Genomic DNA, 55,067 nt, shown 5'->3' with positions numbered 1-55,067 from the left:
TGTTTGTTGACGCTTGTTTGTTTAGTTTTCAAAGAGCAATTTTTGCCTTGTCGCTCAAAGGCGACTTTATTAGTCTATCAGGTTAGCAACCTGAAGTCAACAAGTTTTTTTAATTTCTTTCTTGTTGGCTTGCTGCCCTCAAAGCAACCTCATTAATATATCACCTTTAATGTTACCTTGCAACAGTTTTTTTGTTTTAATTCACATAAGATTAAATTGCCAATTTTACTTCACTCGGGACTTTATGGAGAACTCATATAAGCCCAAGTTGTTGTAAATAGTAAAACGCCAGCTTCCGGGAAAGGAAACTGGCGTTATCGATTTTATTTATGCCTCATAAGCGGGAATAGTAGAACATCACGGATGGATGGTGAATTGGTCAGCAGCATAACCAGCCTGTCAATCCCAATTCCAAGTCCGCCTGTCGGCGGCATTCCGTACTCAAGCGCTTCAATGAAATCTTCATCCATTTCATGCGCTTCATCATTCCCTTGTTCGCGCTCTTTCAGCTGTGCTTCGAAACGCTCCCTTTGGTCAATCGGGTCATTCAACTCTGTAAAGGCGTTCGCATGCTCGCGGGCAACAATAAACAATTCAAACCGATCCGTAAAACGCGGATCTTCATCATTCTTTTTCGCAAGAGGGGAAATCTCCACTGGATGTCCATAAATGAATGTAGGCTGAATAAGCTTTTCCTCAACCTTTTGCTCAAAGAATTCATTAACAATATGCCCGTATTGCATATGTTCAGTAATTTCAACGCCGTGTTCTTTCGCTAGCGTACGTGCTTCTTCTACACTCATCTCTCTCCAGAAGTCGGCCCCTGTGTATTCCTTAATGGCGTCGACCATATGAAGCCTCTTCCATTCCGGTTCAAGATTAACCTCGTAATCGCCATACTTGATAACGGTCGTTCCCAAAACATCCTTGGCAACATGGGCAACCAGGTTTTCGGTTAGTTTCATGATGTCCTTGTAATCAGCATAGGCTTCATATAATTCAATCATTGTAAATTCAGGATTATGCCTTGTTGATACTCCTTCATTCCGGAAAACGCGGCCGATTTCATATACTTTTTCCAGGCCGCCGACAATTAGCCGCTTCAAATGAAGCTCAATCGCTATCCGCATAAACAATTCCATATCAAGCGCGTTGTGGTGGGTGATGAACGGGCGGGCAGATGCTCCCCCCGCAATTGAATGCATCATCGGAGTTTCAACCTCGAGATAGCCTTTTTCATCAAGGTAGCGGCGCATTGACTGAAGGATTAGGCTTCGCATCACAAAGGTTGCTTTACTCTCATCACTCATAATGAGGTCAAGGTAACGCTGGCGGTAGCGCTGTTCAACATCCTTCAGGCCATGGAACTTGTCAGGCAATGGACGTAGGGCCTTAGTCAGGAAGGTGTACTCCGTTACTTTTATGGATAGCTCGCCTACCTGTGTTTTGAAAAGGGTGCCTTCAACGCCAATGATGTCCCCAAGGTCAGTTGAATTGAATAAGTCATATTGATCGTCGCCGACTTCATCCTTCCGGACATAAATCTGAATTTGGCCTTTCAGATCTTTTATATGTGCGAATCCAGCCTTCCCCTTTCCGCGTTTTGTCATTACACGTCCTGCCAGGGAAACGGATACTTCTTTCGCTTCAAGCTCTTCCTTTTCCATCTCGCCGTACTGTTCAATCAACGACTTAGCATTTGCATTACGTTCGAATTTTTTGCCGAATGGGTCTATTCCCTTCTGGCGCAATTCGTTCATTTTTTCCCTTCTGACCAGCAGCTGGTCGTTTAATTCCTCTTGGCTCATTTGTTATCAGCTCCCATTTATACAGTGCGGCATGGTGCCGCGCTAATTTTAATCATTAAAGTACCTTTATGCAGTTTAGACATTTTTGCATAAAAAGAGACATTAGTACCATTGTACACAAACTTCCTGTAAGGGACATAATAAAAATATCAAAAATACAACAAAGACTGCCAGATTTTTCACTGGCAGCCCTCACTCCTCGGCCGGTTGCGGATTTTTTCTCCGGCTTTCCATCCTCAAGCCTTTGTTAAAGCTGTTTAACCGACGATTGCCTGGATTTCTTTTTCCTCAGCTTCTGCTGCTAGGCCATTTAGAAGCATAACGAGGTCTTCCCTTGTATTGCACTCGTTAATCGCATTGCGGACCTTTGCATTTCCCTTGACTCCTTTTAAATACCAGGCCGCGTGTTTGCGCATTTCGCGGACAGCGACATACTCATTCTTTAAGGCAATCAGGCGGTCAAGGTGAAGGATACACACATCCATTTTTTCGCGAACGGACGGTTCGCCCATTAGTTCGCCAGTCTCAAGATACTTGACGGTCCGATAAATCATCCACGGGTTCCCCAAAGCAGCGCGCCCAATCATAACGCCATCGACACCTGTTTTTTCCAGCATTCTCTTTGCATCCTGAGGGGTCTGGACATCTCCGTTCCCTATGACAGGGATGTTAACCGACTGTTTTACCTCACGGATGATATCCCAGTTAGCTTTGCCTTCGTACATTTGGACCCGGGTACGGCCATGGACAGCGACGGCCTTGCCGCCGGCTCGTTCGACGGCGCGGGCATTTTTAACAGCAAAAATATGCTCTTCATCCCAGCCTATCCTCATCTTGACTGTAACCGGCTTTTCTACAGCATCGACAACAGCGGATACCATCTCATAAATTTTGTCCGGATCAAGAAGCCATCTAGCCCCCGCATCACATTTCGTGATTTTCGGGACAGGGCATCCCATATTGATATCAATAATGTCAGCGTTTGTATTTTTGTCAACAAATCTTGCGGCCTCGACCAGCGTGTCTTTCTCGCCTCCGAAAATCTGGAGGCTGAGTGGCTTTTCACGCTCATCTATATAAAGCATGTTCATTGTCTTCTCGTTCTTGAAAAGGATGCCCTTGTCGCTGACCATTTCAGCGCAGACAAGGCCGGCGCCAAATTCCTTTACGGTTAGCCGGAAAGCCGAGTTGCAAACACCGGCCATAGGCGCCAGAACGACTGGATTCTTCATGACAATATCGCCAATTTTCAACATTGTACCGGCCTTCCTTTCTAAAAATATGTTTACTCCTTGGGGGGAGCTAAATCTTCAATGCTTACGTGCAAAATTTGCGAGGCTCTCCTTATTAAATCAGGAGGCGGCATCCGGTTGCCTCTCTCTATCTCACCTAGTACTGAGACCGACACTCCAAGCTCTTTCGAAAAACTGTCCTGGGTATATCCTTTCAACTTTCTGAAAGCCCGAATCCGCCTTCCCCATTTATCTGCTTCCATATCCGTACTCCTTTTTTATCAGGCAAACGATCCACCAACGCTTCAAGAGGTTCGCTTTTGCCTGGAAGATGAATATTTCCGGCAACCTCATACAGAGGCACAAGCACAAATGCACGTTCCGCCATCCGGGGATGGGGAATAAAAAGCTTCTCTGTTTCAATATTTTCTTGGTTGTAAAGGAGAATGTCAAGGTCTATTGTACGTGGTCCCCACCTAATTTCCCTTTTTCTCCCAAGAGAAAACTCGGCCTTTAGGCATGCATCCAGCAAATCTGAAGGTGACAATGCCGTCGTTAGATGAATCACCATGTTTAAAAATAGGTCCTGGTCCTCGTAGCCGACCGGATCCGTTTCATAAATGGAGGAGCATTTTGCCACTTTTATGGAAGGGTGGCTATTCAGCAGGCGGACGGCTTCCTTCAGGTTTTGCAAGCGGTCGCCGATATTTGAACCGAGTGAAAGAAATGCCTGATTTTCAACCATTATCTTCTCCTTGTAACTTCAGCCGCAACCGACTCGTAATGTCCGGGTATAGGAGGATCGGGCTTAATGACCTTGACTGTAGCTTCCTCAACTAGCGAAAATTCTTCAAGAATTCTTGATGCGATTCTTTCGGCAACCGCTTCTATCAACTTATATGGCTCACCTTCAACGATTTCCTTGGAGACCCGGTATAGGTCTGCATAGTTAACAGATGCTCCTAGTTCATCCGTCTTACCGGCCGTAGCTAAATCGAGGCCGACCAAAAGATCAACGATAAATCGCTGCCCCAATTTGGTTTCTTCAGGAAAAACGCCATGATACCCGTAAAATTCCATTTTATTTACGTAAATCTTATCCATCCGCATTCCCCTTCCCCATTAAAGCATCCATCATTTTTGCCATCCTTGCCATTTCCTTCACATCATGGATGCGGATTATCTGGCAACCCTTCTGGATTCCATAGCAAACGGTTGCCCCCGTTCCTTCCATCCTGTCTTCAGGCGGCAGATCAAGGACCGTACCGATAAATCTTTTGCGTGATGTTCCAAGCAGGACGGGATAGCCCAATGCCACAAGCGTGTCAAGGTTCTGCATCATTTCAATGTTTTCCTTTAAGTCCTTGGCAAAGCCAATCCCCGGATCAAGAATGATCTGTGAATCCTTTACCCCTGCTTCTTTCGCAATCCGGATGCTTTCATACAGATCCCAAAACACATCACGGGTGAAAAATTCATAGTCGCGGTTGTCACGGTTGTGCATAAGAATGATTGGCGCATTGAACTCGGCAGCTGCTTTCGCGATATCCGGCTCAGCCTTGGCTCCCCAAATATCATTAATGATATGGGCGCCTGCCTTTAGTGACTGCCTCGCAACCTCTGCTTTGTACGTATCTACCGAAATCGGGACATCAATTTCCTTTGAGAGGAGTTCGATAATCGGGATGACCCTGTCTAGTTCTTCTTCAAGGGAAACAGGTTCGTGCCCAGGACGGGTTGATTCCCCGCCAATGTCGATAATGTCGGCCCCGTGTTCGATCATTTCACGGGCACGGGCAACCGCACGGTCCGCAGCGTTGAATTTTCCGCCGTCAGAGAATGAATCCGGGGTCACATTCAATATTCCCATCACAATTGTCTTTTTTTCGTAATCAAGGACATGGTTTCCACAGATGATTTTTCCATTTTCGTTGTTCATATATAGTCCTCCAATCTTATTTCACTTCTACTGTAAAACGAACTCCGGCCTTCAGCATACCTCCTGTGTAAAAAGCCAGCCAGTTTTCCATTCAAACCTTCGAAATTAGCATCTCCAATTCTCGGGCATGCAACGATTTCCTGGATTGAGTTCGTGAAAAATACTTCGTCCGCCTCATAAAGGTCCTGAAGAAGATAAAGGCCTTGGCGGACCTCTATGCCCGATTTTTCAGCCAATCCCATCACAAACTGGCGAGTAATCCCATTTAGGATTCCCGTGTGTACCGATGGGGTATAGAGGATACCTTGTTTGGCCCAAAATACATTTGAGACAATCCCCTCGGCAACATAGCCCTCCCTTGTCAGGAATATTCCTTCAACACCGGGAGAGTGGCGGATTTCCCGCCAGGCGAGTAGATTGTTCAAATAATGATGTGATTTTAGCCGTTCGAGCCCCTCGGGCGTATTCCTGTTGAGAGACAGGATTTTTCCGCCCTTTTCCTGCAGCTGGGTAGCCGGAGGGAGCGGCTTGGAGAAGATAAGCATTTCCGGAGAATCGTAGGGTTCTGAGCGAAGGCCGATTTCCCCAGTCCCGGCTGAAACATTAAGTCGGATATAGGCATCCAAATAGCCATTTGCTTCCAGGAGCGATTTAACAGCTCCTTCCGCTTCGACGCGGGTTACTTTTTTTTCAATCTGAAGTAGTTCAAGTCCCGCATTCAGCCTTTCTAGATGGTCATCCAACAAAAAGCAATGGCCCCCGTAGACCCTGAAGGTTTCGAAGAGCCCCACCCCATAAAGAAAGCCATGGTCAAATGGGCTGATTGACGCCTCTTCCTTTTTAACAAGCCTGCCATTCTGCCAAATATACATGTCTAGTTACCTACTTTTCGGGAGTGTACCGCGACAAAATTGGCGAGCAACTGTTTCCCCGGGCCTGTCATGATCGATTCAGGATGGAATTGGACTCCTTCTATCGCCAGCGTTTTATGGCGGAGCGCCATGATTTCTCCCTCTTCCGTCCAACCGGAAACCTCTAGGCAGTCGGGAAACGTTTCCCTTTTAACGATTAGGGAATGGTAGCGGGTCGCCTCAAACGGACTTGGAATTCCTTTAAAAATCGTCTTCCCATCATGGTGGATGGGCGAGGTTTTTCCATGCATTAGCCTTTCCGCCCGGATGACGTCTCCCCCAAACACCTGGGCGATCGCCTGATGTCCAAGGCAAACCCCAAAGATGGGAACCTTGCCGGCAAAATGGGAAATTGCCTCGAGGCTGATTCCGGCCTCATTCGGGCTGCAAGGGCCCGGTGAAATCATTAAAATGGAAGGGTTGGCCCGTTCGATATCCTCCAATGTAACTTCATCATTCCGTTTTACAACCAGCTCTTCCCCCAGCTCACCCAAATATTGAACAAGATTGAAGGTAAAGGAATCAAAGTTATCAATCATATAGATCATTTGCTATCACCTGTTTCCGCAAGCTCTTTTGCCTTCCAAAGCGCCCTGGCCTTTTTCAAAGACTCTTTATATTCGTATTTCGGGTTAGAATCAATGACAATGCCGGCACCTGCCTGGACATGTGCTTGTCCATCTTTTACGAGCATCGTTCGAATCATGATGTTCAGTTCCAAGTCTCCGTTAAAGCCAATCCATCCCAGTGATCCCGTATACGGGCCCCGCCTCGACGGTTCAAGTTCTTCAATAATCTCCATCGTCCTTACCTTTGGCGCTCCAGTAATGGTGCCTCCCGGGAATACGGCATCAATCAAGTCGAATCCGTCCTTATCTTGGGAAATTCGGCCCCGAACATTCGAGACAATGTGCATAACATGGGAATATTTTTCAATAACCATGAACTCATTGACTTCTACGGTTCCGTAAGCGCTGACCCTGCCGAGGTCATTCCGTTCAAGGTCAACGAGCATCACATGCTCCGCGCGTTCTTTTTCGCTTCCGATCAATTCATTCGCAAGAAGCTGGTCCTCTTCTTCGTCCCGGCCCCGGGACCTTGTGCCCGCAATTGGCCGGGTACTGATTTCTTCCCCTAGTTTTTTGACTAGAAGTTCCGGCGAACCGCTTACGAGCTGGAATTCAGGAGTATGGAAATAGCCCATATACGGGGATGGATTGACTTCCCGCAGTTTTTCATAAACCTGGAGCGCCGGAATGCCGATTGGCTTCGTCTGTCTGACAGAAAGGTTTACCTGAAACACATCTCCTTGCGCAATGTATTCCCTCACCGTTTCAACCGCAGCCATAAAATCCGTTTCCCCTATGGAAACTTCCCTTTCTTGAGCAGGCACGGTTTCTGGCTGTTTACTCGAAACAGCGCTTGCTTGGTTCCACCTTCCCTCCCATTCCCGTACACGCTCCGTGAGGCCTTCAGTGTCTTCCCCGTCATAAAGGAAGCACATACTCAAAATGTTTTCATGCAAATCGAAGACAAACCATTCGTTATGAAGCAGGAAATACACGTCAGGTACGAGAAGCTCATCCTTTGCCATATTCGGAAGTGTTTCAACATACCTTGCATAGTCATAGCTTATGTATCCAACCGCCCCGCCAGTGGAAAGTGGCAGCGGGGACTCGCCTTTAATTTTGGTTTCGGCCATGTATTTTTTCAGCCCGTGAAGCGGGTTTCCTTCCACCACAGCCATAGGCTTTCCTTCTTCAATGATTTCAAGGCGGTTCCAGCCATTGGACCTGGCGATTGCGTAAGGGTGAAAGGCCGCAATGCTGTAACGTCCGCCTCGGCCGCTTTCAAGCAGGACGTGATGTCCTGTTTCATTGGAAATTTGTTTATATTTCTGAAAAAACTTATCCACGGATAAGTTGATTTTTTTTATATGGACGTTTTTCCCCAAAGTAATCCACTCCCATTTTCCCATGTCTTCTACATCATACAAGAAGTAAGCCAATGAAAAAAGCATGAGCCGCAAATTGGGCGCATGCTTATAAACAAATTGTATTATGCTTCAAACTGGTAAAGAGGGGTGCTCAGGTAACGCTCGCCATTGCTCGGAATGATCGCCAGGACTTTTTTGCCTTTTCCAAGTTCTTTGGCAACCTTTAGTGCCGCATAAATGGCCGCGCCGGAAGAAATGCCGCCGAGAATTCCTTCTTCCTTTGCCGCACGGCGGGCATACTCAAACGCCTGCTCGTTTTCAACCTGGATAATTTCATCATAAATATTTGTATCCAGAATATCCGGCACAAACCCCGCGCCGATTCCCTGGATTTTATGCGGGCCTGGTTTTCCGCCTGAAAGGACAGGTGAATCGGACGGCTCTACTGCATAAATTTTAATGTCAGGGTAAGCCTCACGGAGCACCTCGCCCGCGCCCGTAACCGTACCGCCGGTTCCAATCCCCGAAATAAACCCATCCAGCTGGCTGCCCATTTGCTCGACAATTTCTTTTCCGGTTGTCCTCCTGTGCACTTCCGGGTTTGCCTCGTTCTTGAATTGTTGCGGCATGAAATAACCGTTTTCCTTTGCCAGCTCTTCGGCCTTGCGGATTGCCCCGCCCATGCCTTCCGGTCCAGGCGTCAATACGAGTTCCGCCCCATAGGCGCGGAGCAGGTTGCGGCGCTCCATGCTCATTGTTTCTGGCATTACCAGAATAGTCTTATAGCCTTTTGCGGCAGCAATCATTGCCAGGCCAATGCCTGTATTTCCGCTCGTTGGTTCGATGATCGTATCGCCAGCCTTTAATTCGCCCTTTTCTTCAGCGGCTTCAATCATTGCCAAGGCAATTCGGTCCTTAACACTGCTTCCTGGATTCATGTATTCCAGCTTTAAAAAAACTTCCGCGCTGTCTTCCCCAACAATCCGGTTCAGCTTGACTATAGGGGTATTGCCCACGAGGTCGGCAATCGAGTTCGCGATACGTGCCATTCGTCCCACTCCTTAATCCGAGTATTTTTATTGGTTTTATATAGAATGTAGCAATTTACCTGGAAACTGTCAATATTTTAGTTTCCCCAAATCCAATTCCAAAAAACAAAAAAAGGCTTCGCATAGCCAATGTATGCAAAGCCTTTCCCAATCTTGAAGAATATATTTTTAAAAATGAGAAACGGGTTCCGACTGTCCGTTCTATTTTTCAAAAAACCATTTGACTCCCGCTTCCTCCCATAGGGCAGCCGCGGACGGAGGCGTTCCGAGTTGGGCAAGGGCAATTTGCCTGCGGATTTCATCTTTTACTTCTTTGAAGGAGTATTTTTTTCCGGCTATTTTCTCATGAAGCTTTAGAATCGCATAACCCTCGTTGATTTTAATGGGTTTGCTCCATTTGCCATCCTCAAGCTTTTGAGCGGTTACACTATATTCCGGAGGGAAGCGCTCATCACCCTCCTGGATAAAGCCGATATCTCCACCTTCTGCGGCTGTAAATTCATCCTCGGACCTTTCCCTTGCCAGCGTTTCGAAGCCGGAACCGCCTTCTAGCTCCTTAATAGCCTGCTCGGCTTCTTCCTTTGTTTTCATTACGATGTGGGATAGGTGGTACGCGGCCGGTACATCATAAAGGCTTTTGTTTTTATCATAAAAGCTTTTTATTTCAGCTTCGGATACAACCGCATCCTTTGTTAAAATTTCCTCCAGCAATAGCGAAAGCTCGATTTGCTTTTCCCATTTCTCCAAATCGTCGCTTTTGGTTGAAGACGAGCCGCCATATGCAGTTTGGAACATCCGTAGCTCTCTTTCCACGTCTGCCTTTGGCACGGTGATATTGTATTTCTTGGCCATCTGGCTGATGACTTTCCTGTCAATCAGATCCCTGAGTGTATCTTTACCGTAACGCGCCTCCATCTCGTTCAGCCATTCTTCTCTCGAAATGCTGTCCTTTCCTACAGTCGCGACCGTTTCTCCATCCTTAAGAAAACCGGAAGCTGTTTCCGATTTGGACAGAAAGTAAAAGATAGTCAACCCATTCAGGACAACAAGAGCGGCGATTACCAACCACAATTCCCTTGTTTTCATTTTCCCTCTCCCGGATACAAGCCTTACTTCGCTTCTTTATTTAGCGCCTCAAGCTCTTCTTTAGAAAAATGGTATTTTTCATTGCAAAAATGGCAGTGGGCTTCGGCCATCCCATCCTCTTCTATCATGTCCGTAATTTCCGACTGGCCTAGGGACACAATTGCATCCGCAAATCGTTCCTTTGAGCACGTGCATTCAAAACGGACTGGCATCTTTTCGAGGATGGCCACCTCGTCCTTTCCAAACAACTCCTCGAGTATTTCTTCAGGCGTAAGCCCTTGCTGGATCATTTTTGAAATAGGCGTAATCGTTTTTAAACGTTCCTCAATCAGGGAAATTGTTTCATCGCCAGTTCCTGGCATGAGCTGAAAAATAAATCCGCCCGCAGCCAAAATGCTGTTGTCCGGGTTGACAAGGACACCAACGCCAACAGAGGATGGAACCTGTTCAGAGGACGCAAAGTAGTAAGTAAAATCTTCACCCAGTTCCCCTGATACGAGAGGGACCGACCCGCTGAAGAAATCCCTCAGCCCTAGGTCCTTTACAACTGTAAGAGTGCCGTCTGTTCCTACCGCCCGCCGCACATCGAGCTTGCCGTGTTCATTCAGGTCGAAATGGGTTTGCGGATTGCTTACATAGCCTCTCACAGACCCTTTCGCATTGCTATCGACCAATATATTCCCTATAGGGCCTCCACCCTCTATTTTAATTGTCAATTTGTCTTCGCCCTTTAGCATGGCACCCATCATTAAGCCAGCTGTCATTGCCCTGCCAAGTGCCGCCGAAGCTGTGGGCCATGTATAATGCCTCCGTTGCGCTTCTGCCACGGCTTCCGTGCTTCTCACAGCGTAGGCCCTGATTTGCCCGTCATAGGCAAGCGCTTTTACTAGATAGTCACTCATCTTTCCGCTCCTTTCTCGGTGTCCGTTTTCGTGGAATTGGCCTCTGCTAACATGCAAGTCCCCAGTGATAGAATCCCGCCGCCGCCAGCTTGCCGACCCGGGACAATTTTATGAATCATGCTTGTTTAGTGTATCCATATTCCGCTTATAGATTAAGTGAAGCCCTTTTAAAGTCAAAAACGGATCGACAATGTCAATGATTTTCGATTCCTCAGCAATGAGATTGGATAGGCCGCCCGTTGCAATGACGGTCGGAACTTTGGAGCTGTTGGCAATCATCCGCTTGACGATCCCTTCAACCTGTCCGACATACCCGTACACTATACCCGCTTGCATCGCTGCAACCGTGTTTTTGCCGATGATCCCTTCCGGCCTGGCTATTTCAATCCGCGGGAGTTTTGCCGCCCGCGAATAAAGCGCTTCTGTCGAAATGCCCACACCGGGTGCAATTGCCCCGCCCATATATTGCTTCTGCTCGTTTACATAGCAATAGGTCGTTGCTGTACCGAAGTCGACGATAATGAGCGGACTCCCGTATTCGTGGATAGCCCCGACCGCATTCACAATCCTGTCGGCTCCTACTTCCCTCGGATTTTCATACTTTATGTCAAGGCCCGTCTTAATGCCAGGGCCAACAATCAATGGTTTTAGTTTAAAATACTTCGTACACATCCTTTCAAGCGAAAACATAATCGGGGGAACAACGGAGGAAATAATGATTCCTTCAATATCTCCAAAAGATAGGCCGGAATGGTCAAATAGAGATTTAATCAGCATTCCATACTCGTCTTCAGACCTGTTTCGGTTCGTTTCAATCCGCCAATGGTGGAGGAGTTCCTCCCCTTTATATACCCCTAAAACGATATTTGTATTTCCAACATCAAATACGAAAATCAATTCACTCACCACTCCATGGAATGTAACCAGGACCGAAAGCCCCCAATATTGCCGGGATTGCCCCCGTTGCCCAAGGTTGCAAGTTTACTGAAAACATCATATCACAAACCGTTTCGGGAAAGAAAAGGCAAAGAGCCACATTCTGCATAAAATTATTCCCGGCTGGCTCAACCTTGTAAATTAAGAAGGGCACCGCGCGGATAGGCGGTGCCCTAAATTTGAATTATTTATTATCCTCATCCTGATTTTCTTCAGGCTTGAGCAGATTTGATTTTGGAGTCCCCGAATTGCTTTCCTCTTCCTTTTTGCCGGAGATGTTGATAATCACATCATCAAGTGTGCTCTTGATTTCGGCAGGGGTAGAGTTAGCGGGAACTTTCCCGTCCGGAAGCCTTCCATGATCGACCAGGTGCTTGATATCGTCAGCATCGAGTGTTTCCACTTCAAGCAGCGTATTGGCAATTAGGTCGAGCTTGTCACGGTTTTCCGTTAAAATCTGCTTCGCACGTTCATAAGACTGTTTAATGAAGTTTTGGATCTCCATATCAATCTCATAAGCGATCTTGTCGGAATAGTTTTGTTCATTGTGAAGGTCGCGCCCAAGGAATACCTGTCCGCCCTGCGGTTGGCCGAACTGCAGCGGCCCGAGCTTGTCACTCATGCCGTATTCGGTAACCATTTTCCTCGCGATTCCGGTCGCCCTTTGGAAGTCGTTATGCGCCCCAGTACTTACTTCGCCGAATACGATTTCCTCAGCGACACGGCCGCCCAGGAGTCCAGTAATTTTATCAAGAAGCTCAGGTTTTGTCATGAAATAGCGGTCTTCCTTAGGAAGCATGACTGCATATCCGCCAGCCTGCCCACGCGGGACAATCGTTACCTTGTGGACCATTTCAGCTTCATCGAGCATGACGCCGATGACTGTATGCCCAGCTTCGTGGAAAGCGACAATCCTGCGTTCCTTTTCGGAAATAACCCGGCTTTTTTTGGCCGGTCCCGCAATGACCCGGTCGGTTGCCTCGTCAATATCCACCATATCGATTTTCTTTTTATTCGAGCGGGCCGCCACAAGTGCCGCCTCGTTCAACAGGTTCTCAAGATCTGCGCCGGAAAAGCCCGGAGTCCGCATCGCTATTGCTTTAAGATTAACAGACTCATCAAGTGGCTTGTTACGCGCATGGACCTTAAGGACCGCTTCCCTGCCCTTTACATCCGGACGGTCAACCGTAATCTGGCGGTCAAAACGTCCCGGACGGAGAAGCGCCGGATCAAGGATATCAGGGCGGTTCGTTGCCGCTACGATAATAATTCCTTCATTGGCTCCAAAGCCGTCCATTTCAACAAGCAACTGGTTCAAGGTTTGCTCACGCTCATCATGGCCGCCGCCAAGGCCTGCGCCACGCTGGCGTCCCACAGCATCAATCTCATCGATAAAGATGATACACGGGGCATTTTTCTTTGCGGTTTCAAATAAATCGCGTACACGGGATGCACCCACCCCGACGAACATTTCAACGAAATCGGATCCGCTAATTGAGAAAAACGGTACACCGGCTTCCCCGGCTACCGCCCGGGCAAGCAACGTTTTACCAGTTCCCGGAGGGCCGACAAGCAGGACGCCTTTTGGAATCCGCGCGCCAAGCTCGGAGAATTTGCGTGGATCCTTCAGGAATTCAACTACTTCTACGAGTTCCTGCTTTTCTTCATCCGCTCCAGCGACATCCTTGAAGCGGACTTTTTTCTTTTCATCGTTGTAAAGTCTTGCCTTGCTTTTACCAAAGTTCATGACACGGCTTCCGCCGCCCTGCGCCTGGTTAAGCAGGAAGAAGAATAGGATGAAAATGATCACAAACGGAATGATGGATGTAAAGAATGTGACCCAGCCGCTCGTTTCTTTTGCAGGCATTGTCTCAATCTTCATATCTGGAACCGCCTCATCAATCCGGCTAAGCATCCGTTCGCTATTCGGGACATAAGTCAGGAAAAACTTGTCCTTGTCGGCATTTTCAAGCTGGCCACGGACTTCATATACGCCCCGCTCAGGCTGCAGCGTGACCGATTTTATTTCTTTCTTTTCCAGATGCGAAATAAATTGGTCATACGATATATTATCTGTTGGCTCATTGTTTCCATTAAAGAAACTGACTACGCCAATAATGACTAAAAATATCAATAAATAAAAGATGGTGTTGCGGAAAATCCGATTCATCCCTTACCTCCTCCCACGGTGGAAAACAGTATATAAAATAGTAACATAATGACGATACCGCTTCAACAATAGTGCTTGAATGCCGCCTGGTTCACTATAGTTTTGCCTATTCCGCCTTGTTGTACACTTCCGGCTTCAAAACCCCGATATAAGGAAGGTTCCGATATCTTTCAATATAGTCCAGTCCATAGCCGACAACAAAGGCATCCGGAACTTGGAAACCAACATAGTCCGCGCTTATATCTACCTTTCTCCCGGTCGGTTTGTCAAGCAAAGTGACAATTTTAATGGAATTTGCCTTCCTGTAGCGGAATAATTCAACAAGATAACTAAGTGTCAGGCCGCTGTCGATGATATCCTCAATAATCAACAGATCCCTTCCTTCCACGGAAGTATCGAGGTCCTTCAAAATTTTCACTTCACCGGAAGAAACCGTCGAATTTCCATAGCTGGAAACGTCCATAAAATCCATTTCAAGATAGCAATCCATTTTTTTCAGGAGATCACCCATAAAAGGCATCGCGCCTTTTAACACACCGATTGCCAGTGGAAATTTGTCCTGGTAATCCTCTGTCAAACGGGCTCCGAGTTCCTTGATTTTCTCTTGGATTTCTTCTTCGGTGACCAGGATTTTCTCAATATCATTTCTCATTCACATGTGCCCCCCAGATGTTGGTTCCTTGATATATAAAAGCTTCAGATAGCCTTCTTCCGGATTTCCGGCAGAATCAAGGGCGGATTTTTTGAGCCCAGGCAGCCAGACGATCCGGCCAGTGCTATCCGTTATGACAGGCCACGTTTTCCTCTCGGAAATCGGTACCTTGTTATCAATAAAAATGTCTTTCAGTTTTCTAGTGCCTTCCATTCCCTTCAGCGTCATCCTGTCACCATTTTCCTTCGTACGGATGATAAGCGGGAATGATGTTTCCGCTGCAGGCAAATACGCGCACCCTTGCCCGGCCCCCTGTTCAACACTTGTGGCCCATTCAATGGAAATGACATCTCCATTTGGCAGAGCAACTTTTCCAGGCCCGTGCATTTCAATCCTGAATTGCATTTTCTCAAGACGCCCAAAATGGAAAATACACTCGGAGTAGGATCGGGTGACAGTCAACCCGCCGGGGAAATCAAGATTTCCGGATGGATGAGGATGGTTCAGCAAGGAAATAGCTTGATCAATATGTACGGCAGCCAAAGACGTATGCCTTCCTGCATAAAGATAGTTTAATATTAGTTGAATCCCTCTTCTTTGTAAAGGCATTGGCATACCAAGAAAAGCCAGTGTATCTATAACTACTTTCCCTCTTTCCCTGCTTTTTATTACTGTAACCATCCGGCTCGCCGCTAATTCCTCCAAAAACGCTTCATCGCTTTCCGTCTCTTCGCTATAACGTTGAAAATGTTCATGTACAAGAGGATTTTCACTTTTTAAAAAAGGAAGGATTGTCTTTCTGAAGCGGTTCCTGCTATAGACATCTTTTTCATTGCTCGGGTCAATCCGGAAATCGATACCTTTCCTCTGGCAATAATCAATAATATCCTCCCGGGACGCTCCGAGAAACGGACGGATGATCATCCCGCCCTCGAAAGGCCTCATAAACGGGATGCCAGCCCGGCCCCTTCCAGTGCTTCCGCGGGTCAGCCTCATCAGGATTGTCTCCATCTGGTCATCTCCGTGGTGGGCCAGCGCCAGGAAGGTATACCCATGTTCCTTCATCTGGTCCTGAAAAAAACGATAGCGTGCATCCCGCGCTGCTTCCTGTGGGTTTTTTCCGGTTTTCCTGATTATTTCGGGAACATTGGCCCTCTCCATCTCAAACGGTATCCCGCGCTCTTCGCAAAAACCTTTTACAAAAAAAGCGTCATCAAGCGATTCATCCCCCCGGAACATGTGGTCCACATGGGCCGCGGCAAGTTCCATCCCCAAAGGCTTCTTTTTTTTCCACAAATAGTGGAGCAAAGCCATGGAGTCGGGCCCGCCGGAAACCCCCACAAGGACGTGGGATCCCTCTAGGGATATCGATTTCCTTTTCAAAATCGCCTCTGTTTTATCCTCAAGCATGCTCATTCTTCCTTAAGTTAAATGATTATTCCCGCCTAAGGCGGCAGCTTTGTTTTATACGATTAAAATGAATAAAAGTTTCATTTCTCCCGGTTTTTTTACAATTTTTTTTAAAGAAGAAGGGGAGAAGACAGTTAGGTTAATTGTACAACAATATAGACAAAATAAAGAAGCGCCATGATTGAAATAACAAAAAAGGTTTCTTTTTTTTCACTGCGTTTTTTTCTTTTCATAGGGGTTTGCCTGCTTATCGGCCTTCCCGCTGCTGGTGGCGTACTTCCAGGTTCTCCGCTTTTAGGCCGCATCGGGGCTATGCATCCGAGCAAAGCGTCCCTCATCTCCTGGGCTGAGGAGTATTTCCCCTGGAGGGCATTTGTAAGCATCGGTTCATAAGGCCTAAGCTCTTCCTTATTTCGGATTGCCCCAAGCAGCTGCCCAATTCCTCCCTCTGCTTTGCGGAAGCTCCCCTTGTAAGCGGCTGCTACCATAATCATCGCCACAGCAAACAAATCATAGGACGGCTCTGCTTTCCTAGTTCCAAGTCCCCAATACCCCCGGTCATAAAATTCAGTGTATTCTTTTATGGCTCTTCCAATCATTGTCGTTCCACCTACGTCGATGCAGCGAATTTTTGGGGGCGGACCTGCAACAATCAAGTTTTCTGGCTTCAAGTCGCCAAACACCCATCCATTTTGGTGAAGCAGGTGCAAATCATTCAATAACTGTAGCAAAAGGACGTGCATCCATTCTTTGCCTTTTTGAAAAAGGAATTGCTGAAGCCCTGGCCCTTTTATGTATTCCATTACATAAAAACTGAACATCCCTTCCGGAGCAATCCAATCATCAACATCAAGCAACAATGGCCCAAGGGCTTGGCCCCGGGCCTTCATAAAAGACTTTAGGACATTTACCTCTGAAGTAATGGACATACTATTGCCGCTGATTTTTAAAGCGGCTTCCCTGTTGCCGCTTTTCACCAGATATACGACACCATTTGCCCCATTGCCCAATTCTTTCAAAATGACATATTCTTTTCTATGCCACTTCCCGGATAAAGCTGTCCCGGGCCTAAACCTACATGGATTCTTCGAGGAAGGATTCATCATTTTCTGACAAAATTCTCCTTAGCGCACTGTTTTCATTGAACAGATGGATTGCCTCGCGGATAGCCGGGCCAGTCGGAGTAATCCCTCCGGCTGCCAGCATTGGAAAGATGGTACTAATCGATTCTAGCCGCGGTGTCCATTCCAGAATCCGGTCCGTTTCTCCTCTTTTCCCGGGAAATACTAGAACCGAAAATAGATTTTTTCCCGAACGTGCATTCAGGCTTATAGAGAGGTCGAGGAGTGCTTCCTTGACTGTCGGCAATTTATGCTTCATGCTCGCACTTACATCGACAAGGACAATGACCTCAAGGTCTACAGACTCCCCAAGTTCATCAACAACCTCTAGGACTTCACCCCTTTTTTCCGGGGGTAGATCTTCAAGTGTTTTCGAACTTCCGAGAATTTGCCTCAATTCCCGATTTACTACCCCTTGCAACGTTTGGGTCATGGCTTTCCTGGTTACCATTTGAACTGTTTGCGAAAGCTGTTCGGAATAGACTATCTGGCTCACTCCGCCTCCGGACATGGCGATTCCTTCGATTTCCCTTATTCCTTGGCCATCAATTGTATCCTTATCAATAACTCCGATGACATTGACCGTAATCCCCTGCTCTTTCGCAAGCGCCGCCATTGCGACAGGGTCTTCCCCCTGATTTGAACAGCCGTCCGTAATCACAAGAAGCTGCTTTATTTTCCCGGTCTTCATCCTACATCTCCTCCATTCGTTAAATAGTACCATTTTCGACTGAATGGAGGGTATTTATACCAAACCCCTTTATGCCCGTTTCTTTTTGATTCCGTGTACAGGTATGGAGGCCCATTTTGGTATATTGTGTTTTATTTTCGCGACCGCGACAGTCATATCATCTTCAATTTTATTCGACCTGGAGCGGATGACCTCTTCCATTATCAAATCGGCTACTTCCTGCGGATCATTCGTTTCAAGTTCATGGATTTTCCGTTTCATCCACATTTCATAGTTGCCAACATGCTTTGGCCCTTCAAACACCCCATCGCTCATCATGATTAATAAATCACCTGCTTTTAGCTGCTCACTGACAACATCGACATCGAATTCCTGGACGATTCCCATTGGAAGATTGTTTGCCTGTATTTTTATCACTTTTTTTCCACGTTTAATGAAGCTTGGGGTGGAACCGATTTTCAGGAATTTTGCCGAAGCATTCTGAAGATCAACGACTGCAAGATCGAGTGTCGAGAATATTTCATCTGTTGTCCTTAAGGCAAGGACCGAGTTAACCGATTTAATGGCAACCTTCTCCTCAATGCCTGATTGCAGGATTTGTTGAAGGAGCTTCAGTGTTTCACGGCTTTCGTCCTGGGCGCGCTCTCCATTCCCCATTCCATCGCTGATTGCAACAGCGTATTTCCCGCTTCCAAGCTCCATCGTCGAAAAACTGTCCCCGGAAACCAACCCGCCTCCTTTGGCGGCATATGCGACCCCTGTTTCCACAGTAAATGTTTTCGCGGAACGGAATGTAGCCTGGCAAGAACTGTGAGGGTAGGCTCCGCATTCCTCTGAATTAACGATGATCGTTTCACCAAGAATGTCGGACAGCATCGGGGCAATGAGCTTCTCGCACTCCCCATGCCCATTGCAATAAGGGATTGTCATATCAATATCGACATTTCCGGGTTCAAGGCTGTAAATCTCCACATGTTCAATCTGGAGGCCGAAATCCTGGATGGCCTCCATTATTTGTTCTTCCTGTTTATGGAGGTTTTCACGCTCGCGCTGGATTTCCTTCGCGAAATCTCCCATCACTTCAGAAACGCCTAGCAATTGGTCCGCGACGAGCCGCCTGCTTTCTTTCACCTGCTTTTTCAATTTTTGATTTGCCTGGTATACGGCTAGTTCTTGATGAATCGCTTCCGTTACCTTCTTGGGCCTGGAGCAGAGCTTTTCCCACTCCCGCGCGAGTTTTGGAGGTATTGTTGCCTTCGACTGGTCCATTTGAAGCATAATTTCTTCCATATAGCCATATGTTGTAGTAAAGTTCCTTGTCCAGCAATGCTCTTTTTTAAAACACGTTTGGCAGGACTTTTCAGCCACATTGCTCAAAAAGATATCAAGTTCCTTTTCTTCTCCATCGAAGTCGTCTTCATTATGTGAAAAGCTTTTGGAAAGCGCTTCAAATACATTTGAAAATTGGGCAACTCTTTTTGCTGTCACATCACGCATTTTCCTCATATATTTTTGCTGCTCAGCCGTATGCTCCGGAGTCCCCGGTATGTATTTTGCGATTCTGGCGGTTAATGAGGTGGGAGTCAGGAAGAACAGCAGGATTGCGGCCGAGGTTTCCATCATTGTTATCTGAAGGCTTACACCCGTTTCCCCATACATTCCGATCAATAAGGTCGCAACGAGAAGCCCAAGCGAGACACCTGCCTTTTTTCCTTCTTTCAGCAAACCGCCGAGCACACCCGAAAACGCAAGAAGGCTCATATGGGAAAAGCTCGAAACGTTCGCAAGGCTGAAAATGAGGCCTGTGACAACACCGACGGTTGAACCGACCGCTGCGCCTGCCATAAGGGAAAACAGGAGGACCAAATACCTGGACATCACATGTTCAATCGACAGGCCGTAGACTATCCATCCAATTGTCCCAGTCATAATGGATGCAAGGAGTATGATTAAAGAAACAATTTCTTCAGTTTTCAGAGGCTGTTTTCGTTTACTGGCTGTGACCAAGGGAACGCTTTGCATAAAAATCAACGAGAGGATGAAGGCCAGTATTCCTTCTATGCCGGCCATTGCTGAATCATAAACAGAGACGCTTCCCGCTTGAATAAACCTTTCAGCAAGTTTTCCGGCGAACAGCACTGCACCGATATAATAAGGGATTGCCCGGGCCCGATTTCCAACCCATTTCCCGGTAGATTTGTAGACTACAAGGAAAAGGAACACCATGGCAAAAGTGGAAGCCGCATGCCCAAGGGAAATGGTTGCCGCGCCAGCGACAAGTCCAAAAAGCGCCAGCGGGGCCCGTTCCTTTTTAATAAAAAATACCGCAGCGAAAAAGGGAAGGCCGAACGGCGCCAACTTCGCAAGAATCAATGCCCGGCCAAGTAAAAAACCGACCAGGACAAGGAGATATCCCTTTTTCAAAGCCAACCTTTCCGCCTTGGATCGCAGTTTCCCGAAAGCCCCCGCAAAGCCCCATTTTGAGCGGATGCCCGATCCTGCTACTTGGTCCATCACTGTTTGTTCTGCCCTTTCCAAAAAAACACACTCCCCCGTCGTCTGGTTATTGTGCTTCATTATAAATGGACAGGCATTCAAAGATTGTCAAAATCAAGCACGGCAACAATGGAATTGTTCGACTCATTTCACCCCGCCTGCCACGGTTGTGCAAAAGTTGCCAAGATGATCAAAAGAGGATCTTCAAAAAATGTATTGACAGTCCTTTTTAAACTATGTATTATATAACTTGTGTTTCAAAAAANCGACTCATTTCACCCCGCCTGCCACGGTTGTGCAAAAGTTGCCAAGATGATCAAAAGAGGATCTTCAAAAAATGTATTGACAGTCCTTTTTAAACTATGTATTATATAACTTGTGTTTCAAAAAATGGCGGTGTAGCTCAGCTGGCTAGAGCGTACGGTTCATACCCGTAAGGTCGGGGGTTCGATCCCCTCCGCCGCTATACTTTTTTACTATGTAATAGGCAACCTGCTTTCAACGGCTTTCCCAATTGGGGAGAGCCGTTTTTGTTTATCCGAAAAGGGCGACAGTCCATGAAAGACAAGTTTGATGCCTGGCAATTCCGCACTATTCCTAAAAAACAAAACAGGCAGAGCCTCATCGGGCCTGCCTGGTATAATGAATATATTCGGTTGATAAGCAGCAACAAGTCAGCCTCTTCTGGCCCCTCTACCACCACGTTTTGATTCGGTGTTCCGTTTCAGGGAGGATAAACGGTCCTCGCTATCCTTCAGGAATTTGGCCATTTTTGATTCAAAATTCTCCGGCCTTGCATTCCGGTCATTTGCCCTTCCCTGGCGTGGACGAGGTGTGTAAGACCTTTGCGGTTCAGGACGGTCCTTGGCTTTTTTTATGGAGAGGCCAATCTTTCCATCCTTTTCGACATTGATGACTTTTACCTCTACCATATCGCCAACCTTCAAGTGGTCATTGATATCCTTTACGTAATTATCAGCGACCTCACTGATATGGACTAAGCCTGTTGAACCTTCCGGCAGCTCGACGAACGCTCCGAAATTGGTAATCCCTGTTACTTTTCCTTGTAACTTGCTGCCTACTTCGATTGACATAAAAAGAAACTTCCTCCTTAAAAAAATAAAAAAAATCAGTCTTACTATAGATTATACCTAAGTTGTAAAATAAGTGTCAACAAGAGTGCACTGCATCATTTTTCCTTCTTCTTATTGTCCTCCGGAATTGTGAAAATAATTTCACCCTTGTCGGAAAGGAAGTATTCCTTCCTTGCCAGCTTTGCGATATAGTCATCATCGTTCAGCTTGATGATTTCCTCGTTCAGGATATCGCGTTCCCGCTCAAGGCTTGCCAGCCTCTGTTCAAGCTTCTGCTTTTCCGCCTTTTTCTTTTCCAAGGCTTCGGCACGCGAATAAATGGAGGTTACAGTAAAATAAATCAAAAGGGCTGCCAACACGGCAAATGCAGTGAGCCTTCTTACCAATGCCTTGCGTTTCCTGGAAGCCGCTTCTTCCGAATGATATTGAGATTCAGCATAGCTGTTACGAATCCTTGCTACTTTTCGTTTCTTCGATGCTTCCAAAGGCTCTCCCCCTTAATCATCTTTTTTATTCCACTTGAACATCCGTTTATAAACATCCCGTATTTTCAAAAGAATTCCTGTCCCACTATTATATAACTTCTCCGCCGGTTTTTTAATCCCTTTCGGCAAAACTTTCCACATAAATGCCAATATTTTTTTCAATGGATACAAAATTAATATCCGGATGAGAAAGTATCCGGCTTTTACCAGAAAGCGGAGCAGCGACAGGACCGCTTTCAAGAGGAGCAGGATCAAAGCAAGGGCAAGCTGGATAAGGCCGGTGACTGGCTTGAAAATAAGCAGCTGTACCATTTTTGCCAAAATCCGCCCGGCCGCAACGGCGGCATTGATTACCCGGTCAAGAAGCCAGAGATAGGCACCTTTCAACAAGGCTTGGTATGCTGCGAAACCACAAAAAAGCGCAATAAAAATATAAAACCTTACCTCTCCTTTATTTACATGGAAAAGAACGTAAAAAACGATCAGCGCCTGGACAACCCAAAAAAGGATATCGTTTATAAAAGTAATCCAGTTTTTTCGCTTCGGGCGGTTCAGAAAGCGCTGGTACGTATCGAGCATCGCCCCAAATCCCGCCCCCGCCGAAACCATAGCCGCCATTGTTATGAACTGCACTGTGAGAGTCATCGGAATAATTTGCTAAAGAAGCCTTTAGCCTTGTCTCCGTGCTGCTCATCCAGGTACACAAGCTCAAACACCTTTCCTTTAATGGATACGACGCCTTTATCGACATCGAGGTTCTTCATCTGCAGATTCTGTCCTTTTATCGACAAAAACCCCATGACCGTTTCTAGGAGGAACTCTTCGTTGTCGAAGCTTTCCACCTGTTTAACGCCGGTAATATCAAGGAGCTTCCTCCCCCTCATGATGACATCATGATCAGGCGCCGCCCCTTTGTTTGTTGCGTTTGGATCATAATATTGGTTCATTGTTCATCCCCCGAATCACATTGTACATGCTATTTTTGTACATACTATGTTTTTTCGGGTTTAAATAGAACAAGCCTTATTCCCCGGATGGCGCCTTTTCTTCCTTCAGGATTGTATACATTTCAGCCGCTTCATCCTTGCGGGAGGTTTCCTGAATCCGGTCAACCCTTGCGGTTACAATTCGTTGGCCAAAACGGATTGTCAATTCGTCACCTACCTTGACAGTCGTGCTTGCCTTCGCCTGGTTACCGTTTACGAGGATCCTTCCCTGGTCGGATACTTCCTTAGCAAGCGTCCTTCTCTTAATGATCCTTGAAACTTTCAGGTACTTATCAAGCCTCATTGTTCTTTCCCCCTGTTCTCTTTAAATTCTATAACCCGTTTTTCTTGGCGTCATCCCAATACCGGTCAAGCTCCTCAAGCGAATGGCCCTCAATTGCCCTGCCGCTTTTCTTTACCATTTCTTCAATGTAACGGAAACGGCGCATGAATTTATCATTCGTTTCAGTAAGGGCCTCTTCCGGGTGAATGCCCAGGAACCTTGCGACATTTACAAACGCGAATAAGATGTCGCCAAATTCCTTTTTTGCGAGTGTAAGCCCGGCTTCATTTGTTAATTCAGCCTCGAATTCTTGTAGCTCTTCCTTAACCTTCTCGAATGCGGGGCCGATTTCCTGCCAGTCAAACCCGGCTTTTGCCGCCTTTTTTTGTAATTCGTATGCTTTCATAAGGGCAGGTAATGATTTCGGTATCGCTTCCAGAAGAGACTCTTTCCTTATAGCCCCTTTTTCTTGTTCCTTGATTTCCTGCCAGTTAGCGATAACCTCCTCCGCTGTTTCTGCCGTTTTTGTTCCGAAAACATGCGGATGCCTTCTGACCATTTTAGCTGAAATCGATTCAATTACATCATTGATTGTAAAATACCCATCGTCCTCGCCAATTTGCGCATGAAGCATTACCTGGAGAAGAACATCACCCAGTTCTTCTATTAAATGGTCGATGTCTCCGCTGTCGATCGCTTCAATGACTTCATATGTTTCTTCAAGCAAGTATTTTTTCAGGGATTCATGGGTTTGTTCCTTATCCCACGGGCAGCCATTTGGACCCCTCAAAATAGAAATTATTTCCCTTAATTTAGAAAAATCGCGCATATGGAGTTCTTCTTCAGTGACGGGAGGAACATAAAGGGTAACAAGATTATGTATTTCTGTTTTATGGTCCAGTTCATAAAGAGGCACCTTTTCAATCTTTTCTTCCGGACTACCTGCCGCTGTTACGATGTACACTTCATATTCGTCGGGGAGCCTCTCCATCAAGGTAAGTTTGACATCCGAGGCGATTAGCCGGTCATAAACCTGGCTGATGAACATATGCTGCCGCAACTGCAGCTGATCGGCATTGAGGGCGGTTCCATCTAGGAGCTGAAAGCCTTCCACAGGATCGATTCTTAAACTAAGGAACAACGCATCGAGAAAGCTTTGTCCCCCTCCGAACCTGATGCTAATCCCCTCTTGCTTCTCCTGTGCTTCCAGCAGGAGCTGGACTGTACGTTCCGCTACGAGAGGATGGCCCGGCACCGCATATACTATCGGTCCGAGGCCAGCATGTGCAAGAAGGGTATCGCGAATTTCTTCATATACCGCTTCAAATGAATCATGTTTTTCATAAATGGAATCAAAAGAGGTATAGGTGAATCCTTCCTTCTCAAGCTCACCTACGACAGGATGTTCCTTTGTCCTAAGGAAGACCCTTCCCTTCTGTTTTAATTTTTTGTACACCCCTAGGGGCATGGCATCCAAATCTGCCGAGCCTAACCCAATGATTTCAATTTCTATTTTCATCATATCCTGCTCCTATCTTTTGGCAGCAATAATAATAGTTTGCTTCCGAACGGAAACAGCGCAAGGTCTTCCGTGCGAAAGACGCCGCTCCTGACGATAGCCAAGGCGTAAATAAAGGCTCCGCACAAACTTGCCCCCACCGCCTGTATGGCCGCGGCCGCCCGTTCGCTGCCGATTCCATATAAAAAACCGGTACCCGCGAGGAACAATTTTAAAAATATGAGCATCGCCGCAAGGGCAATGCCTGTTTTTTTCAAAAATACCCACTGAAATATCTCCACGTCCATACTGCTCTTTAGGAACAGGATCGCACAAATGGCGATTCCACATAACGTAATCGCTGTTGCCCATGCCGCGCCCAGCGTCCCAAATTGGGGAACGAGGGCAAGATTGAGGATGTACTTTAGCGGGAAGCCCAAAAGGATGGCTGCGGCTGGCTTAAACAAGACCCCGCGGCCCTGCAAAATGGCCGCAGCAGTCGAGATGGCCGAACTAAAGACGATTGCACTGCTCAATACCGCAAGCACTGCGGTGCCTTTTGCATTTTCAAATAGCATGATATTGGCGGGCTTTGCAATCATCCAAAGCCCTGCGGCCGCACCGGCCCCAATCACGGCAGTTACGTGCATCGCAAGCCTGATGTTATGGACCAGGAAGGCTTTGTCACGCGTAAGCCTATTGCTCGCAATTAGGGGCACAACCGATAATGAGATAGCAGAGGCCACCGCGAGGCCAAGCTGGATGAGGGGCTGGCCGCGGTCGAATATCCCTTTCATTTCCTTTGCGGCTTCTGGGGCAATGCCTTGGCCGACAAGAAGAGAATACAGGTTCAAAGCATCTGCAAGTTGAATAAAAACCATTAACAGGCTGGCGATGCAGATGGCGAGGCCCTGGAGCCCCAGCATTTTGGCTGCATGTTTGATTTCCTTTAAGGGCGGCATCCGAAGCGAATGGGAAAAAACGCTGAGCAAATCTTCCCTTCGGTTCCGGAAAAACAGCACGAGGATCGCGAGGGAAACAATTCCCCCTGTAATCGACCCAAGCATTGCCCCAGACCCAACATAGTACAAGGAAAGGCCTTGGCTGGTAAACAAGACGGCAACCATGAGTATGGTTGCTACCCGGACAACTTGCTCACCAATCTGCGAGGAAGCCGTGGGGACCATATCCCCTTTTCCCTGAAAATAGCCACGCAGGACGGAGATTGGTGGAAACAGTAAGAATACAACAGAAACAACCTTAATCAATACAACGAGGCCTGGGTCTCCCATCAACCGCGCTATAAATCCCGCCCCAGTATAAAGCACCCCAAAGCATATCAAACCAAAAAGCTGCAGGACGATATATGAAGCCGCTAGTAGCTGGCCGCCCCGCTCTCTCCTCTCCGCATATAGCTTCGAAAGGACGACCGGAAAACCGGTCGTAGCTAAGGCAATCGCAATTCCATAAAACGGGTACACTTGCTGATAAATATAAAAGCCGACATCCCCGGCGATATTCTGGAATGGGATTCGGTAACCAGCACTTAACAGTTTTGTTACCAACACGGCAGCCGTCATGATGAAGGCTCCCTTAAAAAGATTTTGCGCCTGTTTTACCGGCTCCATTGCAGTCTCCTTCATAAACGAATTCGACAACTATTATAGCATATGGCCTCATCTCCAGACGATAAGCCCATTAGAAAGGCCCAAGGAGCAGAAATCCGGCGGATAGAGGAACTTTGCCATTATCCAAAAAAGAAGGCTGTACCCGCTTTGGGACAGCCTTCTCCTTCATTATTGTTCCATTTGCCTTGCAAGGAAGCTTGCTGCGGTTTCAACCGCTTTTTGCTCCACTTCCCCAAGGGTGCCCTCTTTTGCAAAAATGATGACTGCTCCGATTGGGTCGCCGTTTGCGATAATTGGCCCGATTGTGTAGGAAGAAACCGATTCATCGATACCATCGACCAACCCGATTGTCCCTTGCTGGGTGATGAGGACCGAAGAGCGATCTTCCATAGTCTTTTCAACCAATTCTCCAATGTTCTTGTTCAGGAAATCCTTTTTGGAGCCTCCCGCCACCGCGATATAAGTATCCCGGTCACATATTAAAACTGGGTTTCCAAGGCTGTCATAAAGCGCTTCTGCATATTCCCTTGCAAAATCGCTTAACTCACTGATTGGCGAGTATTTTTTCAGGATTACTTCTCCATCACGGTCGACGAATATTTCCAATGGATCACCTTCCCGAATACGGAGAGTTCTGCGGATTTCCTTTGGAATAACAACACGACCCAAATCATCGATTCGACGAACTATACCTGTTGCTTTCATCCAATGTTGCCTCACTTTCATCTGATGATTGAAATTGGTGTTCCTTTTTCCTTTATGGTGATAGCATCACCAAGTTTGAACTTAGTATCCTTCATATGGAAAGTTCTATTCATAGGCGAATAGATTTTATTTGTGATAACAAAACTTCCAAAACAGGATAAAGATACCAATTGAAATGTCCGGCTACATTGTAGGAATACCCAAGTTTATTCGTCCTAAAACATTGAAACCGATTAAAAAGCGATAATGGAAACATTATTTCTCCCGTTTCGTATTCCGGGCGGTGTCAAGCCTCTTGGTAATTTCATAAATGGCATGCAGCCACCTAGAGGTTTCCTCCCCACGCACATCCAAGGTGATCCTAAACTTGCTTCCATCCATTCCAAACCCAGCTCTCCGGCCATAAGGATAGGTAACGTCAACAATTGCATCCCCGGGTACTTCCGAGCTACCTTCCTCATTCAAAAGGATGGTAATTGTATCCTTTGTCTGTCTGATTGATTCGACTCCCGCCTTTAATGCGTGGATCTTAACTTCGGCAACATTGAACAGATAGGAAACCTCGTCCGGATATTCCCCAAAACGGTCCTTCACTTCTTCCTCCAGTTCGTTCAGGTCATTAATCCCTTCAATTCCCCTGAACCGCTTGTACATTTCAATCTTTTGGTGCCCATCCCGAATATAGGAATCCGGTATATAAGCATCAATTTCAAGATCGATTTCGACAGTCGGCCTTGCTTCTTCTTTCCGCTTGCCTTTTCGCTCTTCAATCGCTTCCTTCAGCATTTGGGAGTAAAGGTCGAAACCAACGGAATCAATAAAGCCGTGCTGCTGAGCTCCAAGCAGATTTCCTGCACCCCTTATTGACAGGTCCCGCATCGCGATTTTAAAGCCCGAACCCAGTTCGGTAAACTCTTTAATCGCATGAAGCCGCTTTTCGGCCACTTCAGTAAGAACCTTGTCCTTCCGGTAGGTAAAATAAGCATAGGCAATCCTGTTTGACCTGCCGACACGCCCCCTCAACTGATAAAGCTGTGACAACCCCATCCTATCCGCATCATGGACAATCAGAGTATTGACGTTCGGAATATCGACTCCTGTCTCGATAATGGTCGTGCTGACAAGAACATCGAATTCGCCCGCGAGGAAACTGATCATAACGGATTCGAGCTCGTTTTCCGACATCTGGCCGTGTGCATAAGTAACCCGGGCATCCGGAACAAGCATGGAAATCTCCTCGGCCTTCCGTTCAATATCCTCGACACGGTTATACAGGAAATAGACCTGCCCATCCCTTGCAAGTTCCCGTTCTATCGCTTCCTTTACAAGCATCCCATTGTATTCCATCACATAGGTCTGGATTGGGAAACGGTTTTCCGGGGGAGTTTCAATGACCGACAAATCGCGGACACCGAGCATCGACATATGGAGTGTCCTTGGAATCGGCGTTGCAGTCAAAGTTAAGACGTCGACATTCGTCTTTAATTGCTTGATTTTCTCTTTATGCGTGACCCCGAACCGTTGTTCTTCATCAATAATCAATAAGCCGATGTCCCGGTAAACAACGTCTTTGGACAAAAGCCGATGTGTGCCGACAACAATGTCAACAGTACCCGCTTTCAGTCCTTTAATCGTTTCCGTTTGTTGCTTCCTTGAACGGAATCGGCTTAAAAGGCCGATATTGATTGGGTAGTCTTGGAACCTTTCCCGGATTGTCTCATAGTGCTGCTGCGCAAGGATTGTCGTTGGAACGAGGAAGGCGACCTGTTTTCCATCGGCTATAGCCTTGAAAGCGGCCCGTATGGCAACTTCCGTCTTCCCATAGCCAACATCCCCGCAAAGGAGCCGGTCCATTGGCCGCGGCTTTTCCATATCCCTTTTAATTTCATGGATGGAACGAAGCTGATCCTCTGTTTCCTGGTAAGGGAAGGAAGCATCGAACTCCCGTTGCATATCGCCGTCGGGGCTAAAGGCATAACCGACAGCCGCCTCCCTCTCGGCATACAGCTTAATCAAATCATCCGCAATATCTTGAACGGAGGATTGAACCTTTTTCTTCACCCGCTTCCAGTCGCTTCCCCCAAGCTTGTAAATCTTCGGTTCCTTTCCTTCCGACCCAACATACTTTTGGACAAGATCTATCTGGTCAACCGGTACATAAAGCTTATCTGTCCCCTGGTAGCGGATATGAAGGTAATCCTTGTGCAGCCCGTTAATGACGAGCGTTTCGATGCCAAGATATTTCCCTATCCCGTGATTGACATGGACAACATAGTCGCCGACTTTTAACTCTGAGTAACTTTTGATTCGCTCCGCATTGGAAAGCTTTTGGCGTTGGCGTGATTTCTTCGGACGTTTGTTAAAAAGTTCTTCCTCGGTAATCACGGCGATTTTTTGCAGGGGAAGTTCAAATCCCCCCTGAAGGCTTCCATGCATGATCAGGACGCTGCCAGGTACCAACTTGGCGTTCCCACTAGCCATTCCTGCCTCGATGCCATAGTCCTCCAGCACTCTTTGCAGTTTTCCTATCCGTTCGGAATCCGCGCCAAGGAAAAGGACCGTGTAACCACCCTTCCTCCAGCGTTCCATCTCCGACTTTAGGAGATGCATTTGGCCATGGAAATTTTGCATCTGCCTTGAGGAAATATTAATGATGTTCTGCGGACTCGTATTGGCAACATGGCGAAGGAATAGCGACAGGTATAAGACCGGGAATATTCTTTTTTGAAAAAGGTCCTGAACCCGATGTGATAAGGACAAACCCTGAATGATTTCCCCATTGCCTAACAGCGATGTATACCACTCTGCCTCTTCCCTGTCGAGTGAGTCATTCATTTCCTGGACCCTGCTGATTTCATCGATAATGACCAAGCCGTTTTCAGGAAGATAATCTAGTAAACTAGCTGGATGTTCATATGCTATGGAGGCATACTTGAATAGTTGGTCAGGGCGCTGGCGATTTTTCAACTGTTCCAATTCATAAGAAATATGCTGCGACATCTGAAGTTTCGCTTTATCGTCCTTGATAGCCTTCAGGCTTTCGGCCAGGCCTTCCGCAAGCTTCCGGGACAGCCGCGCATAATCGGCCTGGCCAAGCGGCAATTCTGTTGCGGGGCCAATCAAAGCTTCTGTAACTTTGTCCCTTGAGCGCTGGTCTTCAATTGAAAAAGTACGGATCGATTCAACTTCAGTATCAAATAACTCTATCCGGAGCGGGTTTGTTTCTGTAAGCGGGAAAATATCAATAATTCCGCCCCTAACGCTGAATTCGCCAGGGGTTGAAACCATCTCCGACCGGACATAGCCCATATTCACTAATGCTTCAAGTGCTTCGTCTATATCCAGATCCTTATCTTTACTAATACGGAGCTGGTACTCCTGCCATACTTTCCTCGGGGGAAGAATCTTCCTCATACCTGCTGCAGGGGCAATCAGGATGCCTTTACCGCCCCTGCTCCAGTCATTCAGCACCTCAATCCTTTGCGCCCTTAGTTCGGGGCTTGCAATACTCATCTCCGCCGCGATCAATTCATTGGCAGGAAATAAGTAAACTTCCCGATCCGATAAAAGACTGGAAATATCATCATAAAGCTTTTGCGCCTGAAGGAGGTTATGGGTGACCAAAAGGATCGGCCTGTCGGTCTGCTTGTAAATCGATGCAGCTAAAACCGTCCGGGATGATCCGGATAGTCCAGCGACTAGCTGCTCCTTTAAGCCGCCTTCTGCCCCGCTTATAACAGATTGTATGTCTTCCTGTTCAAGAAACAGGGTTTTTAGTCCTTCCATCCCAATCCCTCCTTTCCCGGCTGCTTTTCCTTTTTCTCCAAAACTCATACGTTTTACTCCCATCGTATAGAAACAGAAAAACGCTTTGGAACTTTATCCAAAGCCTGATTAATGAATCAAGTAATCATATTGGTGTAGACTAGGGTTTTTTTCTAATGTTTCCTGGCAATTTTCACATATGGACTTTATTTCTATATCACCGTTTTGCTGATATGAAACCATCGCGGCCCTTTCCCGCCCATTAAGCGCATGAAGGCCAAGCATCACAGAGTCGGCCGATGTATGGCCAATTGACCCGAGCGCGACGCCGCAATGGCGGCAAATATAATGGATTGACAATCAATTCCCTCCTAAGGCAAGCCGTATCCATAGTATGGACGGCACGGGAAAAGATTATTCATTTCCTTTATTGTATTGCCTGCTCACTGGTTAAATTCATTCATAACCTGTAAAAAGGGCTTTTCGAGCCATGCTTCACAGGCGGCGGCGCTTTTTTCGACGGCATCCGCCATCAGTGGTTCCTCTTCCTTCCTGAACCGGCCCAGCACATAATCAGGTACAGCCATGCCGGCTGGCGGCCTGCTGATCCCGATCCTAATCCGGTTGAAGTCGGCTGTTCCAAGATGGGCAATTGTTGATTTTATTCCATTATGCCCGCCAGGACTTCCTTTTTGGCGGAGACGGATTTTTCCAACAGGTAAATCAAGATCATCGTAAATAACGAGGATGTCCTCCATGCCAATTTTATAAAAATCCATGGCCGCACGGATGGATTCACCTGACAGGTTCATATAAGTGAGGGGCATCAGAAGGATTACCTTTTCGCCTTTGTAATGGCCCATCCCAAACATCCCTTTGTGCTTCAGCTGATCCAAAGGGATGCCAAGCTTATCCGATAGGCGTTCAACGACTGCAAAGCCAATGTTATGCCTTGTGTCCGCGTACTGCCTGCCGGGATTTCCTAAACCGACAATCAACTTCAATCCCGATTCCCCCGCTCAATAAATGATAAAAGACGTAACCTTATTTCTAAGGCTACGTCTGGTTTATTATTCTTCAGAAGGCGCTGTTTCCCTTCCTTCTTCGTTCTCAGGAACTCCTCCGTCCTGCTGCTCGCCAGTATCAATTTCTTCCTCAACCCTAGGCGGCAGGATGGAAGCAATGACCTCGTCCGGCTCATGATTAATCTCGAATTTGCCTTCTGTGTTCAAATCGGCAATCGTAAGCACGTCTCCCACCTGCATCGAAGTAATATCCACTTCAATTGCCGGAGGAATATTTGCCGGAGTACTTGTAATGGAAACTGCGAATAACGGCTGTTGAAGAACACCGCCATCCCTGACTCCCTGAGAGTCCCCTACAAGGGTGACGTTTACTTCGGCATTGATCTTCGTCGACTTATCCACTGCAAGAAAGTCCGCATGAATAATATCATTGTTAATGACTTCTTTTTGGTAGTCAGTCAGGACAACATCCTGCTTGTTCCCGTCGACATCAAGGGAAAAGACGCCGTTCCTTCCGACTTCCTTAATTGTTTTGGCAAAATCCGCCGCACTGACATATACAGGCGTGCTTTCAACATCAGACCCGTAAACGACAGCCGGAATATTGCCCTCCCTCCGTAACTTCCTAACAGATATTCTTTTCTCTCCGCTGCGGTTTGTTGCCTGCAAAACTGTACTCATGAATTTATCCCCTTCCTATTTCTTCTATGGTTCCTCTAATAAAAAGTGCCCTAAAAGAGGTAGGTTTAAACGCATTAGACTTAACTAAGAGGCGGAACCTGCTACAACGTGAGGAAAAGGCCATGCCTATACGGAAGGCCCTCACAAACAGATTTAATCAAACAATGTACTTACGGATTGCTCTTCATGTACTCTTATAATCGCTTCGCCAATAAGAGGAGCAACCGAAAGCGTCGTAATCTTATCTATTTTCTTTTCATCCTTCAACTCGATCGTATTTGTTACAACAAGCTCTTTAATATTCGAGTTTTGGATGCGTTCAATGGCCGGCCCGGACAAAACCGGATGCGTGCAGCACGCATACACAGCTTTGGCGCCGTTTTCCGCAAGCGCATTCGCGGCTAGCGTTATTGTGCCCGCAGTATCAATTATATCATCAATCAGGATTGCTACCTTGCCATCAATATGTCCGACGATATTCATCACTTCGGCAACATTCGGGCGCGGGCGGCGCTTGTCGATGATGGCAATCGGAGCTTTCAGGCGTTCAGCCAGCTTCCTTGCGCGTGTAACCCCGCCGTGGTCAGGGGAGACAATGACAATATCGCCATTCAAATCTCTGTTCCTGAAATGCTCCGACAAAATCGGCACGCCCATTAGATGGTCGATTGGAATATCGAAGAATCCCTGGATTTGCGGTGCATGCAAATCCAGTGTAATAACACGGGTAGCCCCGGCTGTTTCAAGCAGGTTTGCGACGAGCTTCGCCGTAATCGGTTCACGGGCCCGTGCTTTCCTGTCCTGGCGGGCATAGCCATAATAAGGCATAACAATATTAATTGTCTTCGCCGAAGCCCGCTTCAGTGCATCAATCATAATCAACAGTTCCATGATGTTCTCATTAACTGGAGCGCTTGTCGATTGGATAACATATACATCGCAGCCGCGGATGCTTTCTTCAATATTAATCTGGATTTCCCCGTCACTGAAACGGGTGACGGAGCATTTTCCAAGTTCGACACCTATTACTTTGGCAATTTCATCGGCCAGCGGAAAGTTTGAGTTCAGGCTGAACACCTTTAAATTCGGATCTAGGTATTGATTTGACATGATGGCCTCCAATTGGTTATTTCCTATTGTTAAGTTTTTGAACATAATTTTCTTTGTTTACCTGACGCGCCCTTGCCAATGACAATGCTTCTGGAGGCACATTTTCAGTAATGGTGGAGCCTGCTGCGACATAGGCGCCTTTTCCGATTGTCACCGGGGCAACCAGGTTCGAGTTGCAGCCGATAAAAACCCCATCTTCTATTTTAGTCAAAAACTTGTTTTTGCCATCATAGTTGACGGTAATGGAGCCGCAGCCGATATTGACGTCCGTTCCAACCTCAGCATCTCCAATATAGCTCAAGTGGGATGCCTTGCTGGAATCGCCGATTACTGCTTTCTTTATTTCTACAAAATTGCCGATTTTTACGCCGTTGCCAAGAGCTGAATCCGGGCGTATATGGGCAAATGGCCCGATATTGACATTCGATCCAATCGAACTCTTAAATGCTGCCGATTGGCGGATAACCGATTTGTTCCCAATTTCACATGAATCTATTTCAGAATTCGGCCCGATGACGCATTCTTCACCGATGACCGTTTTTCCGCTAAGGATGGTCCCAGGGTAAATAACCGTATCCCTGCCGATTTCAATGTCAACGCCAATGTAAGTATTGGCAGGATCAATGAGCGTGACTCCGTTCCTCATATGAAGTTCGTTGATGCGCTCCCTCATAAGCAGTTCAGCTTCCGAGAGGGCGACCCGATCGTTGACGCCAAGCGTTTCATCGGGATTTTCGGCAAGATATGCAGTAACCGTTTCACCCTGGCCCTTGAGGATTCCAACAACATCCGGCAAGTAATATTCACCCTGCGCGTTTTCATTTGAGACGCTTTGGAGTGCTGCAAACAGGGCTTTGTTGTCAAAGCAATATGTTCCCGTATTAATCTCTGTTATCGCGCGTTCTTCCTCACTGGCATCCTTATGCTCAACAATTTTCTCGACATGGCCGTCCGGATTTCGGACTACCCGGCCATAACCTGCCGGATTTTCCATGTTGGCTGTCAGGACTGTGGCCTTTGCGGATTGTTCGGTATGATGGCGGAACAGCGCCTCCATCGTCTCCTTCCTGATAAGGGGAGTATCTCCGCAAACAACAAGGGTTGTGCCTTCCTGGCCTTCCAGCAGGGATGCCGCCTGCATGACTGCATGGGCTGTACCTAGCTGCTGGTCCTGCAAAGCATACTTGCATTTTTCCCCAAGCATTTCCTGTACCTGTTCAGCACCATGGCCAACGATTGTAACAATTTCTTCAACGGAAAGCTTTGATATCTCGTCAACTACATGCTCCACCATTGGCTTTCCGCAAACAGGGTGAAGTACTTTGTACAGTTTCGATTTCATACGTGTCCCTTGGCCTGCAGCCAGAATGACAGCAAAACGGTTCGACATGGCCATGCCTCCAATATCCTTTTGAATAGAATAGAATTGTAATTCGATCTTCAAGGCAGCCGCCCGGCAGCTACACTTTATCCAATTTTAAATATTAACGTAAATGGGCGCCCATTTCAAGGATACAGGAGGAATGTATAAAATTGACACACGGGTGGAATCCGCGGGGACTGTAGGGGATTAGGCCAAACGAAAAAAGAGCCTGACTTTCGAAGTAGGCCCTCGTTGCGGTATTCTTAGGAAGCTCCGGCTTCTTCAAATTCTACTTCCAATTCTCCAAGGCGGTGGTACTCGGCCAGAACTGCTTCCTGAATCTTCCCGCGGGTTCCGGAATTGATCGGATGGGCAATGTCCCGGAATTCTCCATCCGGAGTCCGCTTGCTCGGCATTGCCACAAACAAGCCGTTGTTGCCATCGATCACACGGATGTCGTGGACGACAAATTCATTGTCGAGCGTTATCGATGCAATCGCTCTCATTCGCCCTTCTGTGTTTACCCGCCGCAATCTTACGTCTGTCACTTCCATTTGTTCACACCCTTTTCTCCTGAGAAATAAAATCCTATTACTCATATTCGCCAGATGTTTTTATTTTCCTTCTTTATTTTGAGATTTTTTTGAAAAATTAGGGCAAATTAGTGAACCGTTGATAAAAGTGGGATAAATTGGATTATTTTTTCATAAAATTGTTTATTTCACGAGTGCGACAACTTCAATTTCAACAAGCGCATCCTTTGGAAGCCTCGCTACCTCTACCGTTGATCTAGCAGGCTTATGTACCGGAAAATATTCTGCGTACACTTCATTCAATGCCAAAAAATCATCCATGTTTTTTACAAATACCGTTGTTTTTACAACTGTTTCAAAGGAAGCTCCCGCAGCGGACAAGACTGCCTCTAAATTACTGAAAACCTGCCTTGCCTGGGCAACAACGTCTCCTTCCACCATTGTTCCTTCTGGGGTGAGGGCGATCTGCCCTGAGCTGTAAAACATGTTATTGACAATAACCCCCTGGGAATACGGCCCGATAGCGGCAGGGGCGTTTGAAGTTTGGACACTTTTCATGTTTATCCCTCTATTCCGTTTCGTTTAAAATAATTGCCTTCCTTTACATTGATTCGCTTTTCCTTTACGTCCACATCAGCAAGTTGGACAAGCGAAATATATTCATCGACGAGCCTTTCCTCGATCTTCTCCGATTCAACAAGCACCGCGATGCCAGCAACCGATGCATTGAACTCCTCTAGGAGGCTGACCATTCCGACAACTGTCCCACCGGCTTTCATAAAGTCATCGACAATCAGGACGCGCGATCCTTCCGCGAGGCTTCGCTTGGAAAGGAGCATCGTTTGGATCCGTTTTGCCGATCCGGATACATAGTTGATACTGACTGTCGGGCCTTCCGTAACTTTGCTGTCGCGCCTTACGATTACCAAAGGAACGTTCAGCTGGGCTGCGACTGCATATGCTAACGGAATACCTTTCGTTGCAACTGTCATGACTACATCAATTTTGGCCGAGGCATAGGCTGATGCGATGATTTTCCCTGCTGTTTCAACAATAGACGGACTCCCAAGTATATCCGCCAAATACAAATACCCTCCCGGCAGGAGGCGGTCCGGCTTTGCAATCAATTCACAAAGCTCTTCAATAAATAGCTTCGCATGCGCATCGCTCATTTTTACAAGGAATTTAACCCCGCCGGCTGCTCCGGGGACGGTTTGCAGGGTCCCTACCCCCCTATTTTCCAGCGTTTCTTTAATAATCGCCAAATCTTCGCTTATTGATGATTTGGCCGAGGAATACCGTTCAGCGAAAAAGGTAAGCGGTACCAGTTCGCGGGGCCGTTCAAGCAAGTAATGGGTCATATCGATTAGGCGTTCACTACGGCGAAATTTCATGGAAACCTCCAAAATACCGAATATTTTAATTTAATGTAACATAAATGTACGGATTTATTCAAGGTGGCGCTCTCCAAGTATCCTTACCGCGAAAACCTGCCCACAAAAACCCCTTAACCCATTGTAAATTCTGTTCAGACGGGAATCATGCCTTACAAGGCCAAAAACAGTCGGTCCGCTTCCGCTCATTAAAACAGCATCCGCCCCAAACCGTTTCATTTGGTCCTTAATTTGCGCGACTTCCGGGTATTGCTTTAATGTAACTTCTTCAAGTGCATTTCCGACATTCGCGCAAACCCGATCGTAATCCTTATCCCGGATTGCCTGGATCATTGATTTGGTATCGGGATGGACTATTGCTGAAACGTCGAGTTTTTTATAAACATCGGCTGTTGAAACCCCGACGTACGGCTTTGCAAGGATTACCCAGCATGTCGGAGGGGAAGGCAATTCCTCTATCAGTTCCCCCCTGCCGGTAGCAAGGGCTGTTCCCCCGTAAACACAAAAAGAAACGTCCGATCCAATTTCGGCGCCAAGAACGGCCAATTCATCAAGGGACAGGCCAAGTCCCCATAATTTGTTCAATCCCCTAAGGGCCGCTGCCGCATCGCTGCTCCCACCGGCAAGCCCAGCTGCTACAGGGATTACCTTTTCAATCGAAATCGTAACTCCATCTTTGACATGGAAACGATCCTTTAAAAGCTTTGCTGCTTGATAGGCAAGATTACGTTCATCATCCGGCACATACCGGCTTTGGGAAATAATCCGTATTTGGCCATCGTCCGAGCGCGATAGTTCGAGACGGTCAGCAAGGTCGATGGTGGTCATAATCATTTCTACTTCATGATAGCCATCCGGCCGTTTGTGCAGTACATCAAGCGACAGGTTGATCTTTGCTGGTGCTTTGACTAAAAGCTTCACTGAGGTCCACCTACTTTTATATGTTCCAGCTGGCACCCAATCCGGCCACTCCCCGGATAAAATGGCGCGTTTCCCTTTTTCCGGGGTGCTTTACGCACCCCTAAGGCAAATGCTGGACTATTCCACCTGTTTTTGTCCTATTTTACCACAAAAATAAAAGGATAAGACCTTTGTTTCTGAACCTTACCTGAAAAAATGCAAATAGGCCGGGAAGAATCCCGGCCTGCCGCGCTGCGAATGTTATTTTAATCGAATGGCTCGCGGGTCACGTTTCACGCTAGCCGTTTTTGAATACCAGATTTGTCCCGGCTCTTCCAGATGTTCTTCCTTTTTCAGCAGGTTTCCAGGGCTGTCAGGGCAAGTTGCAAGGCGGCCCAGCTTTTTATAGGCGAGCCTTCCGGCCACAACGAAATTCCTCAGCTTGTGAAGCCGCTGTCGGCTCACCGTGTTCTGCTCTCGAGAAGCTGTTGCTCGGCCAGCTCGATCGCACGCTTGACCATGTTGCCCGCATCACGGGCCCTTATGCAGCCCCAGCCTTCCCTTTCAACGACATCATAGAAACCAAGGTCCTTTGCCAGTTCTTCTTTAAAACGGTCAGACATTACTCCACGTCTTCTCGCCATTTTAAAAAACCCCTTCCGGCAGGCGGCATTCTTAGTATGCTGGCTATCCCGCCGTTTCATAATACCTTATCCTGTCAGAAAAGCGAAAGCGTCCGTTTAGCGCCCCCCCAACGCAAAAACAGCGGCTCCAATCGCCGCTGTCCTGCAAAATTATATCTAGCTTAGTGCTGCCTGTCCTGCTGATTCTTCATAGAAGGTGATTTCGACGGTTTCTGTCAGTACGTCCGCGTAGCTGTAAGAAACCCGTTCAAATGCATTTTCTTCCTGATCCAGTTCAATAACAAATACTGATGGGTAAGTCTCCGCAAGGACGCCTGACCGTTCAATCGTCTTCCTGCGGCCTCCGTTTGCTTTAAGCAGTAGTCTTTTACCCAAATTTGAATCTAGAGCCTTTTTAATGTCGGCAAGTGTTTTTGGCATTTCGGTCCACCTCACTGTGTAAAGTATAACACGCTGACATAAAATTGTCAAAGAAAAAACATAAATTATATCAGTCCCCGAAAAAGATTGTCAATATTTTTTGTTCTTCTTTTTTCTTTAAATTTCAACAATCGTTAGTTTTACCTATCCACAGCTTTTTATGTAATGGCAAATTTTCCGGCCAGGTTGATTTGTGTTCTATTTAAACCTGGTGGTTGATTTCCGCTCCAGGCACACGCTTTCCGCGGGGCGTCAGTGGAGCCTCCTCGGCGCTAGCGCCTGTGGGGTCTCCACCTTGCCGCTGCATCCCGCAGGAGTCGGTGCCCTCCGCTCCAATCAACTTACTTTCCAAACTCTTTATGTAAGAATTTACAATGTCCATAAAAAAAGAAAAATAAGCCTCCTTCTAAGGCTTATTCCCCCTCTTGCGCGTATTCTGGGCGGTAGGGCATTCCGGTCCTTAAAACACCCTTTGTTTCAATCCCTCCAAGCCCTTTCTCTCCCGTAAGTGTGTTCCGTAAAACATCCCAAACATGGATGCGCTCCATGAACGGCGTAAAGCTTATTTTAGCGACGATATAAACAGGGTCTAGCGCATGAATATTAATCCTTGAAGGAGAGCTGGCAAAATTGGCCCCGGCGGTTATGAGAGATTCAAAATGTGACTGGCACGCCCCTGCAAAAATGACGAGCTGGTCGAGGTTCGGAACCTTTCTCCTCGCCTCCTTGACAGTCTCGACAAATTGTTTTGAATGGCGGTACGCATTAAGGTCGCTCATTTTCCCTTTTGCTTTCGAATAAGCATCATGCCCGGTAACCACTAGGATATCCGGCCGGTAGTAATCAAGGAACCCCCCAATTCGCTCTGGCATCTCCTTTTCACTGCAATGGATTCCATATACGGGTATACCGATTTTTTCATAAAGGGCAAGGCATTTTTTCAAATACGTTTGATCCCCGTCAAGATGCAGTACCTTACCGGGAATTTGAAAATAATTGGCCGGCTTGGCATACCCCCCGGTCACTTGGTATTCCTGCCTTTGCTTCAGCAAGGTCACGTCCTGGCGGAAAAGTTCAAGGGACTGTTCCTCCCTGGAGCGGTATTCATTTGACAGCTTTTGCATCTCGGCAAGGCTCATGATTACTAAATCCTCAATGGGGGCATCTGCCGCCAGCCGAATATATTCCCCATAAAGATATGCAACCTGTCGGCCATCCTTCTCCACGATATCGATTACCCGGAATAGGATGTCACAGTTATACGAGCGCCTCCCCACGATATCCATTTTCTTTATAGCCACAGAATTCACCCCAATAGGTTTCTTCCATAAGCTATGCGGATACAAAACAACAGGTGACTACAGAGGCAGGGGGCCTTGATGGCAAAAATTAACTGAAAGCCGAGAGAAGGGCTTCGCTTAAGCGCGCGAATTCTTCTAGGGAAAGGGTTTCCCCTCTCCTGGACGGCTCAATGCCCGCTTTCTCAAGCGCGGCGATGATGCCCTCTTTCCGTTCCTTTCCCCCCTCAAGCTGGCTTGTAAGGTTATTCAGGATTGTTTTCCGCCGCTGTGCGAAAGCGGCCCTTGTAATTTTAAAGAAAAACTGTTCATTGGAAACAGATACAGCAGGCTCGCTCCTTACGTTAAGGCGAATGACAGCGGAGTCGACATTTGGCTGTGGGACAAAAACCGTTTTCGGGACAACCATCACCGTTTCAGCCTCTGTATAATACTGAACCGCAATGGATAACGAACCATAGTCCTTCGATCCCGGCCTGGCCGAAATCCGATCAGCGACCTCCTTTTGGAGCATCACGACAATTGCCCGAACAGGCAGTTTTTCTTCAAGAATTTTCATTATGATGGGTGTTGTCACGTAATAAGGCAAGTTTGCGGCGACAACAAGGTCCATTCCAGGGTCGAATTCCTCCCTAATAACCGCCGCCGCATCAGCCTTCAAAAAATCGCTGTGTATGACCTTTACATTCGAGTACGGAGAAAGTGTATCTTCTAGAATGGGCAGGAGCCGCTGGTCAATTTCAAACGCCACGGTCTTTTTGCTCGCCTTTGCAAGCTGCTCTGTCAATGCGCCAATGCCGGGGCCAATTTCAATTGCTCCCGTTTCGCCATTTATGCCTGCCGCATCGACAATTTTGCGTAATATATTTGTATCAATCAAAAAGTTTTGCCCTAGGCTTTTCTTGAACGAAAATCCATATTTCTCAAGTATGGTCCTTGTCCTTAATGGGGTTGCTATATCTTTATCCATTTTCATCCTCCCGCTGGATGGCTTTCAAAGCTTCCGCAAATTGGCTCCCGCTGATTTGGAACATCTTCAGCCGTTTATGAAGCTGTTTTCCATTCGTATACCCAATTTTCAGGATTTTGCCAAGCCTTGTCCGTTTCTCGCTGGCCCCAGGGCCGCCAATCAGCCCGGCGTCCATTAAATCTTCCTGGGTGATTTCTTCGGCTGCCTCCTCATTTGTCAACTGGGCGTCCTTTAACGCATTCCGGATCGCCTCCGGCTCTGCGTGCTCAACCCCAATCCCTCGGCCACGCCGTTCTCTCGCCTCTTCTTTTGGCAAAAACGCATGCTTGCAGCCCGGTACCTTTTGTGCTATCTCTTGACGGATTTTCTCGCCTGGAAAATCGGGGTCAGTAAAAATAATGACGCCCCGTTTTTCATTAGCAAGTTTTATTTTTCCAATTGTTTCATCATTCAAAGCGGAGCCGTTTGTCTCGATTGTATCCGCCTCAACAGCCCTTTTTATCGCTGTGGTATCGTCTTTGCCTTCTACCACAATGATTTCTTTAATTTTCATTGCGTCCTCCAACGTATAGGGAAATAAAACTTAATCTATTTGCAAAATAACTGAAACCAAACTGTAACCTTTTACGTCTATATAAGCAGTAAGGAATTCACGTCCTTAGTATAAGGAATTTCTGGCACAAAAACAAAATGCAGAGGTTTGCCCCCTGCATTTATGTATACTAATCCAAAATCTTAATTTTCACTTTTCTTTTTCCCCATCGATATGCGTCAGACAAATTCGGGAAAAAGACGTCGATTTTATATCCCTTGATCGCGGACCCTTTATCGGCGGCGACGGCATACCCATACCCTTCAACATACACTTTTGTACCAAGCGGGATTATCCTTGGATCAACGGCAATCACCTTTACATGTGGATTCGCACGAAGATTGATTCCGGTTGCAGTCGTACCGGAGCAGCCATTGCAGCCGGCCGTGTAGGCTGTCGAGGATACATAAAGTTCTTTACCCCCAGCAGGAGCGGCGCCCCGTGAAACCTGGGCCACAAGGATCTTCGTACCCACAGCAACAACTTTGTCCTGTTTGGCGCGGACTGTTTTTTCACTGATTAGCTTCCTGGTAACTTCTTTGCCATTTTCCCTGACTACTTCGAACTTCTTAGAGCGAAGCCCTTCTTTCCCTTCGGTGACAACCTTCTTTTCACCCTTTGCCAGTTTGGCATCCTTCTTTGTAACTACGGCAAACTTAATTGGTTCTTCCACTACATCGGTGACTTTTTCTACTCGAATGACCTTTATCACGGCATTTTGTTTGATCTTTTCCTGTAAAGGGGGGTCAACCCGATCAAGTTTAGTTAGTATAATGCCTTGCTGTTTTAAAAAGTCAGCGACCGTAGTCGAAGTGGACCACACTTTTTGTTCTTTCTTGTTGCCATCGATTAAGCTTAAATAAAGAGCTTTCTTGATTTCGATATTCATTTTGTCGCTGATTCGCTCTTCGGGCTTTACTGAAATATGATCTTGTGGTATCAACGTTATCTTTTGCTCTTCAAGGAGCTCCCCAACCGTGTCGGCTGTAGTCCATACCGTTTTTTTCTCGTTATCTTTGACAAGTTCAACCTGTTTCGCTTTCTTCCAGACGATTTCTAGGTTGTTTTTCACCTTGGTCTCGACGGGAGGAAACAAATAGTCCTTTGAGTTGACCTTGATGTTCAACTCCCTGAATAGATCTTCCACGGTGCCAGCCCGGGTTTCCACCACTTTCTCCTTGCCGTTGAGCGTCAAGGCGACGGTGCTTTTCGTCCCTTCATAAAAAAGGATCCCGAGGGTAGCTATGAAAACTAGGAAACTGGCAAAAAAGAGTGCCACTTTCTTCCTACTCAAAGACGTTGGAAACAGGCTTTTCATGTTTATGGATCCGATGAAAAACGCCTCCTTTTCTTGGAGTGATTATATAGAACCATAATGCCGGCTGTCAACTCTGGTAGTTTTCCGAAGGTAGTTCTAATTATGCACATCCCTCCCGAAAAAGCAAAGAATAACTTATCGACATGTTCATCCTATGCAGAAAAGGAGACTTGTAGAACTTTTTGTTTTTTTAAAAAAATTGGACAAACCCTCTCTTAATTCGACACGTTCTTCTATCGGCTTATGCCGAATAATCGCATAGCATTTTCGGTTGTAGCTTTTGCCACATCCTCAAACGGAATGCCCTTGATTCTGGAAATTTCCTCAGCGACCAGCCTGACATAGGATGGTTCATTGCGTTTTCCCCTATGTGGGTGCGGGGTAAGGTAAGGGCAGTCTGTCTCAACGAGCAGCTTATCGAGCGGCAATGCAGCCGCCACTTCCTTCGGCTTTACAGCATTCTTGAACGTAACCGGCCCCCCAAGTGAAATATAGAAGTTCATCTCTACACATTGCTTTGCAATTTCAACACTCCCGCTAAAGCAGTGCATAATACCCCCGACCTCTGAAGCATTTTCCTCCTTCAGGATTTGCACAATATCCGCTGTTGCCTCTCTGTTATGGATGACAATCGGAAGTTTCACTTTTTTTGCAAGCCTGATTTGCTTTCTGAACACTTCTTTTTGAATATCCCTGGGTGATTTGTCCCAGTGGTAATCCAAGCCCGTTTCACCCAGGGCGACAACCTTGGGATGCGCAGCGAGCTCTTCAATCCACGATAGGTCCTCATCAGTCATGTCGATGGCATCGACCGGGTGCCAGCCGACACAGGCATAAATGAAATCATGGGTCTCCGCAAGTTCAATGGCCTTCTCGATTGTCGGCCTGTCAAACCCGACAACAACCATTTTTTCGACTCCATTTTCTATCGCCCGGGCGATGACTTCCTCAATATCCTCTTCATACTGCTCCGCGTTCAAGTGCGCATGGGTGTCTATCAGCATGATGCCACTTCCTTTCTTGTCTTCGGACTGCTTTATATGAAAAAGGGAATGCACCCGCGGCAGATTGCGCGGCGGGCATTCCCTTCACTATTATGTCCCACTGATGGGGTTACTTGATTTTTGTGCCATTGGGCAGGCTTTGGTCAACAGAGGCAAGCGAAAGTGTCCCCTCTGTCTTTCCTGCAAGGATCATCCCTTGGGATAGCTCTCCCCGCAATTTAACCGGCTTGAGGTTTGTCACACAAATAACTTTTCTTCCGATAAGTTCTTCCGGCTTATAATACTCTGCGATTCCTGAAACAACCTGGCGCTTTTCATAGCCTAGGTCGAGTTGCAGCTTCAACAGCTTATCAGCCTTTTTCACCGGTTCGGCATGAAGCACCTCCGCAATCCTCAAATCGATTTTCATAAATTCATCGATGGAGATTTCTTCAGCTTCAGGCACTTCTTCTTTCGTTTCTTCCTGCTTTTTTTCCGTTTCAGGAGCAGGCGCAGCCGATCCCTGCATATGCAATTTGATGAATTCTACCTCTTCGGCAATTTCGAGGCGCGGGAATAAAGGAGCACCTTTCACTACCTTTGTTCCGGCTGGAATGATTCCGAATTCGGAGAGGCTTTCCCATGACTTCAGAGAGCCATCCACAATCCCAAGCTGTTCAAAAATCTGCTGCGGAGAGCGCGTCAAGAACGGTTGCAGAAGGACCGCAATCCTCCGGAGTGATTCGGCAAGGTGCGCCATAACTGAACCGAGTTCAGTTTTCCGCTCCTCGTCCTTGGCAATTACCCATGGCTGGGTTTCGTCAATGTATTTATTGGACCGGCTGACAAGCTGCCATATCGATGAAAGGGCTACAGAAAACTCCATTCTTTCCATCGCAGCTTCGTATTTCACGGCCGTTTCCCTGTTGGCTGTTAGGAGGCTCTCATCATACTCCGTCACAGATCCGGCATAAGCTGGTATCTCACCGCCAAAATATTTGTCGACCATTGCGACTGTACGATTTAGAAGGTTTCCAAGGTCGTTGGCCAGATCAAAATTAATCCGTTCGACAAAACCTTCCGGAGTAAACACGCCGTCCGACCCAAAAGGTACTTCACGCAGGAGGTAATACCTTAGGGAGTCCAAGCCGTACCTGTCAATCAATGTGACAGGGTTTACGACATTCCCTTTCGATTTGGACATTTTTCCGTCCTTCATCAGTAGCCATCCATGGGCAAACACCTTTTTAGGGAGAGGGAGCCCCAATGCCATCAGCATAATTGGCCAATAAATCGTATGGAAACGGACAATTTCCTTACCGACCAAATGGACGTCGGCTGGCCAATATTTTCGGTATTTCGAATCATCGTCGCTTCCATAACCCAACGCGGTTATATAGTTAGACAGGGCATCAATCCACACATAAATTACATGCTTTGGATTCCCCGGAACTTTGATGCCCCAGTCAAACGTAGTCCTTGAAACAGCAAGATCCTCCAGCCCCGGTTTTATGAAATTGTTAATCATTTCATTTTTCCGTGATTCCGGCTGGATGAATTCAGGATTTTCTTCGTAAAATTGAAGCAACCTGTCTGCATACTTGCTCATCCGGAAGAAATAGGACTCTTCTTTTACCTTTTCAACAGGGCGCCCACAATCGGGACAATTCCCTTCAGCAAGCTGCCTGTCCGTGTAAAAGGATTCGCAAGGGGTACAATACCAACCTTCGTATTCATCCAGGTAAATGTCCCCTTGTTCGACAAGCTGCGCAAAAAGCTTGTCGACCGATTTTTTATGCCTGTCTTCCGTCGTTCTGATAAAATCATCGTAAGAAATATCAAGTTTTTTCCAAAGGTCCCGGATTCCGGCTACAATCCCATCCACATATTGCTGGGGGCTCAAGCCTTCCTCTTCCGCTTTTCGCTGAATCTTTTGGCCGTGTTCATCCGTTCCGGTCAAATACATCACATCAAAGCCGCGAAGGCGCTTGTATCTAGCCATCGCATCCCCTGCTACCGTTGTATATGCATGCCCTATATGCAAATTCCCACTTGGATAGTAAATAGGGGTTGTCAGGTAAAACGTTTTGCCTCTCTTTTCCATCGAGATCTCTCCTTCTATATACACCTATCGCCCAAAAGGCTGTTGAGGTCATTATTGCCTTTTCTTTTCAGCTTCTATCACCAAAATATACAGAAAAACCAGGTTTTCTGCAATATAATCGGCTTTCCGGCAAGGCGGTTCAAAAAATTTTTTGTTTCTATCCCTATAAAAATGTCGGAAGCGTCGAATAGTATTGTTGTTTGAACTATAAACTCCTGTTTGTCGAAATTTGCGTTTTTTTAATTTTTTATTATACTAGTAAAGTATCTCAAGTTTTTCCCTGTTTTTTCAAAAAGGAGTTTTAGTATTCTGAAAACATTGGTGCATCAAGGTTTTTATCAATACAAAATTTGTTAATACTTCTTTTAAGATAAATTTATTGACGAATATGGGAATCACTGGTATTATAAAATTATTAAAAAAATGTCGAAAAATGGCGAATGATGTTGTATTATAAGAGAATGTTTTAAAAAATGGGAGGAGAAGCTTACATGAAATCTACAGGTATTGTACGTAAAGTTGACGAACTCGGCCGGGTGGTTATTCCAATCGAATTAAGACGCACACTTGGCATCGCAGAAAAGGACGCACTGGAAATCTATGTTGACGATGAGCGCATCATCCTCAAAAAATATAAACCAAATATGACTTGCCAAGTGACAGGTGAAGTTTCCGATGACAACTTTGCCCTTGCAGAAGGAAAGCTGATTCTTAGCCGTGAAGGCGCCGAACAGCTATTAAAGGAAATCGAGTCAGTATTCAGCAAATAGTTCTTAAAAGGCTTCCCCTTTACCGGAGAAGCCTTTTTTATGCTCATAATTTTTCATTCTATGTGATATTCCCTGTAAATATCCCGCTTGCTTAACCCGCGGTCTTTTGCCGCTTTTTTTATCGCATCCTTTGATGCCAGATTTTCAGTGGCAATATAATGGCTGACATGCTCTTCGACCGACATGCCTTCCCACCAGGGCAATCCATCCGAAATCGGTTCATCGCCGCCCTCTAGAATCAGGCAAAATTCTCCCCGAACTTCACCACTCTTGCACCATTCAATGGCTTCCTCGACGGTTCCCCGAATGAATTCCTCGAATTTTTTCGTCAATTCCCTGCAGAGGACGATTTTGCGATTCCCCAAAACCTCATGAATGAGGACGAGCGTTTCCTTTAGGCGATGTGGTGATTCGTAAAGGATAATGGTTGCTGGCTGTTTTTTTAATAATTGCAGCTCATTTTTCTTTTCCTTGCGCTGCCTGTTCAAAAAACCATAGAAATAAAACGGCTGCGGGGGAAGGCCGGACGCAATCAGGGAAGTCAGTGCGGCATTTGCCCCTGGCAACGGAACTACCGCAATATTTTCCTTTATTGCCATAACAATAATGTCATATCCCGGATCAGAAATCGCGGGCATTCCCGCATCACTGACCAACGCTACTTTCTCCCCGTTTTTCAGCTTTTCCAGCAATTTTTCCCCGCTTGAACCTTTGTTGTGTTCATGGTAGCTAACTACAGGGGTTTCTATTTCAAAATAATTGCACAGCTTCTTTGTATTCCGTGTATCCTCGGCTGCGATGACAGCCGCTTCCTTGAGAATCCTAATTGCCCGAAAGCTCATATCCTCCAAATTCCCAATTGGGGTTGGCACAAGGTAAAGAATTCCTTTATGATTTTCATTTTCAAAGCTCTTTTGCTGCCGCATCCGAACAGCCCCCTTCCCTTGCCAAAAACTCTTCCTTTTTTACCCTTGAAAGCTGTTTAAAGCGGTATTCCGCCTGCATTGCTTCTGTTTTGGATTGAAAGAGCTGGGCGAAAACAAGTTTAACCGGCCCGCGGCCCCTTGTATATTTGGCGCCTTTTCCCTCATTATGGAGCCTGACCCTCCGTTCAAGATCATTCGTGTAGCCTCCATAATAACTGCCGTCGCGGCACGACAACACATAGAAATAATGGTCAGTCGACGCCATATAAAATCTCCCGTACTTCCGGAGTATATTCATTATTTCTGTCATAAACAATAAGAGGAGGCAGGATTTTAAGGCCTGGCTGCCCATTCTTGGTTGCTTCCACAAGCATCGTATTCGCTTCCTTCCCCTCCTTAGGATAAACAAATTTCAGCCTCTTTGGCTCAAGCCGGTATTTGCGCATTAACTCTATCATATCATTCAGCCGTTCAGGCCGGTGCACAAAAGCGACCTTCCCCCCTGCCCTGGCAAGAGCAGCTGAGACTCGGATTGTATCCTCAAGGGTGCACATTATTTCATGCCTTGCGATTGCATAATGTTCATTTTCATTGATTTCAGAGGTTGGCGGCGTTTTAAAGTATGGAGGGTTGCATGTAACAACATCAAACTTCCCATAGCCTAGCTTAGTGGGCATATCCTTTAAATCCCCATGGATCATCTTCAGACGGCTTTCTAGGCCATTGAAGGAGATGCTCCTTACAGCCATATCATAGAGCCGCTCCTGGATCTCTACGCCTGTAATCCGCCCCTTTGTCCTTTTGCTTAGAAAAAGCGGAATGACACCATTGCCGCTGCATAAATCGATCAGGTTCCCTTTCTGAATAGGAACATAGACGAACCGTGACAGTAGGACCGCGTCTAACGAAAAAGAAAATACTGTCGGGCTCTGAATGATCCGTAAATTCTCGGCAAGCAAGTAGTCCAGCCGCTCATCATCTTTTAAATCGGCCATTGTTTACCTCCCACATCCACAAAAAGGCCTTCCCGGTAAAAGGAAGGCTTTATTTTTTATTCAAAAATGACAGGCAAAACAGGCAGTCGCCTTCTTTCCGCAGGCTTCCGAAATGCAAGTTGCAAATATGGAAACCTTCCTGGTAAAGGCGCGCCAAGTTGTCATAGCCTTCACCAATGTCCACAGTCCTGGCTTCGGATGCACCAGCTTTTTTTTCCTTTTTGCCCGGACCTTCCACCTGTTCCGGTGTTTTTTCAAGGCGCCGGCGCAGGAACTCGTTTTCAAGCTTCAGTGAGTGATTCTCTTCCAGTATTTCTGCAAGATGCTGTTTTAATTCACCGAGCTGCTGGTAAAGATTCCCGATTTGGGTTTCCATCGAGCCGACCGATTCAAAAATTTCCTTCTTATCCACGTATTCCACCTCATCAGTCTGTGGATGGTATCGAAAAAGCTCCTTCTTTAAGGATTTCGTCGAGGGTGAATTCCAGCACCCTTTCCTGTTCCTTTATTTCGACCTGGAGAATACGCTCCAGGATATTCAATCCGACAACCTTTCCTCTTCCCAGAGGAGTTGTAATCACTTCGCCGAGATCAGGGAGGAGATCCTTTGCTGTTTCATATTCATCATTTTCATATTTCAGACAGCACATGAGGCGGCCGCATAATCCTGAAATCTTGGTTGGATTGAGGGAAAGATTTTGGTCCTTTGCCATTTTGATTGAAACCGGATCAAAATCGCCGAGGAACGTCGAGCAGCACAGCATCCTTCCACAAGGGCCTATCCCTCCGAGCATTTTTGCTTCATCCCTCACCCCAATTTGCCTTAATTCAATCCTTGTCCTGAAAATGGACGCAAGATCCTTAACAAGTTCTCTGAAATCGACCCTGCCATCGGCGGTGAAGTAAAATATAACCTTGTTCCTGTCAAATGTATATTCAACATCGACAAGTTTCATATCAAGCTGGTGCCCGTTCACCTTTTCACAGCAAACGTCATACGCTTCCTTGGCAGCGAGCTTATTTTCCTCCACAATGAGCCTATCCTTTTGATCTGCAATCCGCACAACCTTTTTCAAAGGGAGGACAACGTCATGCTCGTCCACTTGTTTGCGGGCGATGACCACCTTGCCGAATTCGACTCCGCGTACGGTTTCGACTATGACATAGTCATCCTTTTCTATGGGCAGATCTCCGGGATCGAAGTAATATATTTTCCCCGCTTTCTTAAAGCGGACCCCGACTACATCAAACAAATGCTGATCCCTCCTGCAATTTTAACACGAGCTGCTCCATCAGAAGCTGGGGGTTCATATTGGCGTGAAGCCTCCGCTTCGCATCTAGAACCGCCGCCATCTGATCTGGCAGGCTGCGTGTCCGGGTTTGAAGGGCAAATTGCTGAAGCCGTCCAGATTCTTTTTTAAAAACAATTTGCTCCTGCTTACCCAACTGTATATATAATAAGTCCTTAAGTACGAGAAGTAGTAAGTCCAGGCCGCGGTCAATCTGATCTTTCTCTTTAAAGTGCTGGAACCATTCCCCTTGGAGGGCGACCATTGCCTCCAAAGGATTCTTTTTAAGCACTTCATATAATTTTACCACTTTTTTTTGAGCTTGTGCAAACCAATCCTGTGTATTTAGTTCCAATGCCTCATGAACATTATTTGTCAATTGCGCAAGAAGAGGGGCAGAATCCGGGTCTACCCCGTTTTCAACCAGCCTTTTAATGAAAAAATCAGGAGAAAGAGGACGAAACGATAGTATTTGACAGCGTGACATGATAGTCGGAAGCATTTGCTGAGGGTTCTCCGTAAGCAAGACCGCAACTGTCCCGGCTCCCGGCTCTTCAAGGAATTTCAGCAGGGAATTGGATGCTCCGGATGACATTTTTTCGGCATCGGCAATTACATAAATCTTCTGGGAAGATTCCATTCCTTTTTTTGAGAACTCTTCCTGTAAATCCTTGATTTGCTGCTTTTTAATCGAAAGCCCATCCGGTTCAACCCAATGGACGTCAGGATGGTTGCCGCTGTCGATACGCTTGCAGTTCAGGCAGTTTTCGCACGGTTTGAAGCCATCGATTGGATTCCCGCAGAAAAGCGCTTTTGCCAAAAGCCTGGCCGCATCTTTTTTCCCGGTTCCCCGCATTCCTTCAAACAAATAAGCGTGGGCGACCCTGTTCTTTTGTATACTGTTTTTTATCATTTTCAATGCTGCCGGCTGAATTTCTTCAAGCCCATCCCACGTTATCGCCACTCCTGCTCACCTGCTTAGTAATTCAATTTTACCTATATAGGTTGAATCAAAGATTTTATATTTTAATGGAACCTTGCGGTTGATTTCCGCTCCGGGCACACGCTTTCCGCGGGGCGTCAGTGGAGCCTCCTCGGCGCATGCGCCTGTGGGGTCTCCACCTTGCCGCTGCATCCCGCAGGAGTCGGTGCCCTCCGCTCCAATCAACTACAGTCCAAATAAATAGTGTGTAAAAACTATTTCAACCTATATATCAGCGGAACATCACCGCTGATAGAAATTTTCACTTATAGAAAGGGGGAAGGCGCCTTTTTTAAAAAGGGCCTTCCATAAATGCGGCTTGTTAAAATTGTAAAAATTGCTCAATTGGCAGGACAAATACAGTTGCTCCGCCAACCTCAACTTCAACCGGGTATGGAACGTAGGAATCCGCATTCCCTCCCATAGGCGAAACTGGTGCTACAAGCTGGTCCCTCGCTTTACAGTTGATCCTGATAATCTCCAGCGCCTTCTCAACTCTTGCGTCATCCGTACCAATCATAAAGGTTGTATTTCCTGATTTAAGAAATCCCCCTGTTGTAGCAAGCTTTGTAGCCCTGAAATTATGCTCAACGAGCGCGTTTGATAGCCTATTGCTATCCTGGTCCTGTACAACCGCAATAATTAACTTCATTTGCGTACAACCTCCTTTTTCAAGTGATTGGTACTATACTTTCTTTCATTATAGCAGGATTTCCTTCTCCCCACATGGTTAAAGAGATTGAAAATTATCTTTATGAAAAAATCCCCCCTACTTTGAAGGGAGGATTCCATTTATTTTTTCCAAAGCGGCTTTAAAGACTGCCTCCATTGGCAAGGAGGCGTCAATCATTGCGATTCTCTCTGGAAAACGTTCCAAAAGAAGATGGTAGCCTTCCCTAACTTTACGGTGAAACTCAAGCTCTTCCATATCCAGCCGGTTTACCTCACGTCCCTTGTGCTTTTCTATCCGGGCCAATCCTTCTTCCGGGGCAATGTCAAAATAGATGGTCAAATCGGGCATCATCGTTTCAATGGCGAATTCATTGATCTTGTAAACCTCATCAATGCCCAAACCACGGGCAAAACCCTGATAGGCAAGTGAGCTATCGACAAATCGGTCACAAAGGACTATAGTGCCATCCTCAAGGGCCGGCTTTACCTTCTCAACTAGATGCTGCCTTCTTGCCGCGGCATACAGCAGTGCTTCCGTACGGGGATCCATCGCCGTATTATCAGGTTCCAATATAACCCTTCTAATTTGTTCCGCGATGTCAATTCCTCCTGGTTCTCTTGTAGTAAGGGTGTTAATGCCTTTACTTTTCAAATGTTCGTCCAAAAGGCCCAAAACTGTTGTTTTTCCCGCTCCCTCAGGGCCTTCAGTCGTTATAAATAATCCTGTTTTCATTATGACCTCCAAAAATTCGCGCTTATCTATAGATGAGAATTTCTCCTTCTTCAAGCCACTCACCGCCGTAAAAGCGGGAACCTGATTTGAATAGTTCCGCCAGCTTCCTGGCCATCGATTCGTTAATCCGCTCCCCTTTCAGTATAAGCGGAATTCCGGGTGGATAGGGAATAATCGTCTCTGCCGCAACCAAACCTGGCGCATTTTCAAGCTTTACAGGTTCCCCTTTGAGCCGATTCATGTCGCGATAAGAAAGAGCCAGCCGCGACAGAGTTCCTCCCCTGGAGAATTCATGAACCTCTGGTTGGATTGGAGAGTAATTGGCAAGTAAGCTTTTAACTTTCCTGGCTGTAGAAGCGAACGGGTAGGACATACCCTCTTTTAGAAGAGGAAGCACAAATAATACATTAAATGGATCGGCGAGTTCTGTATAGATACCCTCATGTTCAAAAAGCTGCTGCATTTCATAGCCGGTAAGGCTGCACGCACTTTGTATCGCCACTTTTAGCGGATCGATTCTTCCTTCCTCATTGAGGACCCGTATTTGTGGAATATCAGCCAGTTCCTTTCTGAACCTCCCGATTTCTTCCATCAGGATGGACAAGTCCCTCTTTTTAAAACTTCCAAGGTACATCCGGGCCAAATCCAATGAAGCCATAATCGGATAAGATGGGCTACTTGATTGAAGCATTTGCAAGTAATCTTTTAAGCGGCCGCAATTGACAAGCCTGCTATTAAAATGGAGGAATGACCCCATTGTCATTGCGGGAAGTGTCTTATGGGCTGATTGGACAACGACATCAGCCCCGAGAGCGACCGCTGATCGGGGGAAGCCGTCCCCGGCAATAAAGTGGGCGCCATGTGCCTCATCCACAAGGACCGGAATCCCGTTTTGGTGGGCAGTTTCTATTATGCCGGCAATCGGGTCGGCAATCCCATAATAGTTCGGGTATGTAAGAACAATTCCTTTTATTTCAGGAAAACGCACTATTGCCTGTTTGACCGCCTCTGTATCAAGGCCGCCAGCAACCTTCCACTCACCGTTAAAAACCGGCTCTATGAAAATAGGGTCGGCTTTTGCAAGATGCAAGGCATTTACAATCGACTTGTGGCAATTCCGCTGGACAAGAATCTTGTCCCCTTCCCCACAAACAGCTAAAATCATGGCGAGATTGCCACTGGTGGAACCATTCACAAGAAAGAAGCTTTCTTCCACACCGTACAGCCCGGCCAAAAGCTGCGCCGCTTCCTGAATCACCCCTTCCGGAGAATGGAGATCATCCAAGCCGGAAAGTTCCGTAGCATCGATTTTCATGATTTCCGTAAAAAATCCACCGGCCTTTTCATTAAGGACAGCTCCATATTTATGGCCTGGGACATGAAAAGAAACCGGTTCTTTATTTGCATGTGCCAATAATGCATGTAGTAAAGGTACATTTTGCTGATTCATATTTACTCCCTGATAAAGTAAAGTCTTATCTATTTTATCAGACTAAAACGGATTAGGGGTAACAGGGGAAAAAAAATAAAGCCCCGACAGGACTTTTTATGATAGTATTCGCGCCTCAGCCACTTTCCTGAGTTGTTTTAAAAAAAATATATACCTGGGGTCGTTTGTTTCAGTGGAGACCATATCCCTTTCACACTCCGAACAAATAAAAGAAGTGTAAAGATGTATACCCTGCGTTTTTGTTTTCTCGCACACGACACATTCTTCGTTATAATGATTTGCCACAGGCTGACAATCCACTTCTCCCACCTCCTACCCCCATTGTGTCCAATGGACAGGATTTGTATACAATTTTTTGAATTGTTATACCGCCTATTGTTCTTAATGTATGTGCGGATGCCCAATTCGGTGTATGTCTACCTGTTTTTTATTAGCCAGTTCCAATAAAAGGGTTGATTTCAGTTTTTTGTACTCATTGGATCGGTTATCATAAGCTGAAATGTAAGCACTAGCTTGTCACTATATGGGGTTTATCTGACAACCCAAATGGATTTCGGCGCTGGCTTGTCAACTATATAGGGAACCCTTGGATATTCATTTTGCTGTCCAGATATCAGACTTCTTTGTGCACACTTTGTCTGACAAACTCCAGACTATCTCTTCCTTTTGCTGTCTCTTAAACATGGACAGAAAGGTTTTCAATGGCTGGCAGTTCATTCACATGTCTTAAACACACCAAAAAAGGCAACCCATCTAAGGTTGCCTTCCATTTTGCCCGGCAGCGTCCTACTCTCACAGGGGCAAGGCCCCAACTACCATCGGCGCTGAGAAGCTTAACTTCCGTGTTCGGTATGGGAACGGGTGTGGCCTTCTCGCCATAACTGCCAGACTATTTGGTTTGAGGTTCATTCCCTCAAAACTGGATAATTTTCAGAAGAAGTTCGGAAGAACACGGTAATCTATTTGTCCAGCTGCGGCTCCTAGCCTCTCGAGGTCGCTTCAGTCCGTCCATCGAAGTCAAAGAACGACTTCAATTGCCGGCCTTCCAGCGCTTGTCGAGGCTGACCAGTCGCCTCCGCTTTTCTATTTGGTTAAGTCCTCGATCGATTAGTATCAGTCAGCTCCACACGTC

Annotated in this window: 58 protein-coding genes, 1 tRNA gene and 1 rRNA gene; 2 read left to right on the top strand and 58 right to left on the bottom strand. The window is 46.6% G+C overall.

Annotated elements, in window-relative coordinates; genetic code table 11:
- Positions 1 to 323: 323 nt before the first annotated feature.
- The 19 genes from lysS to spoIIE form a co-directional block, all read right to left on the bottom strand.
- Entirely contained in the window at positions 324 to 1,808 is a 1,485-nt protein-coding gene (lysS, locus tag RB160_RS23180; protein ID WP_316572821.1) for a lysine--tRNA ligase, read from the bottom strand.
- 257 nt (positions 1,809 to 2,065) lie between these two features.
- A complete protein-coding gene (gene dusB, locus RB160_RS23175) occupies positions 2,066 to 3,064 on the bottom strand; it encodes a tRNA dihydrouridine synthase DusB (protein ID WP_316572820.1) in 999 nt (332 codons plus the stop codon).
- A gap of 29 nt (positions 3,065 to 3,093) precedes the next feature.
- The gene (locus tag RB160_RS23170) at positions 3,094 to 3,303 is read right to left on the bottom strand and encodes a helix-turn-helix domain-containing protein (protein ID WP_316572819.1); all 210 of its coding nucleotides are present in this window, start codon (positions 3,301 to 3,303) and stop codon (positions 3,094 to 3,096) included.
- Positions 3,255 to 3,785: a 2-amino-4-hydroxy-6-hydroxymethyldihydropteridine diphosphokinase gene (folK, locus tag RB160_RS23165; RefSeq protein ID WP_316572818.1), complete on the bottom strand. Its 531-nt coding sequence runs from the start codon at positions 3,783 to 3,785 to the stop codon at positions 3,255 to 3,257. The genes RB160_RS23170 and folK overlap by 49 nt, the downstream gene beginning before the upstream one ends.
- Entirely contained in the window at positions 3,785 to 4,144 is a 360-nt protein-coding gene (gene folB, locus RB160_RS23160) for a dihydroneopterin aldolase (protein WP_316572817.1), read from the bottom strand. The genes folK and folB overlap by 1 nt, the downstream gene beginning before the upstream one ends.
- The gene (folP, locus tag RB160_RS23155) at positions 4,137 to 4,979 is read right to left on the bottom strand and encodes a dihydropteroate synthase (RefSeq protein WP_316572816.1); all 843 of its coding nucleotides are present in this window, start codon (positions 4,977 to 4,979) and stop codon (positions 4,137 to 4,139) included. The genes folB and folP overlap by 8 nt, the downstream gene beginning before the upstream one ends.
- On the bottom strand, positions 4,976 to 5,851 hold the full coding sequence (gene pabC, locus RB160_RS23150; RefSeq protein ID WP_316572815.1) for an aminodeoxychorismate lyase: 876 nt from the start codon (positions 5,849 to 5,851) through the stop codon (positions 4,976 to 4,978). Before pabC ends, folP begins: the two co-directional genes overlap by 4 nt.
- Positions 5,852 to 5,853: 2 nt before the next feature.
- A complete protein-coding gene (gene pabA, locus RB160_RS23145) occupies positions 5,854 to 6,438 on the bottom strand; it encodes an aminodeoxychorismate/anthranilate synthase component II (protein WP_316572814.1) in 585 nt (194 codons plus the stop codon).
- Positions 6,435 to 7,868, bottom strand: coding sequence for an anthranilate synthase component I family protein (locus tag RB160_RS23140; protein WP_396954770.1), 1,434 nt, complete (start codon positions 7,866 to 7,868; stop codon positions 6,435 to 6,437). The genes pabA and RB160_RS23140 overlap by 4 nt, the downstream gene beginning before the upstream one ends.
- 80 nt (positions 7,869 to 7,948) lie before the next feature.
- The gene (gene cysK, locus RB160_RS23135; RefSeq protein WP_316572812.1) at positions 7,949 to 8,875 is read right to left on the bottom strand and encodes a cysteine synthase A; all 927 of its coding nucleotides are present in this window, start codon (positions 8,873 to 8,875) and stop codon (positions 7,949 to 7,951) included.
- Positions 8,876 to 9,076: 201 nt separating this feature from the next.
- Positions 9,077 to 9,961 carry a peptidylprolyl isomerase gene (locus RB160_RS23130; RefSeq protein ID WP_316572811.1) on the bottom strand — a complete coding sequence of 295 codons (885 nt, stop codon included), beginning with the start codon at positions 9,959 to 9,961 and terminating at the stop codon, positions 9,077 to 9,079.
- 23 nt (positions 9,962 to 9,984) lie between these two features.
- Positions 9,985 to 10,863, bottom strand: a complete 879-nt coding sequence (gene hslO / locus RB160_RS23125; RefSeq protein WP_316572810.1) for an Hsp33 family molecular chaperone HslO — start codon at positions 10,861 to 10,863, stop codon at positions 9,985 to 9,987.
- Positions 10,864 to 10,971: 108 nt separating this feature from the next.
- Entirely contained in the window at positions 10,972 to 11,760 is a 789-nt protein-coding gene (locus RB160_RS23120; protein ID WP_316572809.1) for a type III pantothenate kinase, read from the bottom strand.
- Between the two features lie 223 nt (positions 11,761 to 11,983).
- Positions 11,984 to 13,969: an ATP-dependent zinc metalloprotease FtsH gene (gene ftsH / locus RB160_RS23115; protein ID WP_316572808.1), complete on the bottom strand. Its 1,986-nt coding sequence runs from the start codon at positions 13,967 to 13,969 to the stop codon at positions 11,984 to 11,986.
- A 106-nt stretch (positions 13,970 to 14,075) separates the two neighbouring features.
- Positions 14,076 to 14,621 (bottom strand): hypoxanthine phosphoribosyltransferase, encoded by a 546-nt coding sequence (gene hpt / locus RB160_RS23110; RefSeq protein WP_316572807.1) that lies wholly within the window; start codon positions 14,619 to 14,621, stop codon positions 14,076 to 14,078.
- Positions 14,622 to 16,031: a tRNA lysidine(34) synthetase TilS gene (tilS, locus tag RB160_RS23105; protein WP_316572806.1), complete on the bottom strand. Its 1,410-nt coding sequence runs from the start codon at positions 16,029 to 16,031 to the stop codon at positions 14,622 to 14,624.
- Positions 16,032 to 16,165: 134 nt separating this feature from the next.
- On the bottom strand, positions 16,166 to 17,137 hold the full coding sequence (locus RB160_RS23100) for a protein kinase domain-containing protein (RefSeq protein ID WP_316572805.1): 972 nt from the start codon (positions 17,135 to 17,137) through the stop codon (positions 16,166 to 16,168).
- Positions 17,106 to 17,843, bottom strand: a complete 738-nt coding sequence (locus RB160_RS23095; protein ID WP_316572804.1) for a VWA domain-containing protein — start codon at positions 17,841 to 17,843, stop codon at positions 17,106 to 17,108. Before RB160_RS23095 ends, RB160_RS23100 begins: the two co-directional genes overlap by 32 nt.
- 69 nt (positions 17,844 to 17,912) lie before the next feature.
- Positions 17,913 to 20,381 (bottom strand): stage II sporulation protein E, encoded by a 2,469-nt coding sequence (spoIIE, locus tag RB160_RS23090; RefSeq protein ID WP_396954769.1) that lies wholly within the window; start codon positions 20,379 to 20,381, stop codon positions 17,913 to 17,915.
- 350 nt (positions 20,382 to 20,731) lie between these two features.
- Between spoIIE and RB160_RS23085 the strand changes: the two genes are divergently transcribed.
- A tRNA-Met gene (locus RB160_RS23085) sits at positions 20,732 to 20,805 on the top strand.
- A 208-nt stretch (positions 20,806 to 21,013) separates the two neighbouring features.
- Here RB160_RS23085 and RB160_RS23080 read toward each other — a convergent pair.
- From RB160_RS23080 to metG, 28 genes are all read right to left on the bottom strand, one after another.
- Positions 21,014 to 21,433, bottom strand: coding sequence for a S1 domain-containing RNA-binding protein (locus RB160_RS23080; RefSeq protein WP_053368687.1), 420 nt, complete (start codon positions 21,431 to 21,433; stop codon positions 21,014 to 21,016).
- Between the two features lie 95 nt (positions 21,434 to 21,528).
- Positions 21,529 to 21,918, bottom strand: a complete 390-nt coding sequence (locus tag RB160_RS23075; protein ID WP_316572803.1) for an FtsB family cell division protein — start codon at positions 21,916 to 21,918, stop codon at positions 21,529 to 21,531.
- Positions 21,919 to 21,930: 12 nt separating this feature from the next.
- A complete protein-coding gene (gene yabQ / locus RB160_RS23070; RefSeq protein WP_316572802.1) occupies positions 21,931 to 22,563 on the bottom strand; it encodes a spore cortex biosynthesis protein YabQ in 633 nt (210 codons plus the stop codon).
- Positions 22,560 to 22,865, bottom strand: a complete 306-nt coding sequence (yabP, locus tag RB160_RS23065) for a sporulation protein YabP (protein ID WP_316572801.1) — start codon at positions 22,863 to 22,865, stop codon at positions 22,560 to 22,562. Before yabP ends, yabQ begins: the two co-directional genes overlap by 4 nt.
- Before the next feature lie 76 nt (positions 22,866 to 22,941).
- Positions 22,942 to 23,208, bottom strand: coding sequence for an RNA-binding S4 domain-containing protein (locus RB160_RS23060; RefSeq protein ID WP_316572800.1), 267 nt, complete (start codon positions 23,206 to 23,208; stop codon positions 22,942 to 22,944).
- Between the two features lie 28 nt (positions 23,209 to 23,236).
- Positions 23,237 to 24,706, bottom strand: coding sequence for a bifunctional methyltransferase/pyrophosphohydrolase YabN (gene yabN, locus RB160_RS23055; RefSeq protein ID WP_316572825.1), 1,470 nt, complete (start codon positions 24,704 to 24,706; stop codon positions 23,237 to 23,239).
- Positions 24,706 to 26,313 (bottom strand): putative polysaccharide biosynthesis protein, encoded by a 1,608-nt coding sequence (locus RB160_RS23050; protein WP_316572799.1) that lies wholly within the window; start codon positions 26,311 to 26,313, stop codon positions 24,706 to 24,708. The genes yabN and RB160_RS23050 overlap by 1 nt, the downstream gene beginning before the upstream one ends.
- Before the next feature lie 168 nt (positions 26,314 to 26,481).
- Entirely contained in the window at positions 26,482 to 27,018 is a 537-nt protein-coding gene (gene spoVT, locus RB160_RS23045) for a stage V sporulation protein T (protein WP_316572798.1), read from the bottom strand.
- A gap of 255 nt (positions 27,019 to 27,273) precedes the next feature.
- Positions 27,274 to 30,804, bottom strand: a complete 3,531-nt coding sequence (gene mfd / locus RB160_RS23040) for a transcription-repair coupling factor (protein WP_316572824.1) — start codon at positions 30,802 to 30,804, stop codon at positions 27,274 to 27,276.
- Between the two features lie 108 nt (positions 30,805 to 30,912).
- Positions 30,913 to 31,143 carry an anti-sigma-F factor Fin gene (fin, locus tag RB160_RS23035; RefSeq protein WP_316572797.1) on the bottom strand — a complete coding sequence of 77 codons (231 nt, stop codon included), beginning with the start codon at positions 31,141 to 31,143 and terminating at the stop codon, positions 30,913 to 30,915.
- A gap of 83 nt (positions 31,144 to 31,226) precedes the next feature.
- The gene (pth, locus tag RB160_RS23030; protein ID WP_316572796.1) at positions 31,227 to 31,787 is read right to left on the bottom strand and encodes an aminoacyl-tRNA hydrolase; all 561 of its coding nucleotides are present in this window, start codon (positions 31,785 to 31,787) and stop codon (positions 31,227 to 31,229) included.
- Between the two features lie 66 nt (positions 31,788 to 31,853).
- Complete coding sequence (locus RB160_RS23025; protein WP_316572795.1) at positions 31,854 to 32,489, bottom strand: 50S ribosomal protein L25/general stress protein Ctc; 636 nt, start codon at positions 32,487 to 32,489, stop codon at positions 31,854 to 31,856.
- A 153-nt stretch (positions 32,490 to 32,642) separates the two neighbouring features.
- A complete protein-coding gene (locus RB160_RS23020) occupies positions 32,643 to 33,599 on the bottom strand; it encodes a ribose-phosphate diphosphokinase (protein ID WP_316572794.1) in 957 nt (318 codons plus the stop codon).
- Positions 33,600 to 33,615: 16 nt separating this feature from the next.
- Complete coding sequence (gene glmU / locus RB160_RS23015; RefSeq protein ID WP_316572793.1) at positions 33,616 to 34,989, bottom strand: bifunctional UDP-N-acetylglucosamine diphosphorylase/glucosamine-1-phosphate N-acetyltransferase GlmU; 1,374 nt, start codon at positions 34,987 to 34,989, stop codon at positions 33,616 to 33,618.
- A gap of 236 nt (positions 34,990 to 35,225) precedes the next feature.
- Positions 35,226 to 35,516, bottom strand: coding sequence for a septation regulator SpoVG (spoVG, locus tag RB160_RS23010; protein ID WP_042453823.1), 291 nt, complete (start codon positions 35,514 to 35,516; stop codon positions 35,226 to 35,228).
- A gap of 162 nt (positions 35,517 to 35,678) precedes the next feature.
- Entirely contained in the window at positions 35,679 to 36,053 is a 375-nt protein-coding gene (locus RB160_RS23005; protein ID WP_316572792.1) for a RidA family protein, read from the bottom strand.
- Between the two features lie 2 nt (positions 36,054 to 36,055).
- Complete coding sequence (purR, locus tag RB160_RS23000; RefSeq protein WP_316572791.1) at positions 36,056 to 36,889, bottom strand: pur operon repressor; 834 nt, start codon at positions 36,887 to 36,889, stop codon at positions 36,056 to 36,058.
- Positions 36,890 to 36,943: 54 nt separating this feature from the next.
- Positions 36,944 to 37,810 (bottom strand): 4-(cytidine 5'-diphospho)-2-C-methyl-D-erythritol kinase, encoded by an 867-nt coding sequence (gene ispE / locus RB160_RS22995; RefSeq protein ID WP_316572790.1) that lies wholly within the window; start codon positions 37,808 to 37,810, stop codon positions 36,944 to 36,946.
- Positions 37,811 to 38,050: 240 nt separating this feature from the next.
- Entirely contained in the window at positions 38,051 to 38,254 is a 204-nt protein-coding gene (locus tag RB160_RS22990) for a hypothetical protein (protein ID WP_316572789.1), read from the bottom strand.
- Positions 38,251 to 38,433, bottom strand: a complete 183-nt coding sequence (locus RB160_RS22985) for a small, acid-soluble spore protein, alpha/beta type (RefSeq protein WP_316572788.1) — start codon at positions 38,431 to 38,433, stop codon at positions 38,251 to 38,253. Before RB160_RS22985 ends, RB160_RS22990 begins: the two co-directional genes overlap by 4 nt.
- A 156-nt stretch (positions 38,434 to 38,589) precedes the next feature.
- Entirely contained in the window at positions 38,590 to 38,853 is a 264-nt protein-coding gene (gene veg / locus RB160_RS22980) for a biofilm formation stimulator Veg (protein ID WP_053368670.1), read from the bottom strand.
- Positions 38,854 to 39,055: 202 nt separating this feature from the next.
- On the bottom strand, positions 39,056 to 39,205 hold the full coding sequence (locus RB160_RS22975) for a hypothetical protein (protein ID WP_316572787.1): 150 nt from the start codon (positions 39,203 to 39,205) through the stop codon (positions 39,056 to 39,058).
- A 61-nt stretch (positions 39,206 to 39,266) separates the two neighbouring features.
- Positions 39,267 to 40,154 carry a sporulation peptidase YabG gene (gene yabG, locus RB160_RS22970; RefSeq protein ID WP_396954768.1) on the bottom strand — a complete coding sequence of 296 codons (888 nt, stop codon included), beginning with the start codon at positions 40,152 to 40,154 and terminating at the stop codon, positions 39,267 to 39,269.
- Between the two features lie 88 nt (positions 40,155 to 40,242).
- Positions 40,243 to 41,121, bottom strand: a complete 879-nt coding sequence (rsmA, locus tag RB160_RS22965; RefSeq protein WP_316572786.1) for a 16S rRNA (adenine(1518)-N(6)/adenine(1519)-N(6))-dimethyltransferase RsmA — start codon at positions 41,119 to 41,121, stop codon at positions 40,243 to 40,245.
- The gene (gene rnmV, locus RB160_RS22960) at positions 41,114 to 41,674 is read right to left on the bottom strand and encodes a ribonuclease M5 (protein WP_316572785.1); all 561 of its coding nucleotides are present in this window, start codon (positions 41,672 to 41,674) and stop codon (positions 41,114 to 41,116) included. The genes rsmA and rnmV overlap by 8 nt, the downstream gene beginning before the upstream one ends.
- Positions 41,675 to 41,843: 169 nt before the next feature.
- The gene (locus RB160_RS22955; RefSeq protein ID WP_316572784.1) at positions 41,844 to 43,031 is read right to left on the bottom strand and encodes a ubiquitin-like domain-containing protein; all 1,188 of its coding nucleotides are present in this window, start codon (positions 43,029 to 43,031) and stop codon (positions 41,844 to 41,846) included.
- Between the two features lie 233 nt (positions 43,032 to 43,264).
- Complete coding sequence (locus RB160_RS22950; protein WP_316572783.1) at positions 43,265 to 44,035, bottom strand: TatD family hydrolase; 771 nt, start codon at positions 44,033 to 44,035, stop codon at positions 43,265 to 43,267.
- A 109-nt stretch (positions 44,036 to 44,144) separates the two neighbouring features.
- Entirely contained in the window at positions 44,145 to 46,118 is a 1,974-nt protein-coding gene (gene metG / locus RB160_RS22945) for a methionine--tRNA ligase (protein ID WP_316572782.1), read from the bottom strand.
- Positions 46,119 to 46,609: 491 nt separating this feature from the next.
- Between metG and RB160_RS22940 the strand changes: the two genes are divergently transcribed.
- A complete protein-coding gene (locus tag RB160_RS22940; protein ID WP_316572781.1) occupies positions 46,610 to 46,888 on the top strand; it encodes a transition state genes transcriptional regulator AbrB in 279 nt (92 codons plus the stop codon).
- 53 nt (positions 46,889 to 46,941) lie between these two features.
- Here the strand turns inward: RB160_RS22940 and rsmI are convergent, their stop codons facing one another.
- The 11 genes from rsmI to rrf all read right to left on the bottom strand — a co-directional run bounded on the left by rsmI (position 46,942) and on the right by rrf (position 54,824).
- Entirely contained in the window at positions 46,942 to 47,814 is an 873-nt protein-coding gene (gene rsmI, locus RB160_RS22935) for a 16S rRNA (cytidine(1402)-2'-O)-methyltransferase (RefSeq protein ID WP_316572780.1), read from the bottom strand.
- Complete coding sequence (locus RB160_RS22930) at positions 47,792 to 48,079, bottom strand: GIY-YIG nuclease family protein (RefSeq protein WP_316572779.1); 288 nt, start codon at positions 48,077 to 48,079, stop codon at positions 47,792 to 47,794. The genes rsmI and RB160_RS22930 overlap by 23 nt, the downstream gene beginning before the upstream one ends.
- The gene (locus RB160_RS22925) at positions 48,066 to 48,809 is read right to left on the bottom strand and encodes a tRNA1(Val) (adenine(37)-N6)-methyltransferase (protein WP_316572778.1); all 744 of its coding nucleotides are present in this window, start codon (positions 48,807 to 48,809) and stop codon (positions 48,066 to 48,068) included. Before RB160_RS22925 ends, RB160_RS22930 begins: the two co-directional genes overlap by 14 nt.
- A gap of 49 nt (positions 48,810 to 48,858) precedes the next feature.
- Positions 48,859 to 49,221 (bottom strand): DNA replication initiation control protein YabA, encoded by a 363-nt coding sequence (yabA, locus tag RB160_RS22920; protein WP_316572777.1) that lies wholly within the window; start codon positions 49,219 to 49,221, stop codon positions 48,859 to 48,861.
- A gap of 13 nt (positions 49,222 to 49,234) precedes the next feature.
- Positions 49,235 to 50,062 carry a PSP1 domain-containing protein gene (locus RB160_RS22915; RefSeq protein WP_316572776.1) on the bottom strand — a complete coding sequence of 276 codons (828 nt, stop codon included), beginning with the start codon at positions 50,060 to 50,062 and terminating at the stop codon, positions 49,235 to 49,237.
- On the bottom strand, positions 50,055 to 51,062 hold the full coding sequence (gene holB, locus RB160_RS22910) for a DNA polymerase III subunit delta' (RefSeq protein WP_316572775.1): 1,008 nt from the start codon (positions 51,060 to 51,062) through the stop codon (positions 50,055 to 50,057). Before holB ends, RB160_RS22915 begins: the two co-directional genes overlap by 8 nt.
- Positions 51,063 to 51,402: 340 nt before the next feature.
- The gene (locus tag RB160_RS22905) at positions 51,403 to 51,732 is read right to left on the bottom strand and encodes a cyclic-di-AMP receptor (RefSeq protein ID WP_053368657.1); all 330 of its coding nucleotides are present in this window, start codon (positions 51,730 to 51,732) and stop codon (positions 51,403 to 51,405) included.
- A gap of 117 nt (positions 51,733 to 51,849) precedes the next feature.
- Positions 51,850 to 52,485 (bottom strand): dTMP kinase, encoded by a 636-nt coding sequence (gene tmk / locus RB160_RS22900; protein WP_316572774.1) that lies wholly within the window; start codon positions 52,483 to 52,485, stop codon positions 51,850 to 51,852.
- A gap of 22 nt (positions 52,486 to 52,507) precedes the next feature.
- Positions 52,508 to 53,935, bottom strand: coding sequence for an aminotransferase class I/II-fold pyridoxal phosphate-dependent enzyme (locus RB160_RS22895; RefSeq protein ID WP_316572773.1), 1,428 nt, complete (start codon positions 53,933 to 53,935; stop codon positions 52,508 to 52,510).
- A gap of 96 nt (positions 53,936 to 54,031) precedes the next feature.
- Positions 54,032 to 54,220, bottom strand: a complete 189-nt coding sequence (locus tag RB160_RS22890; RefSeq protein WP_316572822.1) for a sigma factor G inhibitor Gin — start codon at positions 54,218 to 54,220, stop codon at positions 54,032 to 54,034.
- 488 nt (positions 54,221 to 54,708) lie between these two features.
- Positions 54,709 to 54,824, bottom strand: a 5S ribosomal RNA gene (rrf, locus tag RB160_RS22885).
- Positions 54,825 to 55,067: the final 243 nt, after the last annotated feature.

It is taken from the genome of Neobacillus sp. YIM B06451 (assembly GCF_032667185.1).
Taxonomy (GTDB): Bacteria; Bacillota; Bacilli; order Bacillales; family Cytobacillaceae; genus Bacillus_D.
Note: the sequence above shows the minus strand (reverse complement) of the source record. Positions and strands in the feature narration are given on the sequence as shown.

Excerpts from the sequence above, each read along its gene's own strand:
- metG (WP_316572782.1), bottom strand. The coding sequence starts at position 46,118 with ATGGAAAAGAGAGGCAAAACGTTTTACCTGACAACCCCTATTTACTAT.
- purR (WP_316572791.1), bottom strand. The coding sequence starts at position 36,889 with ATGAAATTTCGCCGTAGTGAACGCCTAATCGATATGACCCATTACTTG.
- RB160_RS23080 (WP_053368687.1), bottom strand. The coding sequence starts at position 21,433 with ATGTCAATCGAAGTAGGCAGCAAGTTACAAGGAAAAGTAACAGGGATT.
- RB160_RS23020 (WP_316572794.1), bottom strand. The coding sequence starts at position 33,599 with ATGTCAAATCAATACCTAGATCCGAATTTAAAGGTGTTCAGCCTGAAC.
- folB (WP_316572817.1), bottom strand. The coding sequence starts at position 4,144 with ATGGATAAGATTTACGTAAATAAAATGGAATTTTACGGGTATCATGGC.
- ftsH (WP_316572808.1), bottom strand. The coding sequence starts at position 13,969 with ATGAATCGGATTTTCCGCAACACCATCTTTTATTTATTGATATTTTTA.
- hslO (WP_316572810.1), bottom strand. The coding sequence starts at position 10,863 with ATGAGTGACTATCTAGTAAAAGCGCTTGCCTATGACGGGCAAATCAGG.
- RB160_RS22955 (WP_316572784.1), bottom strand. The coding sequence starts at position 43,031 with ATGAAAAGCCTGTTTCCAACGTCTTTGAGTAGGAAGAAAGTGGCACTC.
- RB160_RS23005 (WP_316572792.1), bottom strand. The coding sequence starts at position 36,053 with ATGAAAAGTGTCCAAACTTCAAACGCCCCTGCCGCTATCGGGCCGTAT.
- folK (WP_316572818.1), bottom strand. The coding sequence starts at position 3,785 with ATGGTTGAAAATCAGGCATTTCTTTCACTCGGTTCAAATATCGGCGAC.
- RB160_RS22940 (WP_316572781.1), top strand. The coding sequence starts at position 46,610 with ATGAAATCTACAGGTATTGTACGTAAAGTTGACGAACTCGGCCGGGTG.
- yabQ (WP_316572802.1), bottom strand. The coding sequence starts at position 22,563 with ATGACTCTCACAGTGCAGTTCATAACAATGGCGGCTATGGTTTCGGCG.
- RB160_RS22895 (WP_316572773.1), bottom strand. The coding sequence starts at position 53,935 with ATGAATCAGCAAAATGTACCTTTACTACATGCATTATTGGCACATGCA.
- spoVG (WP_042453823.1), bottom strand. The coding sequence starts at position 35,516 with ATGGAAGTGACAGACGTAAGATTGCGGCGGGTAAACACAGAAGGGCGA.
- tilS (WP_316572806.1), bottom strand. The coding sequence starts at position 16,031 with ATGCTTGAGGATAAAACAGAGGCGATTTTGAAAAGGAAATCGATATCC.
- lysS (WP_316572821.1), bottom strand. The coding sequence starts at position 1,808 with ATGAGCCAAGAGGAATTAAACGACCAGCTGCTGGTCAGAAGGGAAAAA.
- hpt (WP_316572807.1), bottom strand. The coding sequence starts at position 14,621 with ATGAGAAATGATATTGAGAAAATCCTGGTCACCGAAGAAGAAATCCAA.
- RB160_RS23170 (WP_316572819.1), bottom strand. The coding sequence starts at position 3,303 with ATGGAAGCAGATAAATGGGGAAGGCGGATTCGGGCTTTCAGAAAGTTG.
- spoVT (WP_316572798.1), bottom strand. The coding sequence starts at position 27,018 with ATGAAAGCAACAGGTATAGTTCGTCGAATCGATGATTTGGGTCGTGTT.
- RB160_RS22925 (WP_316572778.1), bottom strand. The coding sequence starts at position 48,809 with ATGGCCGATTTAAAAGATGATGAGCGGCTGGACTACTTGCTTGCCGAG.
- RB160_RS23025 (WP_316572795.1), bottom strand. The coding sequence starts at position 32,489 with ATGAGTACAGTTTTGCAGGCAACAAACCGCAGCGGAGAGAAAAGAATA.
- RB160_RS23130 (WP_316572811.1), bottom strand. The coding sequence starts at position 9,961 with ATGAAAACAAGGGAATTGTGGTTGGTAATCGCCGCTCTTGTTGTCCTG.
- pabC (WP_316572815.1), bottom strand. The coding sequence starts at position 5,851 with ATGTATATTTGGCAGAATGGCAGGCTTGTTAAAAAGGAAGAGGCGTCA.
- mfd (WP_316572824.1), bottom strand. The coding sequence starts at position 30,804 with ATGGAAGGACTAAAAACCCTGTTTCTTGAACAGGAAGACATACAATCT.
- pabA (WP_316572814.1), bottom strand. The coding sequence starts at position 6,438 with ATGATCTATATGATTGATAACTTTGATTCCTTTACCTTCAATCTTGTT.
- RB160_RS23100 (WP_316572805.1), bottom strand. The coding sequence starts at position 17,137 with ATGATGAATCCTTCCTCGAAGAATCCATGTAGGTTTAGGCCCGGGACA.
- RB160_RS22950 (WP_316572783.1), bottom strand. The coding sequence starts at position 44,035 with ATGCTGATAGACACCCATGCGCACTTGAACGCGGAGCAGTATGAAGAG.
- RB160_RS22905 (WP_053368657.1), bottom strand. The coding sequence starts at position 51,732 with ATGAAGTTAATTATTGCGGTTGTACAGGACCAGGATAGCAATAGGCTA.
- dusB (WP_316572820.1), bottom strand. The coding sequence starts at position 3,064 with ATGTTGAAAATTGGCGATATTGTCATGAAGAATCCAGTCGTTCTGGCG.
- RB160_RS23050 (WP_316572799.1), bottom strand. The coding sequence starts at position 26,313 with ATGGAGCCGGTAAAACAGGCGCAAAATCTTTTTAAGGGAGCCTTCATC.
- RB160_RS22930 (WP_316572779.1), bottom strand. The coding sequence starts at position 48,079 with ATGGCGTCGACTGACCATTATTTCTATGTGTTGTCGTGCCGCGACGGC.
- yabN (WP_316572825.1), bottom strand. The coding sequence starts at position 24,706 with ATGAAAATAGAAATTGAAATCATTGGGTTAGGCTCGGCAGATTTGGAT.
- RB160_RS23095 (WP_316572804.1), bottom strand. The coding sequence starts at position 17,843 with ATGAAGACCGGGAAAATAAAGCAGCTTCTTGTGATTACGGACGGCTGT.
- RB160_RS22985 (WP_316572788.1), bottom strand. The coding sequence starts at position 38,433 with ATGGCGAGAAGACGTGGAGTAATGTCTGACCGTTTTAAAGAAGAACTG.
- rsmA (WP_316572786.1), bottom strand. The coding sequence starts at position 41,121 with ATGGATAAAGATATAGCAACCCCATTAAGGACAAGGACCATACTTGAG.
- RB160_RS23140 (WP_396954770.1), bottom strand. The coding sequence starts at position 7,868 with ATGGGAAAATGGGAGTGGATTACTTTGGGGAAAAACGTCCATATAAAA.
- veg (WP_053368670.1), bottom strand. The coding sequence starts at position 38,853 with ATGCCAAAAACACTTGCCGACATTAAAAAGGCTCTAGATTCAAATTTG.
- yabP (WP_316572801.1), bottom strand. The coding sequence starts at position 22,865 with ATGAACCAATATTATGATCCAAACGCAACAAACAAAGGGGCGGCGCCT.
- glmU (WP_316572793.1), bottom strand. The coding sequence starts at position 34,989 with ATGTCGAACCGTTTTGCTGTCATTCTGGCTGCAGGCCAAGGGACACGT.
- folP (WP_316572816.1), bottom strand. The coding sequence starts at position 4,979 with ATGAACAACGAAAATGGAAAAATCATCTGTGGAAACCATGTCCTTGAT.
- tmk (WP_316572774.1), bottom strand. The coding sequence starts at position 52,485 with ATGAAAACAGGATTATTTATAACGACTGAAGGCCCTGAGGGAGCGGGA.
- rsmI (WP_316572780.1), bottom strand. The coding sequence starts at position 47,814 with ATGCGGCAGCAAAAGAGCTTTGAAAATGAAAATCATAAAGGAATTCTT.
- RB160_RS23060 (WP_316572800.1), bottom strand. The coding sequence starts at position 23,208 with ATGAGGCTTGATAAGTACCTGAAAGTTTCAAGGATCATTAAGAGAAGG.
- rnmV (WP_316572785.1), bottom strand. The coding sequence starts at position 41,674 with ATGAAAATTAAAGAAATCATTGTGGTAGAAGGCAAAGACGATACCACA.
- cysK (WP_316572812.1), bottom strand. The coding sequence starts at position 8,875 with ATGGCACGTATCGCGAACTCGATTGCCGACCTCGTGGGCAATACCCCT.